The organism is Vagococcus lutrae (assembly GCF_003987555.1).
GTDB lineage: Bacteria > Bacillota > Bacilli > Lactobacillales > Vagococcaceae > Vagococcus_A > Vagococcus_A lutrae.
In genome coordinates this window covers 115344-173014 of sequence record NZ_NGJW01000004.1, presented here as the reverse complement: position 1 = coordinate 173014, position 57671 = coordinate 115344, and the positions used below count along the sequence as shown (strand labels likewise).

Below are 57671 nucleotides of genomic sequence, written 5' to 3'. Positions count from 1 at the left end.
CACTGAACCAATCATTTACTTCTTTACTTTTGGCATTGACGACTTGTTGGCTTAACCGTTGATTGAGCGGTAAAATCGATTGCTTCATTTCAAAATGAACATAAGTAAATAATAAAATGAATAACACAAAAAATAGAAGTGATGAACTTAATAGGACTTTTTGTTTAATTGTTTTCATATGAACCCTTCTTCTTTAGTGAAAATAATAACAATGTACTGGATTGTGTAAAAAATGACGCATTTGTTTACAGACATCTCTATTAAACCTCTTATAATAGAGATATATGAATGTAAATGAATAGCTTTTACATAGTATAGCATGAATGGAGGAAAAGATTGATGAAAAGAATTGGCAAAAGTTTGACGAGTTTGTTAGCAATTGTACTATTAGCATCATGTGGAACTAAAGCAACAAAAGAACAAGTATTTGAGGGCACTGGAAATGGTAAACACGGCGATATTAAAGTAGAAGTGACGATGAAAGATAATCATATCGAAGATATCAAAGTCTTAAATCATGGAGAAAATAAAGTATTAGCTGAACCTGTTTATGAAGAATTAGAGCAAACTATTATTAATCAAAACTCAACGGAAGTTGATGTCGTGACAGGGTCGACTGCAACGAGTGAAGGCTACCTAGAAGCCGTAAATGATGCGATAAAAAAATCAGGCATGACTTTAGTAGCAAGTAAAAAAGTGTCAAATAAATCAGAGAAAGAACCGACTGAACAAACTTTTGATGTCGTAGTAGTAGGATCAGGCGGCGCTGGTTTTAGTGCTGCAATCGAAGCAAAAGAAGCAGGTAAATCCGTTGTTTTAATAGAAAAGATGCCAGCTGTTGGTGGGAACACCTTAATTTCTGGAGCAGAAATGAATGTACCAAATAACTGGGTACAAGAGAAATTAGGCATTAAAGGGGATTCTCCAGAAAAAATGGCGGAAGATACAATCAAAGGTGGGGATGAATTAGGTGATCCACATATGATTCAAGTCATGACGGAAAATGCTTTAGATGCTGCGACTTGGTTAAAAGATGATATTAAGGTAGAATTTTTAGATGATCAATTATTTCAATTTGGCGGCCACTCATATAAGCGTGCGTTAATACCAAAAGGGCATACGGGTCAAGAAGTTATTACCAAATTCCGAGCAAAAGCGGATAAATTAGAAATTCCGATAAAATTAAATACGACAGCTAAAGAATTGATTCAAGAAAATAATCGTATTACAGGGGTAAAAGCTGAAAACAAAGAAGGTCAAATGATTACGTACAAAGCTAAAAATGGTGTTGTTTTAACAACTGGTGGCTTTGGTTCAAACGTCGAAATGAGAAAGAAATATAATGAAAAAATGGATGAAAGCTATATGTCTACAGTAACTGAAGGGTCTACTGGAGATGGTATCATTATGGCAGAAGCCGTAGGTGCTGATTTAACGAATATGGAAAATATTCAAACTTATCCTATCTGTAATCCTAAAACAGGTGTTATCTCGTTGTTAGCTGATACACGTTTTGATGGGGCAATTTTAGTCAATCAAGAAGGAAAACGATTTGTAGAAGAATTAGAACGTCGTGATGTAATTTCGAATGCCATTTTAGAACAAACTGGGGGATATACTTATCAACTTTGGAATGATGATATTAACAAAATTTCAGGGACAATGAAAGTACATGAAGCAGAGTATGAAGAGTTATTAAAACAAAAGATGATCGTCAAAGCAGATACACTAGAAGAAGCGGCAGCATTCTTTGACATTGATATTCAAAATCTTAAAGAAACAGTAAAAAAAGTAAATCAATATGCAAAAGATGGAAAAGATGAAGAATTTAACCATCGTGGAGAGCTTGTTTCATTAGCGAAGGGGCCTTATTATATTGAAAAAGCAGCGCCTTCAGTCCACCATACAATGGGAGGATTAGTCATCAATGACAAAACTGAAGTCCTAAACAAAGACGGGCAACCAATTCCAGGATTATATGCAGCAGGCGAACTAACAGGTGTGATACATGGAAGCAACCGCTTAGGTGGAAATGCGATTACGGATATTATTGTATTTGGACGTATTGCTGGCCAAGAGGTTTCAAAATAAAAACAAACAGGTCTTATCCGGTGAGATAAGACCTGTTTTTCCATTTAGCTAGTTTGTTTGAAATAGTTTGATAATTATAGCTTACAAAAAATAAGCATAAAACAAGCTTTATTTTCTCTTTCATGTCATAATAAGTAAAAATGAATAAGTATAGTAAGGGAGGAAAAAGCGATGATGAGAGGCATTCATCATGTATCTGTGCTTAGTAGTGACGCTCAAAAAGCATATGATTTTTATCATGGTATATTAGGATTAAATTTAACGATGAAAACAGTTAATCAAGAAGAAACGAGTATGTATCATTTGTTCTTTGGTGATGATATCGGACAAGAAGGAACAGAATTTACAGTCTTTGAAATGAAAGATTTTCAAACGAATCAATTTGGGACGAATGCTATTGAGCGTGTCATGTTTTCTGTTAAAGAAGAAGAGAGTCTTTCTTTTTGGCAAAAACGGTTCGAAACATGGGGCGTTACGCATTATGGAATAGAAAATTATCATCATTATCAGATGTTGAGATTTGAAGATTTTGATGGACAACGTTTAGGATTAGTTGTGCAAAGTGATGTGAAAAATGAGCATGCTGCCTTATATCCGGATATTCCTAATAATCATCTGATACAAGGAATTGCTTTTGTCTATTTGCGTCTACGCTATCCAAGTGCAACGGGTCATTTTTTAGAAACCTATTTTGACTTTGAGAAAGTAGCCACGTATCACTTGCTTCACTTGCCAGTGACAGTCTATCGACCTAAAGACTATCCTGTCGCTCATGAACTTCATTTAATAGAAGATAAAGTGTCACCTTTGGAAATAATAGGCACAGGAGGTATTCATCATCTTGCCTTAGGAATAGATAATATAGCATCTTTAAAGAGGCTTAAAAGGGAGTTAAGTGACAGAGCCATCGTGCAATCTGAGATTAAAGAGCGCGAGTTTTTTACCTCCATTTATCTTCGAGATCCTAACCAGATTTTATTTGAAGTAGCAACGCCTCCTACTTTACATTATCAAGTAAAAAATAATGTGGAAGTGAAATGGTCTGAACAGGCGCTTGTTTTACCAGAATTTTTAGAAAATCAGCGTCAGGCTATTGAAAAGAAATTGAAGGAACAGGAGGGGTAGTATGTTAAAAGCATGGTTTACGGCAGATAAAGAGAGTAGTGAACTTATCATTACTTTTCATGGAACAGGCGGTAATATTTATAGTTTGTTACCTATCACAGGAGAAATCGCACCCAATGCGGATGTTTTAAGTTTTGAAGGAAGTTGGCAAACAGGTCGAAAAAGACGTTATTTTCCGTTACCTGAAGAAGAACCAGTGACTGCAAGCAAATTGAAAGAGTATGCTCAAGAGTTTTTACAAGAATTTGAGCAAATAGATGTTTCTCGCTATGAGAAGGTCACCGCTATGGGGTATTCAAATGGAGCTAACTATTTACTAAGTATTTTACAAATAAAGCCAAATTTTGTTGAAAATGTGATACTACTTCATCCAGCAGATTTTCAGTATGAATTTCAAGCAACGTCTAGTGATACTCGGATATTGGCTACAGTGGGAGCCAATGATTATATAGCGCCTGCAGGCCCCATTATCCAAATGCAAAAACGTCTGCAAACATTTCAGTTTCCTAATTTTAAGGTCAAGCTTTTAGACGGTGGACATGGTATTTCAAAAGAAGAAATTGATTTTTTAAAACAGTATTATTAAATAAGTGTCAAAAAAGCTGTCTTTCTTATATTAATGAGAAAGGCAGCTTTTTGACGATTTAAATAAAGGTGGTATCCACTGATTTTATGAGCTTTTTATGCGCTTCTTGAACAATCATGGCGAGTAGTTTTTCCCATAAATCATTTGAAAAATGATCGAAAATAAAAAAATGGGGGATGTTTCGCGTGTTTGGTATTTCTTGATCGGTAATAATCAGGTCGGCCTCTTGAGAATTATCCACAAAAACTAACATAGCCTTTGAAAAGTAATTAGCAATTTGATGTTGAAGCGCGCATTTATTAGAGTAGTAAGAAAAAGATTCGATTAATATATTTAATCGTGGCTGTTTTAATGGAAAGATGAGGCTACATATGACCTTCGTCATTTGCTGTATCCATTGTTGTTGTGTTTCGCTTGACCATAATGGAAAGGAAGTCGCATGAGATGCCACGATATTTTCTATATCGATCACGAGTTGAGAATGTGTATCTGGTAAAAAAGATAAAATATGAGTATGAAAATCTTCTTTGAGTAAAGTTTTTATATCTATGTGTAAAATATCAATATAACAAGTGTGTAGCGTCAACATATAAAGGAATTCATCTATTCGTAATTGTGTAAATTCTGATAATTGATGCTGTTGGAAAAAGTGGTATAACTCTGTGATTAAGGCATTGAGTGAATTTATTATAGGGTTTGAATGTAATTGAGTCAATAACGCACCGATTTGATTTCTCATACTACTAGTATCGATAGATGGAATAACTGTGCGAACGTATAGATTATAAAAAAGTAAGCTGTCAGAAGTAGGAAAATATTGTTGTGAAAAAGGATTGTTAATGATAACCATTGTCTTTAGTATCGGCTTAATTGTGTCGTGGAGATGTATATGAGATAGATAGGGATAGCGTTCTTTATACACGCGTTGTAAGAGACGTATGTAATAGACTTCTTGATTGTTGAAATCGTAAATATTAAAGCCATCATGACTAAGTAAAGGATGAAAAAGTTCTTTTTGATTAGAGACAATCTGATCTTCTAAAACATTAAAGATATCGTAAGCCGAAGCAAGGTAAAATGTCACCGGTGTTTCTTCTCCTTTTATAGTCAAATCAAAGTGTTTGCTGTCAATATTAATGTGAAAAGGATGTAATATAACATTAAGTTGCTTTAATAATTGATAACAGTGACTTTGAGAGGTGTTTAAATGAGAAGCTATAGTTAATAAGTTTGTTTCTCTCTTGAAAAATATCTGATGAAGCAATTGATACTCTAGTGAATATTTCAAATAAAACAGACAGAGTTTTTTGTGTAGCTTGTAAAAAAACGTTCATCTTCAAGATTGGAATGGAGTCTAATATATTTGCCATTGATAATAATATTGGGAATGGAAAGCGTCGATTTTTCTATGTCGTTATTTAACTCGGCTACTAATCTTGCAATAGTTCTAGTACTGTAATTTAACGTGTCTCTTAGTTCTTTTAATTCAATTTTATTCTGATATAAAATAATAGCTAACATCTTTAGTTTTGCTAATTCATTTCTTTTCAAGAAGCTGGTTATCATAGTAAACGCCTCCTTTTAAACGATATGTGTGAGAGTTAACAAATGAATTTTAACATAAAAGTGAATGATTGACTATTTAGAATAAAAGAATATATAAATAAAATAAGGGATAGAGGTAATATAACAATTTTGCATAATTAAATAGCAAATCATATTTAAGGTAATTATCGTTTTAAGTGTGATAATCATCACAGCGTATCTCTTGAATAAATATGAAAGCTATACTAAAATAATAATATAAGGTAATTAATTATTTGATTACTATTTAGTCTAATCAGAAAGGGAGCGTAGTATATGGAAAACAGTATGGGATTACCAATTTTAGGAGCACCATTACCAGAAATGAAAGCGACAACAACTCATGGAGAGATGACGTTACCAAATGATTTAAAAGGAAAGTGGTTTGTGTTATTCAGTCATCCAAGCGACTTTACACCAGTGTGTACAACTGAATTTGTTGGCTTAGCTGCAGCACATGAAGAGTTTAAAGCGATGAATACGGAGCTTGTAGGTTTATCTGTTGACTCAGTTGTATCTCACTTAAAATGGACTGAGTGGATTAAAGAGCATATGGGACAAGAAATTACATTCCCGATTATAGCGGACTCACTTGGTCGTGTCGCAAATAAACTAGGAATGATTCATGAAGCAAAAGGAACAGATACGGTTCGTGCAGTTTTCATTGTCGATGACAAGGGAATTCTTCGCACAATGATGTACTATCCACAAGAAGCAGGCCGTAGTGTGCCAGAAATTATCCGTACTGTTAAGGCATTACAATATGCGGATAAACATGGTACAGCTATGCCTGAAAATTGGCCAAACAACGATATTTTAGGTTCTGATGTATTGATTGAGCCAGCAAAAACAGAAGAACTTGCTCAAGAACGTCGTGAAACGATGAAAGACAATAAAGACGTTGAATATCGTGACTGGTGGTTTATTAGTAAGCCTATGGAAAAATAGTTTTGATCATAAAAAGAGAACCATGCGACATACAGCATGGTTCTCTTTTTATGTATAATCATACAGTTTTTGTTTTTACTATTTATCATTTATGCAAGATATTCCATTGAAAAATAAAAAAAGTGGGAGTATAATTTAATAATTGCATTTTATTTTCATTCGGATGAAGATAATTTGTAGAAAAAATTCAGAAAATTTAAGCAATTTCTGACAAAAAACAAAGGTGGTTTTTATGAAATCCGAAGAAAAAACATTTTTTGGTCAGCCGAGAGGGTTGGCAACACTGTTCTTCACAGAAATGTGGGAGCGATTTAGTTATTATGGTATGCGAGCGATTTTATTGTACTATATGTACGATACGGTTGCGAATGGAGGGCTAGGCTTACCAAAAGCAACCTCTGTAGCGATTATGTCTGTTTATGGTTCCCTAGTATTTATGTCGAGTATTGTTGGGGGATGGATGGCTGATCGCCTACTTGGTTCACGTAAGACGGTTTTTATAGGCGGGCTCTTTATCATGTTGGGGCATGTTGTTTTGGCCACACCGTTTGGAATTGCGGCACTGTTTATTTCCATGATATTTATCGTTATTGGAACGGGGATGTTAAAATCTAACGTTTCAAGTATGGTTGGTGGATTGTATGCTCCTGAAGATGTGCGTCGTGACGCTGGTTTCTCGATTTTTTATATGGGAATCAATATTGGAAGTTTACTAGCACCGATTATTGTGGGGACGTTGGGACAAACGGTTAACTATCATTTAGGATTTTTTGTCGCAGCTATTGGAATGTTAGTTGGATTAATTGTCTATTATTTCCAAGGTAAATATACCTTAAAAGAAATTGGCAAGCAGCCTAGCAATCCCATTACGGCAACAGAGCGTCCTAAAGTAATCAAAACTTTCATTTTAGCTTTAATTATTGTCGCAATTATCTTTGGAGGAGCGGCGGTTACGGGTCATCTAACGATTGATTTCTTTATTAATTTTATTAGTGTATTAGGGATAGGTCTACCTGTTTTTTATTTTACGAGAATGTTACGGTCTAAAGATGTGTCGTTAGAAGAGAGAAGCAAGGTGCGTGCTTATATTCCGCTATTTATATCAGCGATTGTTTTTTGGTCATTGGAGGAACAAGGTTCATCTATCCTAGCATTATTTGCTAGTGAACGTACGCAACAAACATTATTTGGCTTTAATGTACCAGCGAGTTGGTACCAAATTTTAAATCCGGTTTTTGTTGTCTTATTAACACCGGTATTTGTAACATTATGGACAAAACTTGGTAAGCGTCAACCATCAACCGTTGTTAAGTTCTCATTGGGATTAGTTTTAGCAGGATTGTCATTTGTTTTACTAATGTTTCCAGCACTTTTATTTGGCACTGATCAACGTGTCAGTCCATTATGGTTGATTTTTAGCTTCTTTATTATGATTTTAGGTGAGATGTGCTTGTCTCCAGTAGGGCTTTCGGTTACAACCAAGCTTGCTCCGAAAGCTTTTGAAGCACAAACATTAGCGATTTGGCTGTTAGCGGATGCCTCTTCACAAGCTATCAATGCTCAAATCTCTCGATTCTTTACACCACAAAATGAATCAGCTTATTTTGGAATTGTTGGGGCTGTGGCAGTTCTAACAGGAATAATCCTCTTCACTATTAGAAAACCTATTCAAAACTTAATGGGGAATGTTAGATAATTATCCCTCTTATAAATAGCAAAAACATCCTAGTTTCACATATAACGAGGCTAGGGTGTTTTTTGTTCAGGATTCGTTCATTCTTTTATAGTATAGTAAATCGTGATGTTGTGAAAGAAGAAATAAAGAAAACTATTTAATAATTCACTCTTTAGGCAATATAAGTTTAACTGACTCAAAAATAAGATCATTTTACTTGAAAATCAAAAAGCATATGAATTATTTTTTCTCTTTCATCATAGCAATCAGATAGTGACTAAAGATCAAATTATTGAAGATTTATTTCCACAGACGTGTCAAACAAGTGCAGATGGGTCATTCCACACGATACTATATCAGATGAGAAAAAAGTTTAATGCAATTGGAATTAAAGATGTCATTGGTTATAAAGGTGGCATCTATTATTTAAATATTGAAGTTCAAAGTGACATTAAACAGCTTGAATCTCTACTTGATTTGACGCCGAATGAAGAACGGATACATCAATTATTATTATTGTACAAAGGGAAATACTTTGAGGGATTTTCATATAGATGGGCACAACAATATGGGAAAATAATACATACAAAGTGTATTAAATGGGTAAAAGATGGGCTACATCTTGAGACATTATCAAAAGATATATTGAATCAATTATTAATTTTATTTGAAGAGGACTATTTGACTGATTTATCATTGTTAGAAAAACTGGTAGTAAATTTAGACAGACAGAAAGAATATATTCAGATAAAGGCTTTACTTTTAAACACTCAAAAGTATTGGGAACACTATAATGTTCTTTTTCCATTAGATTTTGAGAAGTCGTATGATGAAATATACATAAGAAAATAAAGAAACTGAACGAAAAATGAACTTGGTTTCATTTTTCGTTCAGTTTCTTTGCTTATAATATACTTATAATAAAAAATCCGCAATTAAGTCCTTTTTTAGTTTAATTATAGTATTCTTTATTAGGGAGGACTATGTGAATGGAAAATAATAGGAAATATCTTTTTTTGTTTTTTTTAATTATATTAACTGTATTTAGATTAATTTGGTTTATGAGTTATCAACCAAATGAGCCACTTGTTAAAAATGGGAAAGTTCATTATAAATACGAAATGAATGATAGTATCAATTTAGATGGAGAGTGGCTGTTTTATAAAGATAAGTGGGTGCTGCCTACTAGAGATAAGACTAAAACGAGTCAAACAATAGAGGTCCCTCAAAGTTGGAACCGTCACTTTACAAGGAATCAAGATGAATATAAGGGGACCTATTATCTAAAAGTCACCGTGCCTGAAGAAGAAATGCATTTAGCTTTATATACTGGGAATATAAAGGGATTAAGTAATATATTTATTGGAAATGAATTAATTTACAGCCAACTAAATGAGGGGAAACAAAGAGAATTTTCACCACGTATTTTTAATTTTGAAAAGGAAGAAGGAGAAAATCAACTTAAAATTGTTGTTCAAGTCGTTAATACTCCTCATCAAGCAGGTGGTATCGTTCGAAGTATGAAACTTGGCCCACAAGAATACATTGAACACAAGACAGTGTTAAATCGAAATTCTGAAATTTTCACAAGCACAATACTGTTGATTGTAGGTCTCTTCTCTTTAAGTTTATTTTTTATAGCTAAAATTAATTCGGATTATTTACATTTTGCAGGAGTCTTTTTAAGTTTGGCTTTTTTATATATGTTAAGTACGGGAGAAAAAGCAATCTTTTACTATATTACTTTATCTCCTCAACAAAAGTTAAAACTAGAGCTTTTTTTAATAATGTTGACAGGAACTTCTTTACTGAAGTTAGTTAAGAACAATAGTAGAAATTATCGTTTATCACTTCTGGATAAAATTGAAAAAACTTATTTTATGATCAGTATAGTACTACTATTGTTACCAATTGATTTGTTTTTACGTGTTTATGGACTATATTTATGGATATTTATAGGTGTATTAATTATATCGATTTGGAATATTTTAGAACTAGAGCATATTAATATGACGTCTAGAAGGGCTCTATTGTACTCTTTACTTTCAATGTTTCACCATATGATTTGGTGGCGTTTCGTAGTTGGATCAAATTATTCACTACCCCATTATCCATTTGACATTGTTTTATCTGTATTTTTCGTATTGATTGCGTGGGTAAAAAATTACGAGCATTTATTTTTGAAAACAAAAGAACTAACCAATGATTTGGAGAATATGAATCATACGCGCGAAATATTTCTCGGAAGGGTTTCCAGAGCTTTACAAGTACCACTAAATAGTATGAATATTTTATTAGATAGTATGGTTCAACGAGAGAAAGTTAATCAAGATGAGATAACGATACCTATAGATGAATTTCATCTGTTGAAAAATATAAATCTAGAAGTAAACAATTTGATAGAAAATCTAATGGGAATGACGCGAATGTCAGATGTTAATCACATTGAAAATACACGCTTTATATCAGTCATTGATAAAATTGAATATGTCAGCAGTCTATCTAAACATGATAAGATGTATAGTCATATTAAACCTATTTTAAATATGGATGAAAATAACAATTCTATTGTTGCCAATCCTCAAATGTTTATTCAAATTTTATTTCAAATCTATTCGATTGCGAAAAAAATTGAAGGAACAAAAAAAATATATTTCGAGAATAAAAAAGTTAAAAAAGAAATTAAAATTAAGATCATATTAATTAATTCCGATATAGATGATGAACATGTTCAATTTGTTAAGATGACACTTCATGAGCCGAATTTAGCTCCGGTATTATTTGATTATACATATGGAGTTGAAGTACGTTTGATTCAAACACTAGTAAAAAAACAAGATGGTCGATTAGAAATTGAACGAACTTCTTGTGGTCTAGTGTTCAATCTCTATTTTCAACACACAGAAGTTGAAAAAGAAAAAGAACATTATAAAGAAAGAATTCGTCATTTGGAATATTATCAAGAACAGAATAATTTTGAAGGAAGAGGACGAGTTTTAGTCATAAGTGATGATTATTTGAAGTTGTTGACTTTAAAAAAGTCATTGATGAATGATGGTTATATTGTAAGAACAATGGAATCAACTGAAAATATGTATGAAACTATTCGTTCTTTTAACCCTAATATAGTTTTGATGGATGCTATTTTAAAGACACGAAATGGTTATCATATGACGGAGGTTATTAGAAAAAAATATCAACGTATTGAATTGCCAGTCATACTCATATTGACGAATGATTATGAAATAGAGATAAAAAATATCTATCATTGTGGAGCTAATGACCATATTGTTTTCCCATTAGATTATACTGAACTGACAGAAAAAGTCGGTAATTTATTATATACACAATCTACAGTAGAAGAGTCTTTAGCCTATGAGATTTCATGGCTACAAGCACAAATCGAGCCTCATTTTTTGTTTAACACTTTAAATACGATAGTTGGCTTATCTCAATTTGATGAAGAGAAAATGTATGTTGTTTTGGATGCCTTTATTGAGCTGCTACATGCAAAGTATAATTTGAGTAAACCCGATCAGCTTATCACATTAGAACAAGAGCTACATTTGGTAAAGGCTTATAGTCAAATTGAAGAGATTAGGTTTGAGGACAAACTATCTATTGTATTTGATATAGACACTCAATTGAATCTAAGAGAGATAAAAATTATCCCTCTTGTATTACAGCCTTTGGTAGAAAACGCGATACGTCATGGTATTCTACCCAAAAAAGGAAAGGGTTCAGTTAAGATTTCTATTTATAGTAGAGAAAACGAAGTGATTATTCAGATTTCTGATGATGGGGTAGGGACCAATCAGACACTAGAGGAGATATTACATGATAATTCTCAGAAAACAGGAATTGGATTAGTTAACACTTATGATCGTATCAGAAAAGTGTTAGATGCAGAGTTTATATTTAAGTCTGAAAAGAATATTGGGACAGACATTTTGATTTTTTTGAAAAAAGGTGGGATAGATAATGAGAGTGATGATTGTAGATGATGAATTAATTGCCATTAAGATGATGGAAAAACTGATTGGAAATTACGAACAGTTGAAGATAATCAAAAGTATTTCAGATCCAGAAATCGTTTTAAATGAAATAGAAACATTAAAGCCAGACTTATTATTTTTAGATATCAATATGGGAAGTTTATCAGGTATCGAGTTAGGTAACTATCTTTCTGAAATGTTTCCTGAGATGAAAATAGTTTTTGTCACAGCTTATTCTGAATATGCTGTGGAAGCATTTGAGCTCAATGCTATTGACTATTTATTGAAGCCAGTGTCTAAAAAAAGATTTGATAAAATGATGGAAAAACTAAGTATGTCAAATATGGTTAGTTTAGAAAATCAAAAGTCTTTTTATTTTGTAGTATTTGATGAGGGATCTATTTATAATTCAAATGGACAAGAAGTTTTGTTAAGAACCAAAAAAGCATATGAGATTCTTTTTTTACTGAATCATATGAAGGATAAAAGAGTCACAAAGGATAAATTGATTGAATTATTATGGCCAGATCAATCAAAAGAATCCACTACGATGATGTTACATACGACAATTTATCAAATAAGAAAACATTTTAAGGAATTCTATAACCAGAATCCTATTAAATATCAAAAAGGAGCATATTACCTCAATATAAATATAAAAGACGATATAAAATATATCGAAAAGATACTAGCTAATAAAGTATCACAACTAAATAGTCATCACTTAGTTAAAATTTATAAAGGTAAATATTTTTATTATAATGATTATTCGTGGGCATCTGAATATCGTGAGGCATTACATTTAAGAGTGATTCACTACCTTATTGAAGCTATACAATATGATTTAATTGCTCTACCTGATTTAAAAATAGTAATGTTGCGTTTTTGGGAAGATTTGGTTTTGGAAGAAAAACACATAGATTACATTTATCATTATTATAAACGTCATGGACTTATCGTTGAAGCTGTTAAATTTATAAGAGAGACGCGTTCTTTTTGGGAAGAAGAATTAGATATTCCTCTTCCTCAAACGCTTAGTGCATTATTAGTTAGATAAATGATGATAACGCTTATTAGAACATTGTAATAAAGGACTATCAAGATTATTATATTAGGTTATCACTGACGATTAACTATTCGAAAGTGATAGCCTTTTTTATATCAAATTTATTGTTCAGAAAAAGTTCATTAGCTAGATGCTATGATAAAAACAAAAAGAAAGGAGTTTTAGAATGAATCGAAAAATTAATATTTTTTTAGTGATAGTATTAATTGCTTCACACTTAATAGGACCATTTCAATTATTAAGTGTGAAAGCAGAGGAACACCTTTTTGATGTGAAAATGGACACGGTTACAGATGAGAAGTTAGATGTTATTGACGTTAGTTTTAATCCTAATAAGGAGTGGGATAAAACAGTTATTGAGTTAGACTCTGAAACACAGTTCATCTCTTCATCTGTCGATGGACAAGAGAACGTTGAAGATCTTTCTTACAACGAAAAAGAGCATGAGGTCACAATAGAAAGTAAAGAGCCTATTAAAAATCTAAAGTTATTTTTAAAGACTCTTTCGCACGAGGTACAATCAATCAAACTTACGGGATATCTTGAGAATGAAATAATAGCCTCTACTCATCATCAGTATAAGACGCAGGTGGAAGAAACAGAAGATTTCAGTAGTATACCGCCGGTGGAAGTGACAGAAACAGCAAAAGAGCAGGTTCAAGAAGAACCTTTAATAGAAACTGCTCCGGAGTTACAAAGGGACTTAAGAATCACAGCAATAAATCCCAAAGTCGAATCTGGTACCGACGCATTATTTAAATTGATTTTTAAAACAACGGGCTCTCAAGTTAAGTATCAAAATGCTAGAGTCGTTGTTGACCTTCCGCTATCTAAACATATTACCTTTACCCAAGACTTAAAAGAACTTGCGATTGAGAATGTTATTCCAAACTTTAATAAGGATACCAATCAATTAGAGTATCACTTTGACATGTTACCATCTGGAATCACGTACGAGAAAATAATTAAAGTGAGTACTGAAAATGGTTACTTAGAGAATAACAAAGAGTTAGAAGTTAAGAGTAATTTAATCTTACAAACGGCAAAAGGTGAGAAAAATCAAGTAGATCGTGCAAAAAGTAAAATTAATGCTTCTAATTCTGTCACAATGAGCAAAAAAGTAAGTAAAACAGAACGAGGTGGCAAAGCTTCCATTCCAACTTTAAATAGTTGGATTGAATGGGAAGTCAAAGTTAATATCCCATATAAAGAAACCGGGCAAATGTATTTGAAACCTGGTAGTAAGATTATAATTGAAGACACTTTACCATCAGGAATAAGCTTTGAAAGAATGAATACGAATTACAATTATCAACCCAAAATCTCAAAAAATAAACTGACCTGGGAATTCGTAGCACCATCTATTGAGGAGCAATTAAATAGTAAAAACGGATTATTTGATATTACTTTAAAGTTTTGGACAAAGGTCAATGATAATAAAACATTAATAAATAAAAAACTCGTTAATAAATCAAATGTTAACCTTACATTTATAGATGATAAGTATTTGACTCCTGCTGCTAAAGCAGAAGCAAATATAACAATCGTTGATTCTGCAGGTAGTACTGGCGAAGATAAAGGTAATCTTGTGTATACATCCCATTATGGTCCTGCTGATGGCAATGGCGCAAGCGGTGATAACGACACAAAGAACCCTAATCCTACAGTTGACGATGCTGCAATATTACAATTTAAACATAATATATGGGGATTTTATTATGCCAAAGAACATGATCTAAAGTCATTTAAGGTTACGTATACAATTGATGATAATCTTATTTTAGAAACTTTTAGAACCCCAGGTGATATGTGGAAATTTGCAAGAACCAATGCAGAGTCTAGCGAAAATATCCCATTACCAGTCGAACCACAATATGATATTGTGATTCATTATATTGAAAATGGTAAAAACGGAAAAATAACTTTGAAAACTCATGAAAAAGGAAAAACATATACAAGAAATGAATTGGGCTTAAAACCTAATCAACGCGTAACTAAAATCGAGTATGAGTTTAAGGAACAAATACCACAAGGATTAGCTATAACTAATGGCTATCCAGCTAGATACTATTTTTCAGTGAAAAAAGGGTATACCGGAGAAGTAAAAAATAAACTAGATATGACTGGGGAGTCTACTTTTAATCCTAAATTAAGTTCTACTAATAAAAATAATTATAAAAGTGGATCTTACCATAAATTTGATTATAGAAAGGATTTTCCGGAATACTATGAAGGTTCTAAAGATGCTGCAGGTGATCGTACTGCAAAGATAACCAAAGTAAAAAATAATAAAGCGCCAATATCAGAGATAAGCGTCTCATTATTAACTCATCAAAATAATAAAGTCGATTCTGGTTCAAATCGTATGAAGCTGACATTAAAAAATAATAATGCTTCAACAGGCTTAATACAAGGGCCAGTCGAAACAGTGGTATTGTTGCCACCTGGTGTGACTTTAAAAGATAAACCAAACGCTAGCTACACAGGGTATAAAAATAATAGTACTAATGGAAACTATCAAATTTTAAATAACAATTATAACAATAGTGGTCGACAGCTTGTAAAAGTAACTTGGGATGATGGTTATATTCGAAAAGGTGATCAGGTTACAGCAGAGCTAGATGTTAACGTCTCGAAAAATGCTCCACAAATGCTTTATTTTGATATTTACGGTTTCACAAAGAATGAGTCGATGAAAGTTCCAAATTCAACAAATGCCTCTATCACAGATACTATCCTACAAAAAGATATGGATGAAGACTTGAATAACGATAATAAAAAAGACCAATTACGTCTAAAATCTGGAAATTTATATTATCTAGTGGGTGAATACGATTTACAAACAGAGAAGTTTGTAAAATCATTAGACGGGGATTGGGATAAAATGGCTCGAACACTTCCTGGAGAGCGTATCGATTATAAACTTCAATTGACAAATACTACAGGTAAAGATATTTCTGCACTTACATTAATTGATGTTTTACCATCAATAGGAGATATAGGTTTGACGGACAATATTGCACGTGGTAGTCAATTCACACCGAGTTTGAACGGACCTATCAAGATACCTAAAGAATGGGAAGGGAAAGTGGCTGTATATTATAGTACAGCAAAAAACCCAAAACGAGATGACTTAGTAAGAGAAACAATTTATCCTTCAGGAACTATTCCACTAAGCAACCCTTCAAATGCAACCAATCCAAATTGGCAAACAGAAAAAACAATAACGGATTGGAAAACAATTCATTCCTTTAAGATTGAATTGTTACCAGGAAAAGAATGGATTAAGGGTCAAGGACTAGAGATATTGTTTGATATGACCGCGCCGAAAGTCTCAGAAGTTAACAATGATCGATTATTTAATACAGATGAAGATATCGCGTCACGAGCAGCATATAATTCCTTTGCGGTTGCAACAGATACAGGTCAACCAGTTGAACCATATCAAGTAGGTGTATATATGGATGCAGGTAGATTAGAGTTATTAAAAGTCGATGCCGACAATGAGCAAATAAAGTTAGCAGGAGCCCAATTTGAATTACGAAATGAGAATGGAGATTTAATTGAAACATTGGAAACAGATTCCAATGGCCATGTTATTTCAAAACCATTAGATTTGGGGAATTATACACTACATGAGATCAAAGCACCAAAAGGATATTCATTGTTAACAAAACCTATTTCTTTTGAGATAACTAAGGATTATTTAAATATTGAGCTAAGTATAGAAAATAATAAGCAAGGTTGGTATTTACCTAATACCGGAGGAATCGGCACAACAGTCTTTTATGCCCTAGGTATTATGGTAATGTTAGGATCGCTAACATTATATATTCGAGCAAAACGCTCAGATCTTAATTAATGGAAGTTAAAGAAATAGAAGTATTTCTTCTTCAAAATAAAAAGACATAAAGAAAGGAAGAACGTAATGAAGATTGTACAAAGTATATCGCTAAGAATATTCTTAGTAGCAAGTTTAGTATTATCTGTATTTGTTCCAAGTCTAACACAGGCTTATACGTTATTAGGCAATGCAGAAAATCCACAATTAACGATCCACAAGTTCGAACAAGAGCCCCTAGGAGATGAATTCGGTGATCAGGATCCACCTGAAGATGAAGACTTTTATGCTAGAGCATTGCCGAACAATGGAGCACCAGGAGATGGTACTGCCGATCAATATAAACCGGCGGGAATTACACCTCTTGAAGGTGTCACATTTACACTGACTAAGACGCATCACTATAATGCTCAGACAGATACTTGGACAGAAGTATTTGGAGATGACAAGGTTACTATCGAAGCAACGACCAACGCAGAAGGAAAAGCAATATTTACAAAAGAAAATGATTTGGAACTAGGACGTTACGAAGTAAGAGAAACTGCTGGTCCCGACCATGTCATTTTAAACAATGAAGTATTTACAGTAGATATTCCAATGACAAATGTAGAGGGCGATACTTTAAATTATGATGTACATATTTATCCGAAAAACGAAACAATTCGTGGAGATATCGAACTTATCAAAAAAGATGAAAATGGTAACATCTTAAAAGGTATTGAATTTGATTTATATCATGAAAACGGAGAAAAAGTAAAAGATTCTCAAGGTACAGATATTAGTCCGCTATTTACTAATGAATATGGAAAAATTGGCGTAACCGGATTAGCAGCTGGTAAATATTATTTCCAAGAAAAAACAACAGATAAGAAATTGGCATTGAATACGTCAAAATTAGCATTTGAAATCCGCAAAGATGCTTCAGGTCAAGAAATTGAAGTGCAGTGGACTCCTCAAGATAAATATTTAACAGATAATGGGGAATTTACTAACTACAAAAAACCAGAAATAAAAAAAGATGTAGAAGAACAACAACATCTTCAAGTTGATCGAGACAAAGCTTATACCTATAACTTAACTATCAATACACCTAAAGATATTGAAAACTACGGCTTATTAGCAGTAACGGATACATTAGATAATCGTTTAGAGTATGCAGGTAGTTGGGATGTAGTGGGTACAGAGAAAGATAACATCCAATTTACACAAGAAGGTCAGACTCTTATCTGGGAAGTGAAAGACTTAAGTAAGTTGATACCTGGAGAAGATATAAAGATTAGTTTTACATCAAAAATTAAAAAAGATGCTGTTTTAAAACCAGAGGAAACAGGAATACCAAATACTGCGAAATTAGATTTTGACAATGATAAAGGCTCTTATACTAAACCAAAAGATCCAAACAATCCACCGTTAACACCACCGGAAGAACCACCAACGACACCACCTGTAACAGTTGATCCGACAGAAGGTGGATTAAAAGTGATTAAGGTAGATAAGAAAGATCCTTCTATAAAATTAGAAGGGGCAGAGTTCAAACTTACAACGGACAAAGAAGGTAAAGATGTTGTCGTTGCTACTGGAACTGTTATTGAGGTTAATGGAAATACTCATGAAGGTAATTTAGAAAAATTAGTAACTGGTAAAGATGGAGAAATTGCGATTACAGGTTTGACGCCAGGAACTTATTACTTACACGAGACAAAAGCTCCTACTTATACAAATGAAAATGGTGAAGTAAAACCATATCGTCTATTAGCAAAACCACTTGAAGTAGAGGTTGAAAACAAAGTACATGATAAAGCTGTAACAGTAGAAAACTCTAAATCTGGTTGGGATTTACCAACAACAGGTGGAATGGGTACAATGCTATTTACTGCAGCAGGTTTAGGCTTTATGCTTCTAGCATTCGCTTTATATAACCGTCGTGAAGAGGACCCAGCAGTATAATGAATTGAGTTAATTGAAAAGAAAGAATTCTAATCATTAGTGATTAGAATTCTTTTGTTATAAAGGAGGTCTCTTATGCGTAACAATAAAGTCATTATCTTATTGCTCATGATGGGACTTGCGATTTTTTCGTATCCATTTATTGCCAATTATGTATCGACAACAGGACATGTGAAGCAGATTGAAAATTATGATGAAATTATGAAAGAATTGGATGAAAAACAAAAAAAAGATGCCGAGCGACGTGCAAAAGAGCATAATGAAAAAATAAAAGAAGAAGAACAAGAATTTATCGATCCTTTTGATAATGGTACAGAGAAAGCGGGAAGTAAGAGTTATTATGATGCATTAAATATTGGAGAGGTTATGGCTGTACTCGATATACCCAAACTTGATCTACATTTACCAATTTATCATGGTTCAAATGAAAAAGTTTTAAGTAAAGGTGTCGGACATTTAGAAAATTCTGCTTTGCCGGTAGGTGGTGAAGGGACTCATTCTGTTTTAACCGCTCATCGTGGTTTACCGAGTGCAACGTTATTTCGTCATCTTGATAAGTTAGAACCTGGAGATGTATATTTTATTTCTGTTTTAGACGAAACCTATGCGTATGAAGTTCAGGAACAGAACATCGTATTGCCTAATGAAACAGATTGGTTACAACAAGTTGAAGGTAAAGAGTTATCTACATTATTAACTTGCGAACCGTATATGATTAATACGCATCGTTTGTTAGTGACAGGCGAGAGAGTACCATATGAAGAAGCCAGAGAAAAAGTATCAACTAGACGAGCACCTAAATTAGATCGATTAATGGTTATTGGAGTCGTAATTTTATTTTTATTCATTTTGATGGTTCTCATAACAAAAAGGAGAAAGAAAAATGAATAAAAAAAGGAGAAAGAATACATCGTTGTTATTTTGGATTTTTTTAATTATAGGAGTGTTCTTATTAGTTTTTCCGCATGTCGTGCGTTACTATCATCATTTTAAAAACGAAAAAAGTTTTCATGAATTCATGATTAGTAATGATGCGTTAAGTGATGAGGAAGTAAGTGAGATGATGGATAGAGTAAAACAATGCAATGCTAAGATAATGAAAGATTCCTCAAGCTTTATGGATCCATTTGATTCTAACCAAGAGAATGTAAAAAAAATGAAAGACTGTTTAGGAATAAATAGTGATGAGATGTTTGCTGTTTTAGAGATACCAAAGTTAGATTTAGTTGCACCGATCTATTTAGATGCTACAGATGAAGCACTCGATAAAGGGATTGGTTTAGTAGAGGGTTCTTCTTTACCAATCGGAGGTGAAGGGACTCATACAGTTTTGGCTGGACACAGAGGTTTATGGACACAAGAAATGCTGATGTATGTCGATCGAGTAGGGGTAGGAGAATATTTTTATATTCATACTATGTCTGAAACGTTGTCTTATAAAGTTTATGATCAATCGATTATTTATCCTGATGAAACAGAAATATTAGAGATTCAACCAGGAAAAGATTTAGCAACACTGATTACATGCCATCCATTAGGAGGAAACACGCAAAGGTTACTAATACATGGTGAGCGTACTGTTCGATAACGATGTTTATTCTAAAAGATTAACGTAAGCTAGACAGAAGACTGGATGAAAGCAATTTAAAAGTGTGGACATCTCCCCCTTTAAAGTATTAGTAATTTTAGACTCGTTATAAGAATAAATGTCGATCGTTATACAGTTAGTTAAAAAAGATTATTAATATTTGTTTGATGTCTAGCTTACATTAGTTTATTCACATGTTCAGTCTTTGTTCATACAACTTTGTTATAATAATATTAAATGATACAGTATTTAAATATAGTTTAATAATAATGGGGTGACCGAAGTGGAAGAGACAGGTAATTTCTTTGAAGAAAATATTGAAAGCTACTTGCCTAATGAAATGAATGAACAAATCAGACAAACAATTATCCATTATTTTGAAGCGTTAAAATCACAAGGAAAAAAAATATTAGAAGGATTGACTATTGAAAACTATCAAGAGATGTTAGCGCGTCTCGTAGGTGTTGATCGAAAAATGCAAGTGTTATTTTCTTTTTTAGAGTTCAATAAAAAGAATCCTAAAGTAGTAGAAGCTATGGATATTGTAGAGCTTGTTGAAACAGATTATGTTAAATACCATTGGGATCAATATTCAGAAACTTCATGCGATTTCATGACGAAAAGTTTATTTTACAAAGTAGAGTAGACGTAGTGATACTTTTAAAATTTATCTCAATTAAACAATAAGATTTTTTTAAACTAAAGGTAAATTTTGTGACTCGTTGTTAAATAGGGCTGCTGAGTCAAAAAGAAATTGAAAGATGAGTGGAACTTGTTCCATTCATCTTTTTATTTTACTTCTAATGAGGTGAGTCATCATGAATATTCTTAATTTCATGTTCTCAAATGACTTAGACCCGTATGGTGCCAGTTTTAAGATTTTAATATGTCCATTTTTTAGCTTCAATCTTTGTCTTATCTTTTCTATCGTCACGCTTTTGTGTTTAATGATAAAGGATATGCCGCTGCTATATCTGTTGTTCTATTATCGATTACCTTACTAATTACGGTAATACAGTTTATGTTCCAGAAAAAATGGGTTCACTATTAACGATTAACTACCCCTTGTAAAGCAATTTATAAGGGGAAAGGAGGATTATCATGGAGAAAACACCAATAGGAAAAAAGATTGTTGTCCATGCCATCTTAATACTAGGATCTATCATCATGATATTTCCATTTTTATGGATGATTTTGACAGCATTAAAAACTAAACCAGAAGCAATTGCTGTGCCGCCAACTGTATTTCCAGCAATACCACAATGGCAAAATTTTGTTGAGATTTTTGAAGTATTAGACTTTGGCAAGTTTTATTTTAATACGTTTGTTTCGACTGCTGTTATTACGGTTGGACAAATTTTCTTTTGTTCAATGGCTGCGTATGCATTTGCTAAATTAGATTTTCCATTTAAAAACACTTTATTTATTTTGATATTGTCTGTATTGATGGTGCCGGGACAAGTTTTTTTGATACCACAATATTTGATTGTTCAAAAGTTAGGATTGCTAGATAGCATACCTGCTTTATTCTTACCAGGATTATTCTCAGCTTTTGGGACTTTCTTATTACGTCAGTTTTTTATGACAATACCTGATGAATTGGAGGAAGCAGCGATTTTAGATGGCGCTTCGAGAATAAAAATATTTTTCACAGTAATTTTACCACTTTCTAAATCTGCGTTGATATCTCTTTCTATATTTGCAATATTATATGGGTGGAATTCGTTACTATGGCCATTAATTGTTAACACATCTAATGATAAGATGACATTGTCAGCAGGGTTAGCACAACTTAGTGGTCAGCATGCTACTAACTTTCCTTTGATGATGGCCGGATCATTTTTAGCAATCATTCCGCTATTAATGATTTATCTTATTTTCCAAAAACAATTTATTGAGGGGATTGCTTTGAGTGGATCGAAAGGATAGTTAATAGTCGATTTAAGAATATTGACAATTCATTAATAGAGATAATTATGGAGAATTTATGTAAACTATAGAAAATTAAACAAATATATTAAACGTAAAATGGCATCGTCCTACTTGTAGCCAATAGAGGATGATGCCATTTTATAAAAAATAGCTTAAATTTATAAACTATAACTGTTTGATTTCTATTTTAAATTGATAGTATTATGAGATATTAATAAGATTGACACAACACGTTTTTAAACTCAAATAAAGGAGCATGGCGATGCAATTAGGAATAAATAACTGGTCACTTCCTAGTGGTCTTTCATTAGAAGAAACATTCCGAATGGTCAAGCAAGCTGGCTTTGATACGATAGAGTTGAATATGTCAGAATTTAATGATAGTGATAGCAATAGTTTTGGCATTGCAACAGAGAACAGTCAATTTCTAACAACTCTGACAACTTCAGAAGGATTAATTAAAATTAAAGAAATATCTGAAATGTATGATTTGCCGATTTCAAGTATTACTACAGATCTACATTGGAAATACCGCTTAAATGATGAAAATCCAACAGTCAGAGAGCAAGGAAAAGAAGTAGCCAAAAGAATGATAGATGCTTGTCATATTTTAGGAGGCGATACAGTTTTAATAGTTCCAGGTGTTATAAAGACAGAGGATAGTTATGAAGAAGCTTATCGATTAGCGCAACAAACACTTAAGGAATTGAGTTTCTATGCGGAAAAGGTAAATATTTATTTAGGAGTCGAAAATGTTTGGAACCGCTTTTTACTAACACCTTTAGAAATGAAACGTTTTATCGATGAAATCAATCATCCGTTCATAAAGGTCTATCTTGACATTGGGAATATATTACAGTTTGGCTATCCACATCAATGGATTGAAACTCTCGGATCACGAATTGTAAAAGTGCACGTTAAAGATTATAAATTGTCCGCAGGCAATGCTACTGGATTTACCAAATTATTAGCGGGAGATGTTAACTGGATAGAAGTGATAGAAGGATTAAAGGGTGTTCATTATACGGGGCCGCTAACTGCTGAACTTACTCCCTACCGTTATTATCCTGAACAACTGGTAAATGATACAGCAAAGGCATTAAAATTGATGCTTGATAATTAAGCTTTTAATGAAAAGAAAATAGAAAGATGGCGAAAGAGCTCAAAATGAGCTCTTTTTTTACACATTTTCTTTTACTTTTTCCCTTTTTAAGTTATAATAACTTTCTTAAAATATACATTTTATGAAAAGGGAGAATGATATGACAAATAGAATGAAAGTAATTCTGTCGCTTTTGTTAATTATTTTGTATTTTCAGCCAAACTTAAAAATAGTGGCTACTAGTAACGATTTGAAAATAGAAACGACGAAGCCATCAGAGTCTATTGAAGTTGAAAGTGATGTCGAAGCTGAAGCTAATGAAACTCAAGAGAATAATAACACTGAAAATGTTTTAACAATAGAGAGTGAAAATACTTTAGGTATCGTCGAAAAAATATTGGAAGAGAATGTCTCTCCTGCTTTAACAAACCCTAAAACGGATGCGATTCAAATGGTTACAACCTGGGGGGATTTTGTCAAGGCGGTTAGAAATGAAGAAGTTAGAGTCATTAAATTAACACAAGACGTGATAAATCCACAGTTGACAGCGCCTAATCTATCATCATATCAACGGAAAACATCGCTAGAGATAGATGGTGGAGGACATCGTTTAGATTTTCAAACGTCATCTATTTATTTAGGACGTCCTGATAGCGAACGAGAATTTTTCATGCATGATATTACCCTGGCTCAGCGATATGCAGGAGCAGAGAGTGAGGATATTGTAGGTACGCGACTTAACTATGCTGCTAGTAGAAAATGGCGATTTCGCTTTGGAAATGTAACCACGGAACCGTCTGTGCAACGGTTGGCGAGAGCAACACAAGCATCAGTTAGTGTCTATGGTAATATGCATATTGACACTCGTGCCGAAAACTTTTATTTAGGTGATTTTGAGATGGAAGAGGGGACTCATTATTTTGGTAATGTAAATTACTATGATTTCTCTATATTTTGGTACGATGTCGTACCACCTGCACAATCAACTGGGAATCGGCAAGGCTTTCGAATTGGTAAAAATTGTGAAGTAAATCTAAGCCAAACGCAACGCTTAGGAAGTACTTATCCAGCAATTTATTCCCACTTTAAAGAAATCACAGTTGGAGAAGCAAGTTTTTTAAACATTAGGATGCCTGGAAATGCAGTTCGTTTTAATGACGACGGTTCGTCAATGTCAGTGAAAGCAAATGCTTCAGTTGTTTTAACAACAGAAAGTGGCAATAAATCAGTGATAGCATTTAGTGCCAATAAAGCTAAATATCAGTCGGATATGGGAGCCTCGTTGACGATTGTGAGCAACACGTCTCAGCCGCTAGTAGAGTTACATTCTGATGCTGTTGGTGGAGGACATGTTGCTAGAAAAAACAATGAATTTATTTTAGACAATCCACAACACTTTGATCTTCGTAATCTCAATAGTAAAGGAACCGCAATGAATGTCGGGAGCAAGAAAGATAATTGTTTCATTCGGTTAACGGAAACAGATGTTGAATTATGGAATAAAGGCCAAGAAATTTTACAGCCTTCGACTATTAGCTTTAATGAGGTTGATTATTTTAATGTTTCTGATAATAATACGAGCAATGCAGAAACAAGCGAGGAAGGTTTAAAAAAACTCAATCTTGACGACTATCAAAGAATTGCCGCGATGAATGAGCCGCCTCGATTAGTCAAACAAGTGATAACTGACGCTGATAGTGAATTGGGGATAAAAGTGGAAATTGGTAATGTCGTTGATAATAACGGCTATAATCGTTACGGTCAAGCGCATTTTATACCTGTCTACGCTTCGGAAAATCAAGTTCTTGCACATGTTACGATTAATGAAGCAGACACCAAGACAGTGAAAACTAATCAATATGGGGAAATATTTTTACCTAAAAACACAATTTTGTATGAAAAAGATACGGTTTATGATATTGTGTTACAGAAAGCTAATCGCTATTCGTCAAGTTATCGTCAAAGCATTCTTGATGTTACCCCACCAGCGCCTGTGACAATTGAAGGTGGGTTGAGGCAACCGTTGACACGTGATATTTTAAGTGGAAAAGGGGAACCTTTTACAAAAGTTTTTTTATACCAAAATAAAATTTTACAACCATTTGAAACGACTGTCTCTGCTGAGGGCGATTGGTCATTAAATATTCAATCTTTAGAACGACATTCTGGAGATTTACTCCAAATAGTACTCGAAGATACAAGTTGTGACGCAGAAGCACTATTAGAAAAACCAAGTACTTATACAGGGAGTGGTAATCGAACACCACTAGAAAATGTTGATTTTCATGACGCTACTTTTAAAAAGGCGACGAGTGTACTAGTGACTGGCGAACTTAAACTCTCTCAAGTGCCTAGCCAAATAGACTTTGGTAAGGTTTTAATCTCAAATCAGACGCAAAAGTTAGTCCCTAGAGTTGACCGAGATTTGATTGTTGAAGATACTCGAGGTCCTAATGGAGGTGGTTGGTCTTTGAAACTGCGTTTACTGAAACCAATGACCAATGAAAGTGGTCGTTTATTAAATAATGTGATGATATATAAACACGGTGAGAATTACTCACAAATAAGCGATGAGGCGCAAGTGGTCGAAGTAGTTGATACTTCGTCCGAACAGACGAATGTTTCGAAAAATTGGAATGAAAAAGCTGGGTTACAAATATGGATAACACCAGAAAAACAGCTAGCAGGTCAATACAAGAGTGTGTTATCATGGTCTTTAGAAAATATTCCTGCTAATGAAGTTAAATGATAGGAGAAGAAGTATGAATAACGGAAATAGAAAGCGACGAAAATTAAAATGTTCAGTAAAATTATTTATAGTATCAGTGTTACTCGTTATTAGTGTAGGAATGCTGATAAAAGAACAAAAGCAAAATCAAGCGTTAGCGCAAAAAGTGGGAGCGATAACGGAAGCTAACGCCAAAAAGAAAACTCAGATTGAGACATTGAAATTTGAACGTGATTTTCCGCAGCAGTCGTATGCTCAAAAAACGAATGAACAATTAGAAAAGGAACAACAATCACCGTATTTAATCCTTCAAACCGATGAACGTTATCGTGATTTACATTATGGAGGAGGTTTGCGAGATACGTTAGATATTAACGGGTGCGCGATTGCGTCTTTAACAATCGTAGATTCAATTTTAAAAGAAGCTTTGACTGAACCAACGGTGGTGTTGGACTGGGCTAAGGATGACTATTTTACTGACGGAGGCACTTCATGGGCCATTTTCCCTGCTTTTGCTAAAGAGTTTGATTATGAATTTGAAGATTTAGGAGACAATATTGAAAATGCTTTGAGATACCTTGATGCAGGTAATCCCGTTGTTGTATCAGCTAAACCTGGATACTTTACGACGGTTGGTCACATTATGGTGTTAACTGATTACACTGATGGAGGGATTCGCCTGTTAGATCCAAATGATAACCTTCGTAAACAACATTCTTTAACTGCTTATCCTGTGGATGAAGTGAAAGGTGAGTTTATGCATTATTGGGGCTTCAAAAAACCTTAGTAGTTTGTGAAATATATAGGTCAAAGATACATGGAAACATGTGTCTTTTTTTATAGAATTTTATTTGATTTAATTTTATATAAAGCATACACTATTAGTTGAGAGAGGGGTAGAGAGATGAAACGCTTAGTTGCTATTGTAGGAACGAATTCAGACTTTTCGACAAATCGTCTATTGCTAAAATTTATGCACAAACATTTTGCCGATAAAGCTCAAATTGAAGTGGTGGAAATAAAAGATTTACCATTATTTAATAAACCAGCTGACTTTGTATTACCAGATGTTGTTAAAGAGTTAGCAGAAAAAGTTGAACAGGCAGATGGAATTATTATCAGTAGTCCAGAATATGACCATTCAGTACCGGCTGTACTTATTAACGCCTTAAACTGGCTTTCATACGGCATCTATCCATTTGTTGATAAGCCAGTGATGTTAACTGGTGCGTCCTATGGGACATTAGGGTCATCTCGTGCTCAATGGCACTTACGTCAAATATTAGATGCCCCTGAGTTAAAAGCACGTATTATGCCTAGCTCGGAGTTTTTAGTGAGTCATTCGCTTCAAGCGTTTGATGATGAAGGGTGCTTAAAAAATGCTCAACAAATTGAATCATTAGAAGCTATTTTTGATGATTTTTTAGTCTTTATTTCCTTAATAGAGCCATTAAAAAAAGCACGAAAAATGAATCAAGGCCATGCCCAAGCGTTTTCTTGGGAAGAACAGGAGCGAGGTGAGTAAGATGAAACTAGTTGGGATAGTCGGTTCAAATGCGAGTTTGTCGTACAATCGTCGTTTATTACAATATATTGAGGAAAATTATTCTGATAAATTTGACTTAACGTTGATTGAAATAGATCAAGTGCCGCTTTTTAATCAAAGTGCTGATCAAACTAACTCTGAGGTGATACAGTCAATTCATCGTCATATCGAACAGGCAGATGGTGTTATTATTGCTACGCCTGAGCATAATCATACGATTCCAGCTGCTCTTAAAAGTTTGCTTGAATGGTTATCATTTAAAATTCATCCATTGGAAAATAAACCAGTGTTGATTGTAGGGGCATCCTACTATGCACAAGGCTCATCGCGAGCTCAGTTACATTTACGCCAAATTTTAAATGCACCGGGTTTACATGCGATGGTAATGCCAGGACATGAATTTTTGTTAGGTAATGTCAAAGAAGCTTTTGATGAACATGGTCAATTAAAAGATGAGAAAACCAAAGCGTTGCTCACACAAACCTTAGAAAAGTTTCAGCGTTTTGTCCGTTTGGTAACGGCGATAGAAAAAGCTTAATTGCAATAAAATAAAAAACAGAGTGAATAAAAAATTCACTCTGTTTTTATATGTTTAAGAAAAACCAAACCAACCTATCGGGAAGAGTCCGAGTTGTGAGACAACTGTAATCTGATGCTCTTTTACGCCTAGCTCCTCCATGATGGTGGCTTTGATATCATCTTCCGAATAGTGACTTTGTAGTTGATAATAAAATGTATTGCCTTTTTTGTTGGCTGTGATAAACCGCCACTTGCCTAGAAAAGAGAAAGCATCGATATTAGGTTGCTGAGAGAGATTACGTAAGACAATAGTCCGAGTAGGTGCCCAATCTTCATTAAACACACCGGATTGTTTTTCTAAAAAAGTGATTTTTTTCTTCGTTTGATAGCGTGTGATAATAGATAAAATCCAAATGATGAATAACGCGATAAGCGGAAGTTGAACCACGAAAAAAGGCAGACTTATTTTTTGGGTTTCGGACAGTGTAAGTAAGAGCGTCCAGACTAACATGAATGTGATAATCATTATATTTTTAAAGTTAAGCACATCACTAGCGAATTGTTTTAAAAAGTCTAACTCTGTCTTCGTATGTTCATTAAGCTCAATCGTATTTGGAGAATGAGTACCATAGAGATAAATCACGGTAGCTTGATAGAATGGTATTTTACGTGCGACAAAATGTTTATACTCGTGACTGAGTACCTTATTTTCTTCTGATGTCAATGATGTCGAGAGGAAATCAATCGATAGATTATCGGCGAAAGTGGAAGTATCTTGGGATTGAAAATAATAGCGCAAGCCTTTTACACCTGTGAGCATCCAACCTTTCGCATTCATTTTAGCGATATATCTTCGTTCTTTCCAACTACCTGGAATAAAAATTCTTATTTTTTTCATCATGGATTCTCCTTTGTCATGTTATATAGGAGTTCAATAAACTTGTCTTGTTTTTCTAATAACGCTTTGCCACGTTCTGTTAAAACGTATTGTTTACGTGCGCCTTCTTCGGAAACTAATTGGATGTAGTCACGTTCGAGAAAATCGGCAATAGTTCGATACATTGTAGCGGGCCCTACAGTCAACTGACCGGCTGTTGCGCTCTCGATATATTGCATCATCTGATAACCGTGAGCTGGCTTTTGTAAGCTGTGTAGGATTAAATATCCTGAGTAATTAAGTGGAATAGTGAGATCTTTTTTATCTGCCATTATGTCACTTCTTTCATAACTAATTCTAGTATGTATAAACTATTGTATATCCATATTGGCTATATTACAAGTGGATACATTTTAATTTGATGAGAAAATAGAGATTGACACCGTTTTCAGTTTGTTGTATATTATAGTCGATGATCATCAAAACTAATGTGTAACTATTTAATTAGGCACTACTTAGTAAAGCGAGAAGTCGTTTTATAAAGTAGTGCCTATTTTTTATTATGAGAAAGGATGAATGAAATGAAAAAGTGGAAAACGTTATTAGTTTTAGTGACTTCTGTATTAGTTTTAGGAGGTTGCCAAAAAGTAACACCAAAAGAAGAAGCGAAAGACGATAAAAAGGAAGAGACGGTTCTTTATGTAACACGACATGGGAAAACAATTTTTAATGAGATGAAAAAAGTTCAAGGTTGGAGTGACACGCCACTGACAGAGCCAGGCATCGAGGTAGCCAAAGAACTTGGTAAAGGGTTGAAAGACGAAGGATTAACTTTTGATTATGTTTATTCAAGTGATGCTGGTCGTGCAAGGGAAACAGCGCAACTTGTATTAGAAGAATTGGGACAAAAAGATACTGTAATAAATGAATCACGTGATTTAAGAGAAATGTTTTTTGGTAAGTTTGAAGGTGACTTAGATGAGGTCATGTGGGGACAAGCTGCACAAACTCTAGGGTATAAAGATGAAGCAGATGTAAAAGAGAATTTAAAAGTGTTAGGTTTAGAAAAAATTACGGATGCGATGGCGGAAAATGACGAAACAGGTCAATTTGAAACTTATGCTGAATTACGTGAACGTGTTCAAGGTCAATTGACAGACATAGCGAAAGAAGTAGAGGAAAAGGGTGGAGGAAATATTCTAGTTGTGTCTCATGGTATGGCTATTAGTGCGTTTCTATCTGATCTGACAGATGAAGATACAGACCGTCCTTTACCAAATGCAAGTGTTTCTAAAGTCATTTACAAAGATGGTTCATTTGATGTACAATCTATCGGAGACACATCTTATATTGAGTAAAACGAAAGAAGTGTTTGACATCGCTTTCTTTATGTGTTAAGATGAAATCAAATAGAAGGAGTGTAACTGACTCGATCAGGCACCACCAATCCAATTAGTACGTGAGATACTTTGGTTTGGTGTTTTTTTTTGCTAAAATGAGAGGTGATGGCTATTTATACCATTGTAAAATCCCTTAATAATAATTTAGTTTTAGCGACAGATCAACATGATGAAGAATTAGTATTATTTGGAAAAGGGATTGGTTTTAAAAAGAAAAAAGGTGATGAACTCAGTGACGCTAACATCACAAAGATTTTCAGATCTAAAGAATTCAACCATACGACACCGTCAATGATAGCAGACATATCACCAGAAGTTTTAACACTGACAGAAACGATTGTTGATATGGTAGAAACAGAGCTGAAAAAAGATTTAAATGCGACACTTCTTTTTTCATTAGCAGATCATATACAGGCTGCTGTTGAACGACTCGATCATGACCAGTTGTTAGATGAAAACACGTTGCAGTGGGAGATTCCCTTTCTGTACTATCAAGAATATCAGATGGGGCTTAAGGCATTAGCAGTAATTAATCAAACACTGAATGTTAATTTACCAAAGAGTGAGGCTTCTTTTATCGCGTTACATTTTGTGAATGCACAAAATGATTTTGATTCGATGAATGAAACAATGATGATTGCTCAGATTACTAAAAGTATCGTGCGTACGATTCAGTCATTATTTGATATTTCATTAAACAAGGAAAGTATCTCATATTCACGTTTCGTCACACATATACGTTACTTTATGAATCGACAATTTCATCAACAACAGTTACCTATTAGTCAAAATGAAACATTATATGAAATTATTCAATCACAATATCCAAAAAGCTATGCCTGTGGTCTTATGATTAGAGAAATGTTGAAAAAAGAGTATCACATTGATGTGAGTGATGATGAGATGATTTACCTCATTATTCATATCGAAAGAGTGGTAGAAGAAACACAACAAACCCCAATTAAAACAGTAAAATAAAAATCGCAAAAGGCGTGCAACGAAAGGCATTAACCTAAGCGAAAGTTAAAGATGAGTTCGTATACCATCGGAGACTTTTGCTTAGGTTATTTTTTTCAGATAAAGGAGGAAAACATGAATCATCAAGAATTAGCTCAGACGATTATTGATAAAATGGGTGGAAAAAGCAATATTAGCCAATGTTGGCATTGTATTACAAGACTGCGCTTTAATGTGAAAGATGACAATAAAATAAAATTAGATGAAATCAAGGCACTAGAAGGTGTTATCGGCGCACAATTTCAAAGTGGGCAGTTTCAGGTCATTATCGGTAATGAGGTTGCCAATGTCTACGAAGAAATTCACCACATAATAGGAGATGGCGCTGATAATGATAGTCAGTCTTCAGGTAAAAAGGGAAATATACTAGACAGAATATTTGATGTGATATCGGGTATTTTTAATCCGATATTAGCTGCCATCACAGGAAGTGGTTTACTAAAAGGGTTAATGACTATTTTAGTTGCGACTAACTTATTATCTGATCAAAGTTCAACATATGCTGTACTAGATGCTATTTCAAATGCTGCGTTTCATTTCTTACCGTTTCTCATAGCATTCTCTGCGGCAAATAAGTTTCGGGCAAATCAATCTTTAGCCGTTGCATTAGCAGGTATTTTAATGTATCCAACCTTTTTGGAAAATGCAGCATCTGGTGAGATTGCTAGTCTGAAGTTCATTGGTCTCACGATCCCAATGAATAATTACGCTTCGTCAGTTATTCCGATTATTTTAGGCGTTTGGTTATTAAGCTATGTAGAGAAGTACATGAAGAAATGGGTGCCAAGCTCACTGTCAATTATTTTTGTTCCAATGTTATCATTACTGATCACTGCACCGATTTTACTAGCATTTATTGCACCATTAGGCACAACGATTGGCTCTTATTTAGAACGTTTCTTTACGACACTATTTGATGTTGCTGGACCATTAGCAGGTGCTTTGATGGGTGGCTTAATGCCACTGATTGTCATTACTGGTATGCATTATGCCTTTTTCCCAGGAACATTTGCAAGTTTTGAAAAATTTGGCTATGATATTATGTTACTACCAATGAACTTAGTGGCAAACTTAGCGCAAGCGGGAGCTACTTTAGGCGTGTTTATCAAAACGAAAGATAGCAAGATGAAACAATTAGCCTTTTCATCTTTTATCCCAGCTGTGTTTGGAATTACCGAGCCAGCTATCTACGGGGTAACGATGAAACTAAAAAAACCTTTCTATGCCAGTATGATGGGAGGCGCTGTAGGGGGCGCGATATTTGGAGCCTTCACAGTTAAAGCGATGAGCTTTACCGTCCCTGGAGTGCTAGCAATTCCTACGTACCTGGATAGTCAATCAAACAACTTATTGTTTGCACTGATGGGAGTGGGCGCTAGTTTTGCTATCGGTCTAGTGATGACCCTTGTATTAAAATTTGATACGGGTGCCTCTGAGCCTAATGAAAAAGAGACGAAAACCGTCGTAGAAATTCAAGATAAAGAGGGACCTATCTCGATAGTTTCACCTTTAAAAGGGGAAGTCGTCTCATTAGAAGAGTGTCCAGATGAAACCTTTGCTTCAGGTATTGTAGGAAAAGGTATCGGTATCTATCCAACAGAAGGCTTAGTAAAAGCTCCATTTAACGGAACGGTTACGATGACAACGCCTACTAATCATGCAATAGGTATCCTATCTGACGAAGGTGTGGAGCTATTAATCCATGTTGGATTGGACACTGTAGATTTGAAAGGTAAGGGCTTTGAACGTCTTGTGGAAGAGGGAGCAGCAATTAAACAAGGCGATTCACTGTTAACCTTTGATATCGCGTTTCTAAAAGCGCAAAATATTAACTTATTTTCACCTGTCGTCGTGACAAACACACCTAATTTTTTAGATGTAGTCCCTACGACAACTAATAAAACAGCGATTAACGCAATCAATCAAGAAATTTTGGTTGCGATTAAATAAATAGGAGGAATATAGAATGAAAGAATTACAAACAGGATTTCCAAAGGACTTTTTATGGGGGGGCGCAACAGCAGCCAATCAGATTGAAGGCGCATATAACTTAGGTGGGAAAGGTATGTCTACTTCTGACTATGCGGCATATAAAGATCCATATGCTTCAGGAAAAGTTGATAACTTTACGTTTAACGTTTCCTCAAAAGAGTTAGAAGAATATAAAGCAAATCCAGATAAATATCTGTTTCCAAAACGTTGGGGAATTGATTTTTACCATCGTTATAAAGAAGACATCGCATTATTTGCAGAGATGGGCTTTAAGACATTCCGACTTTCTATTTCTTGGGCGCGTATTTTCCCAACAGGGTTAGAAGATGAGCCAAATGAAGAAGGGTTAGCATTTTATGACAAAGTTTTTGATGAGTGCGCGAAATATGGTATTGAGCCATTGGTGACTATGTCACATTATGAGATGCCTATTACATTAACAGAAAAATATAACGGATGGGCAAGTCGTGAATTAGTTCCACTTTTTGAAAAATATGCGCGTGTTCTATTCGAACGCTATAAATCAAAAGTAAAATACTGGATCACGTTTAATGAGATGAACATGAACTTAAACTCGTTATATACAGGAGCGGGTGTTTTAGAAGACTTGATTAAACCAGAAGATAAGTTACAAGTTACGTATCAAGCTTCACATCATCAGTTCTTAGCAAGTGCTTTAGCAGTGAAAGCGGCACGCGAAATTATGCCAGACGCTAAGATTGGATGTATGATTAACCAAATTGAGTCTTATGCTCGTACAACAAAACCAGAAGACCAATTACAAGCGCTAAAATCAAATCAGCTAAACATGTTCTATCCAGATGTTCAAGCGCGTGGTGAGTATCCAACCTATATGGTGCGTTATTTCCATGATAATGGGATTAAATTAGAGATGGAACCAGAAGATGCTCAAATCTTAAAAGAAGGAACAATTGATTATGTTGCGATTAGTTACTATATGTCACACGTAACAGAAGCACGTGAGGATGCAGATAAGTTAGCAGGATCATTTGACAGTCCGATTAAAAATGAGCACCTAGAATTATCACAGTGGGATTGGCCAATTGACCCAATCGGTTTACGCATTTCATTAATGAAATTATATGATCGTTATGAGCTACCATTGTTCGTGTGTGAAAATGGATTAGGAGCTAAGGATGAATTAACAGAAGAGGGTCGCGTTCATGATGACTATCGAATCGACTATATTAGACAACACGTTGCTCAAATGAAAGAAGCTATAAAAGATGGTGTTGAATTGATGGGGTATACGACATGGGGTTGTATTGATTTAATCAGTTGTGGTACATCTCAAATGTCTAAACGTTATGGTTTTATCTATGTTGATCAAGATGACAAAGGTGAAGGGACATTAGAACGCTACCGTAAAGATTCGTTTTACTGGTATAAAGATGTCATTGCAAGCAACGGAGAAAAACTGTAAGAATGAGTTTAAGTAGTAAAGTATTATTTCTAAGGTAATAAAATGAAAAGCGATACTTTCGTTATAAAGACGAAAGTATCGCTTTTTTCATGTGTTCGTACAGTTACTAACAAGATGGGAACTTTAGTAGCTTTTAGCAAAAAAGGTGCACTATTTTAATATAAGGTATATTGAATTAACCAACATGATAAAACGCATACAAAAAACGGTTACATTTGATAAAATTAAAACAGTAATAAGAGGAGGCGGTTTCAAAGTGTCGGAAGTTCATGGATTTTATAAGTTTAGTGTTAAATTGTGGGATTTGATTTTAGGTAATTTTTTATTTCTTCTATCAAACATACCAGGTTTAGCATTATTATTTTTTGTTAAAATGAACCAACCTGTTGTAATATTAGCATCAATTTATATAGCACTTTTGTTCGTTTGGCCCGCATTCTCAGCACTGATTTATACCTATAGTAATCGGTATAAACGAGAGAACATTTTTAAATCTTATTGGACTGGTTACAAAAAGAGTGCCAAACAGTCTTTTCAAATGGGCGCTATTATGAATCTCATATTTATTATCCTTTTTTCAGACTATTTATATTTCTCTAAAATATCGGGAATGTTAGGCATTTTGTTTTTAATTGTCATGCTCATTTGCTTAGTCGTAACATTTGCCTATACTGTGATTATTTCAAACTTTAATTTTTCACTATCACAAATATTTCAATTAATAGTAAAGTTTTTTCTTCCATTAAGTAAAACGAGTTTACTAACACTTGGGTTTCTATTTGCTTTTTTATTAATGTACTTAACGGGTGCAAATTTCATATTATTAGTCATGTTTGGTTTTGTAGGAAAAATAGCTGTAAGTTCATCCAAACAAGTAAGACACGATATTTTTAAATATCACACAAATGAAGGGCGAAAAGCAGAAGGGATTGTATAGAAGTGATTGGTGTAATAGCAAAAGAAGAAAATGATGTGACAAAAGTTTTATCTCAAAATTTTATAGAGTATCAAATAATAAATCCGGCGTTTCAAACGTTAGAAGATTATTCTAGCTTAGTCATACTAGGTGGAACATATGAAGCCCCTCTATCCTTTGATTCTTATCAACGTTCTCAAATTGAAACATTTATCGAAAGTGGAAAGAAAGTTTGGGCAGAGTTTGTAAGCGGTATTAATACTGTCACCATGGAAGATGTTACGAATTCTCGATTCGAAAGATTAGTCTATCTAGGGAAAGATATTGAGGGGTTGAAGGCTGGAGAAATAATGGATGATCAAGCGACCTTAAGAGTGGTACCTTTTCAAGAAGTTAAAAGAGAAAGAACTCCTTTTCTTGCTTTTTCTACTGAACATGTTCATAGCGCTGTTCCAGATGATACGTTAAAAGAGAAGAAACCGTTAAGTCAATATGCTGGTTTCTTTGAGAGAGAGAATGTGTTATACACTTCAGTTCAGCTAGCTAATTTTCATCGTAATAGGTACACACCTGCTGCACGAGTTCAAGCACTTATAAGCTCGATTTTAGAATGGGTTACCGATCAAGAGATTATCAAAATAGATTTAGAACCGATTTATTCATTTTACCCATTTAATAAAGCGGAGTCGAGACAAGAAAGACAAGAAAAGTTAGTTAAAAGAGCATTGTCTTGGTTTGAACATTCAGGCACTTTAATAAGAGATGGAGCTGGTGGGGTATATGAAGGGTTTGCCACAGAAATAAATCATTTAGGAATTCAAAAGCGAGCAGAAACAATTCGAGCAGATTGTATGGGGGAAGCTGCCTTACTATACGACTTAGCTAGTGTTTATTTTAAGGACGATTATTTTTTAGAAGTAAGTAAACAGCTTCAAGATAAGTTGAAGAAAGAGTTTATTATAACTAGTGGAAAGATGAAAGGATTCGTTCGTTGGTCTAATGTTTCTTATCAAAGTAGTTATGGGGATGATGCCGCGAGAATGGTGATTCCATTAATGCTATCTGATGTTTTACATGAGTCACAAGATAACCGAAGTGAGGCTCAATCCATTTTGACTCACTTGGTAGAAACAACCGGGCCTACGGGATTAAGAAAAGGTAGAGTCGAATTGGAGGATTTGTATGATTCAGAGCATGTTGAGTATTTACAAACCTTTAATGAGGAATTTGTAAGTGTTCACTATAATGCTTATTATCATGCTGCTTTACTGTTAGGATACTATCTGTACGGAGATGAAGAATATTTAAACACCGCTGAAAAAGGGCTGCGAACACTCATGCAAGCATATCCTGAAACGCTACGTGAACAAAGTCAAACTCAGGAAGAGGCGCGCTTTATTTTTCCATTAGCTATGGCTTACTTTGTAACAAAAAATGAGCAGTACAAACGGTTTTTAGAGAAAATTATGACAAGTTTAGAAAAAAGAAAGACCGATGTAGGATGTTATTTAGAATGGGATGAAGGATATCTCGCTGTTATGCGGAATACTGAAGGAGATGGTGAGTGTTCGTTATTGTCACATAATGGTGATACGATTGCCGACTTGTTGTATACGAATAACTGGTTACCACTTGCGTTTTCTTTCGCTTATCTAGTTACAAAGGAAACAAGTTATGAAGATAAGTTTAATCTCATTACGGACTTTTTCTACAGGAGTCAAATGAAGTCGAATGATAAAAAATTAGATGGAGCATGGGCGAGAGGGTTTGATCCTGAATTGTTTGAATATTTTGGTTCACCAGCTGATAAAGGTTGGGGCCCATACTGTATCGAATCCGGTTGGACAGTGGCTCAAATAGGTGCGGGTACTTTGTTTGGCTTAATGTTAGAAGAGTTTGAAGAAAAAATAAAGAATGCGAAATGGCAAGGAGAATAAAGGTAAATGCAAAAAGTAGATATTGTCATTGCAGGCGGTAGTTTTGGCGGCGTAGCAGCAGCTTTAGCCGCTGCTAAAAAAGGTAAGAAGGTTTTAATGGTAGAAGATAGCTTGTGGATTGGTGGACAGGTAACTAGCCAAGGGGTACCACCAGATGAGCATACTTATATAGAAGAAGTAGGCGGGACATCAAGCTACATGGAATATCGTCGGAGAGTAAGAGACTATTATAAGAAAAATTATCCTGTAAAAGAAGACGAACAAGACAATCCTTATTTTAATCCAGGTAAAGGTTGGGTTAGCTCCATTTGTCATGAACCACGAGTCAGTTTAAAGATATTGTTGGATATGTTATCACCCTATATAAGTAATGGACAACTGACCATCTGGTACCGGGCTGAAGTGAAATCAGTGAAAAAAAATGATGATATCGTCACATCGGCAATAATTCATTATGTAAATGAAGAATATGAAGTACAAGCCGATTATTTTATCGATGCAACGGAATGTGGTGATTTATTACCGTTATCAGGGACTGATTATGTAACAGGTAGTGAGAGTAAAGAAATGACTGGCGAAAATCATGCGTGTGAGCATTATGATCCGTTGGATATGCAAGCAGTGACGTGGTGTTTTGCAGTGTCACTAGAAGAAGATGGTGATTATACGATTGATAAACCAGAGCGTTATGACTACTATAAACAACATCTATCTGAATTTTGGCCAGGTTCACAACTATCATGGGCCTATCCTGAACCTCATACATTAAACATTGTTCATGGAAGTCTTGATGGAAGAGAAGGTACCATTAATTTATTTGATTATCGGAAAATACTAAGTAAAGATAATTTTGAAAAAGATTACTTAAAGGCTGATATAACACTCGTCAACTGGCCACAGAATGACTACTGGGGAGGGCCTTTGTATGAAATCCCTGAAGATGAAGCACGATATCACTATAATCAAGCAAAAGAAATATCAAAGTGTTTCTTGTATTGGTTACAAACAGAAGCTGACGGCAAAGGTTATCCGAATTTGAAGCCACGGGGAGATGTCATGGGGACAAAAGACGGATTTGCGATGAAGCCGTACATCAGAGAATCTCGTCGCATTATTTCAGAGTTTACAGTTCTAGAAGAGCATATTGGCGCTGAAATGCGAGCAACTCAGACAGCAGAGACATTTTATGATTCAGTTGGAATTGGTCATTATCATTTAGATTTACATCCAAGTACTGGACAACGTACTTATATTGATATGGAAAGTTATCCTTTTCAAATACCGTTGGGTAGTATGATTCCTATTAAAACTGAGAATTTAATACCCGGATGTAAAAATATAGGAACGACACATATTACAAATGGGTGTTATCGATTACATCCTGTGGAGTGGAATATAGGAGAAGTTAGTGGGTTGTTAGCTAGCTTTGCATTGGAAAAAGGAGTTCGACCACGCGATATCAGACAGAATACGTCGTTGCTCATTGAATTCCAGTCTTATTTAATACAATCAGGCATCACGCTAGAGTGGCCGAGCGATTTAGAAAGCGAGGAAATTGAATGGTAATCTTACCGGAACCGAAAACAATCAACGAACAGCCAGGCTATTTTTTAATCGATGCGATAACACCAATTATATTGCCAAAAAGGCAAACACATCAGACGATGAGAGACGCGAAGTACTTTCAAAGAAGGGTAAAGGAAGAACTTAATATTGAGTTGCCAATTATAACAGAACCTTCGAAAAGGTCACGTGGTATTCGATTTGATTGGTGTGAGGAACTCGGTGAAGAACAGTATTCACTGAAGATAAGTGATAATATTACGCTGAGTGCGAGTGGTAATAGAGGTTGGTTTTATGGACTGATGACATTATTACAAATCATTCGTTATGAAGGCGTTAAACTATCGTTTATGGAGATTCAAGACGAGCCTTATTTTTCACATAGAGGTGTTTATTATGATGTGACTCGAGGAAAAGTGCCAACACTCGAAACATTAAAAGAAATGATTGATGTTTTTAGTGAGTATAAAATAAACGAGATGCAATTATATATTGAACATAGCTTTTTATTTGAAGAATTGAGTGAAGTTTTTAGAGATAAAGATGCACTATCTGCAGCGGATATTATGGAACTTGATCGCTATGCTGCCGAACATCATATTGAATTGATTCCTTCTCTTGCGACGTTCGGACATATGTATGAAATACTTAGAAGTCAAACTTTTTCAGATTTATCAGAAAAGCCTATCGATAGGAATGAGCCGTTCTCATTTGTCAATCGAATGGCACATCATACATTGGATGTTAGTCATGACAAGAGTATTGAATTATCAGAGTACCTTATAGAAAGTTTTATCCCTCTATTTCAATCCGATAAGTTTAACATTTGCGGAGATGAAACATTTGATTTAGGTCGATATAAAAATAAAGAGCTAGCAGAAGAAAAAGGCGTTGGAAGATTATACGTAGATTATTTAAAACAATTGATAGAAATTGTTCAACAAAATGGTAAACAAGTGATGTTTTGGGGAGATATTATTGTCAAACACCCAGAACTTTTAAAAGAGATACCTCAAGATGTGATTTGCTTAAACTGGGGATATTCGGCAAATGAAACAAGTGCGAATACTGAATTAATTGCAAAATCAGGTGTTCCTCAATATGTTTGTCCGTCTACAACAGGTTGGAATCGAATTATTAATTGGTACGATAATAGTTCAGTTAATATTAGAAAAATGGTAACTTATGCGAAAGAAAACAACGCGTATGGCATTTTGAATACGGATTGGGGTGACCATGGACATGTCAATTTACTTGGTTCTTCTTATCCAATGTTCATTTACGGAGCAGCTTTAGCTTGGAACCCTGATGCTATGGGAACAGATGAAACGGATGATCCGAAAATATCTGCTTCCTTATATGGAAAGAGTCATTCAGAGTTATTCTCTATATTGAGGCGAATTTCTCAATGTCAACCTGCAAACTGGTCGTATATCAATTTTCATCTTGAAAGAGAATACGGCAACCCTGAAGTATTGGAACCCTATTTTCCTATTATGAAGCAATTGGATGTACAAGAAATTATGAAAGCTATTCAAGAGCTTCCAAATTTAAAAGAAGAATTATTAGTGGCTGGTACACGACTACCAAAACGTTTTGACAATGATTTTAATGAGTGGCTAGTCATGACCGATTTGATGTTATATACACAAGAAGCATTTCTGTTTTTAATGAAATATGAAATGAATGTGCCAGATGTACCTCTATCCCGATCTGGTTGTGACGTAGCATCTGACATAGAGTATGCAGTAGAACGTTATAAAAAAGTGTGGCGAATAAGAAATAGAGAAAGTGAATTAAATCGAGTAACCCATACCTTCTATGAGTTAGCTGATCGAGCAAGACGCTATCATCTCTCCGAAACGTCACTTTAGGAGGTTTTCAAACAGATGAAAAAAAGAAAAAATCAATCTATATCGCAACGTGTGTTTAACGTATTTAACTATACGTTCTTCATCTTAATGGGAATTACGACTATTTTTCCTTTTTTGAACTTAATTGCGAAATCATTTTCTAGTGAAAAAGCATTGATATCAGGAAAAGTAACCATTTTCCCAGTAGAATTTCAAACCGGAACGTATAAATTTGTATTAGGAAATCCACAATTCCTAAACGCCTTTAAAATTTCTATTCTCGTAACATTGATAGGAACTGTTTTAGGTGTATTGATGACGATTACAATCGCTTATCCATTGTCGAAACCACATCTTAAAGGGAGAAGATGGATTTTACTGTACTATGTATTTGCGATGATTTTTAATGGTGGGTTGATACCGACATATTTAGTAATGCAAAAGTTAAACTTAGTAAATAACTTTTGGGTCTTGATTTTACCAGTATTAGTAAATGTTTATAACATGCTTATCATGAAAAACTATTTTGAGTCATTACCTGATAGTTTAGAAGAGTCGGCTCGGATTGACGGTGCTTCAACTTTTGAAATTTTATTTAAAATAATATTACCGCTATCCAAACCGGTACTTGCAACAATCGGTTTATTCTTTGCTGTAGCTCATTGGAATAGTTACTATAACGCGATGATTTATATTACAAAAGTAGATTTGAAGCCATTACAACTCTATTTGAAAGAACTTGTAAGTTCGACTAAGGATGTTTTAGATCAAGCAGGTTATGAACCTGATATTAATGGCATGTTTAATTCTTCACCCGAAGCAGTACAAGCAGCGTCTATTGTTGCCGCTACAGTACCAATTATTGTAGTATATCCATTTTTACAAAAATACTTTGTGAAAGGTGTTTTGATTGGTTCTGTTAAAGGCTAAACTATAGAAAACAAAATAGGAGGAAAGAAAATGAAGAAATTTGGAAAGATTGCTTTAATGTTAGCACTGTGTTCAACTGTTTTGATTGGTTGCTCAACAAAGAAAGAAACAAGTGAAGTGAGTGACGAAAAACCAACATTACGTCAACTAGGGTTTAAAAGGAACTTTGACCCTAATGCCGATCCTATGGCAAAATTTTTAGAAGAAAAAACAGGTTATAAAGTTAACTATGAAGTTTTACCGATGGAAAATACAGATGATAAGTTAAACTTAATGATGGCAAACAAAGAAGAAATTGACATCTTGAAACTATCTGCCACTCAATATAATAAATTGGCATCAGAAGGGGCATTAGAACCTTTAGATAAACTATTAGAAAAATATGGTGACAATATCCTAAAAGCTAATAGTGAAGATAGCTGGAAAGCAGCTTTAGTTGATGGGGAAACATACGGTATCCCTGAACGTGCCCCACGTCCATTTGTTGGAGATGCGTTAGGTATTCGTTCTGATATTTTAGAACAAGTAGGAATGGAAGTACCTAAAACGATTGATGAGTTTTATGACTTGTTAGTGGCAATTAAGGAAAAAACAGGATTAATTCCAATGACAGGAGACCAAGCGATTTTACATCAAATTAGTGGTGCATTTGGTGTTAATGCTACTTGGTTTGAAGAAGACGGTAAAATTAAAAATCGTGTCGAGCAAAAAGGAATGGAAGACTACATTCAATTTATGCAAAAGCTATATGATGAAGAATTAATTGACAAAGAATGGCCAATCAATGATTCTCAGAAAGCACGTGATAAGTTTACAAGTGGTAAAGCTGCAATCCTAGCTTCTTATGGTTGGGGAATGTCTGCTGTTGTGTTACCGGTTATCCAAGAGGAATTTAATGCTGATATCGAATTGATTATGGGATTAAAAGGTCCAGATGGAAAACAAGGTGCCTGGTTAGAAGGAACAGGTGTTAGCTGGTTTATTGCGATACCAAAAGTATCTAAAAATAAAGAACACGCTGTTAAATATTTAAATATGAAGTTAGAGTCTGAATTATTTAAAGATGCAAGTATTGGTCAAGAAGGCAAACATTGGGAAATGAAAGATGGAAAAATGCAACCTGTTTTACCAGCTTTTGCTGATGATCGTAATAACTCTGACTGGTTTATGACTTCATCTATTGCGAAAGATTATCAAGAATATTGGTTATTAAGAACAAGAAAAGATCCAATTATGGCAGAAACATTTGATAAAATGCAAGCACAAGTCGAGTATGGTAAAGAAGAAGCGACAACAATGGCTCCACCATTAGAAAAAGCATCAAGATATAGCCAACGCTTACAAGCACTAGAGTCAGACTATATCATCAATGCTATTTCTGATAAGAAATCAGCAAAACCATACGCAGATTTCTTAAAAGATTGGGAAAATGAAGGTGGATTAGAATCTAAAGAAGACTATAATGCTTGGTTAAAAGAGTTTAATAAATAAATAGGACTGCAACGGTTAGATTCTCTAACCGTTGCAACCTTAATGTGAAGGGGAAAAGCAATGGAAATGTCAGTGAATAAAAACAAGAAAAAAAACACTTTCCTTTCAGCTATCAAAAGAGACTGGGAGCTGTACTTATTATTATTACCAGGTATCTTATTTTTATTTGTATTTAACTATATCCCTATCGGAGGCGTCACCATCGCTTTCCAAGATTTTAATATTTTTAAAGGGGTTTCAGGTAGTGAGTGGGTAGGATTAGATAATTTTAGACGACTATTCTCTTCAGCTGAGTTCATGAATATATTTAAAAATACAATGATTATCAGTGTTTTAAAACTAGTATTTTTATTTCCTTTACCAATCGTCTTAGCACTGTTGTTAAATGAAATTAGAAATATGAAGTTTAAAAAGACTATTCAAACAGTTATTTATCTTCCACACTTTATTTCTTGGGTAATCGTGACAGGGCTATTTGTGTCTTTACTTTCTGTCAACGGAGGAATTGTCAATGTTGTGATTGAAAAACTTGGAGGTCATCCTATTCCTTTCTTTATGAGTAAAGAGTATTTTAGAAGTCTGTTAGTTTTCACAGAAGGTTGGAAAGAAGTAGGTTGGGGAACTATCGTTTACTTGGCTGCTATTACAGGAGTAGATGAAGAACAATATGAAGCTGCACGTATTGACGGTGCTAACCGTTTTCAACAAATTATGCATGTCACTATACCTAGTATTTCATCCACTATTGTCTTAATGTTTATTTTAAGAATAGGACGATTATTAGAAGCTGGTACGGAACAAATCTTAGTAATGTATAATCCCGTCGTATATGACGTGGCAGATGTAATTGGAACGTATGTTTATCGTGTAGGTATGGGAACGTCAGATTACAGTTTTTCAACGGCCGTCGGTCTGTTTAACTCGGTCATTAACTTTGCCTTGATCGTTCTAGGTAACAAGATGACTAAGAAGTTCTTTGACTCAAGTATTTGGTAATAGTTCAGCCCTTTGCATGAGGGTTGAACTATTTTATTCAGTTCATGAATTTTGACCGAAACTCAGGGAAGCAATGATATACTTTTAGCATAGAGGAAATGATATGCGAAAGGAGCAAGACAAGTGTATTCAGTTTTGATAATAGATGACGAGGAGCTTTCAAGAGAAGGACTTATAGAATTTATTCCGTGGGAAAATTTTGGGTTCAAAGTAGTAGGAGAAGCTAGTGATGGATTAGAAGGAGTAGCACTTGCCAAACAGTTACAACCTAATTTAGCAATCTGTGATATTCGGATGCCAAAACTATCTGGCTTACAAATGATTGAAAAAATCAAAAACGAAGTGGACGATTGTTTTTTTATTATTTTAAGCGGTTATTCGGATAAGGACTATTTTCATTCAGCCATTGAATTAAATGTCTGTGCTTATATTGAAAAGCCTTTAGAGATTGAAAAGTTTATGCGTGCTTTAAAGGATGTCGCAACCAAAATTGAGCGTCAAAAACAGCAAAGAATGGAAAATGAAAAATTAAAACATAGAGTCATGAAAAGTCATCAATTAATTTATAACACGATGCTAGATATGTTAGTGGGGAAAATTAGATTTGATGAAGGAGATTTAAATAAATGGTTGACGAACCAACCAAGTCCATTTTTACAGTGGTCAGGATATCAAGTTTTAAGAATCATTTCGGACTCAAGTGAAGCCTACCAAATGCTAGAAAAAAGATGCGCAACGCTATGTGAGTCACAGCAGGTATTTTATTTGTCGCAGATTACTGATGAAGGACTCTTATTGATTTTTGAAGCTAAAAATAATAAGTGGTTGGAGTTGCTCGAGCTTGTTTTAAAGGAAATATCTACTGATACAAATATTCGGTTTAAAGGTGCAGTAGGTAGGAAAGTGAAAGAAATCGATCAAATCGTTTTATCATTCGAAGACACTGTCAGCATGTTAAAAACGATGCCGTATTCGTATCATTTGCATACTTATAGCGGTTCAACGGGGTTAGATATTATCGACACAGTCAAACGATTGATTCAAGAAAATCCGAAAAAAGATTTATCTAATACCGAATTATCTTCGCATGTTTATGTGACGCCACAATATATGTGTGCGTTATTTAGTGAAGAGACAGGGATGACGATTACTGAATATAAGACTCAAATACGCATGGAAAAGGCAAAAGAATTGATGCTAGATTCACGACTCAAACTATATGAAATTGCTGATATTTTAGGCTATGATAATGCAAAGTATTTTTCGAAAGTTTTCAAAAAATATACGAATCAAACGCCTAGAGAATACCGCAAATCTCATGGTGCAGTCGAATGAAAAAGATTAAACATATTTACAATCATATGAAATTAGGACAGAAAATATTAGTTTCATTTTTACTAATTAGTGCCATGGGTGTTCTGATTATGGCTAATTTTTTCTATTCAAAAACCTCCAGTATTCTTATGCGAGATTATTTAAAAACAACTTCTAAGGCGCTTAATCAGGCGACGCAGTTTATTGACTATAAATTAACAGAGGCGAAAGATGTTTCGAGTTTAATTTATACGGATAAACAGTTGGTAGAGATGATTGACGAGTTTAAAACAGAAGAAGACACGTATCAAAAATACATGCTCTACAATCGTTTAAATCAAAAAGTGCAGTCTATTTTTATTACGCGTAATATAAATAATATTCGGTTATATATTGACGATGCATCAATTACTACGGGTAATAGTGATTATGTGATTAGCAATGATTTAGTAAAAGATGAAGATTGGTTTAAAGATATCACTGCAGGGAATGGGTCGATTATCTGGTTACCTACCTATCAGTTTGATTATGGTATGAATCGTGGAGAGCAGTCTATTTTCTCAATTGCTCGAACATTGAAAGATGATAGTAATACTGGTACCGCTACCGTGGTCGTTGTAGATATATTGGAGCAAAATTTAACGTCTATCTTAAAAGAAGTCAATGCGTCGAAAAACAGTGTAACGCGAATTGTAGATGCTGAACAGAATATTATTTCTTCTACACGTGAAAAGGAAGTTGGCCAAAAAAATGCATTTGGCATGAAAATAAATATGGAATATGACCGTGGTGAAGAAAAGTTACTATTTCAAGAAGAAAAACAACGCGTTTTTTATAAGAAAGTTCCCAATTCGGATTGGAAACTTATGACAATTATTCCAGAAAAAGAAATTGTAAAAGAAAGTACTGATATTTTTCGTTTTATTATTTCTTTACTGATATTTATTGCACTTATCACATTTTTTGTTGCGTATAAAATAGCGCATGATATTACGAAAAGGTTGGATAAATTGACATCTAATATGCGTGAGGTTGAAACAGGAAACTGGGATGTAGCGGTTGAGGTCGATTCATATGATGAGATTGGTGAATTACAAAAGAGTTTTAAATATATGTTGAAAAATATGAAACAATTAATCAATGATCGTTATGATTCGGAGATTAAGATTAAAGAAGCAGAGTTACGTGTTTTACAAAATCAAATTAATCCACACTTTTTATATAACATTTTAGATATGATAAATTGGCTAGCGATAAAGCATCAAGCGTTTGATATTACCTATATTGTTTCCAGATTAGCCAAATTTTTCCGCTTGTCGTTGAACATGGGGAATCAACTTGTTCGAATTGAAAAAGAATTGGAGCATGTACAACTCTATATTGATATTCAAAACAAACGATTTGATAACGCTATTGAAGTGATTTTTGATATTGATGACGAAATAAAAGACTATCCAACTATCAACTTAATTCTTCAGCCAATCGTGGAAAATGCTATTTTACATGGAATTAGAGAAAAAGAAAGTAAAAAAGGGACAATCTGGATTACAGGGCGAAAAGTTCCCGATGCGATTACTTTAAGTATTAAAGATGACGGTGTCGGTATGAGTGAAGCTCAATTAGCGCGTATTCTAGATGAAGATACACGAATTGGTTACGGGGTCTTTAATGTCAATCAAAGATTAACCCTAAAATATGGTAAAGCTTACGGACTTGCTTATCAAAGTGTTATAGGAGAAGGGACAAACGTCGTTATAAAGATTCCAGATAAATGAAACAATTCAAATTTAAGTAGGAGTGAAAACATGAAATATATCGGAGCAGAAAATGCAGAGATTAAACTTTTTGAAAAAGAAAAACCAGAATTACCGACCAATTATCTGCTGATAAAAACAGCTTATTCAGCTATCAGTCCTGGAACGGAATTATCGATGAGTCGCAATGCTCAAGATGTTTCCTTTCCTTTAGGATATAGTGCGTCAGGTATTGTCGTTGAAACTGGAGGAGAAGATACGGGATTTGAAGTGGGAGATAGGGTCGCCTGCTATGGTGCGCCTTATGTCTATCACGGTGAGTATTTAGCTGTTCCTAAAACACTATGCGCAAAAGTCCCAACTGAAGTGTCGCTGTCGGAAGCAGCCCTATCCGGGATAGGATCAATCGCGATTCATGCACTTAGACAAGCTCGCTTACAGTTTGGTGAAATTATTGTGGTAGTTGGGTTAGGTATTTATGGACAATTAATCAGTCAAATTGGAAAAAATGCAGGGTATAAAGTGTTAGCGTTGAACCGTAGTCAGCCACGCGCTACGTTGTTGGAAGAATTAACAGGTATCGAAACGTTCGTCAATCATGATGATTTAGAGAAAAGATTAGATGAACTATCTCACGGACAAGGAGCAGACGCTGTCTTTTTATGTGCCGGCAGAGGTGGAGAATTAACCAACCAGAGCTTAGATTGGCTACGAAAAAAAGGACAGAGTATTATAGTCGGAGATATAGAACCAATATATGACCGCGCTAAAATGTTTTCAAAAGAAATTGATATAAAAATATCACGTGCTGGTGGTCCTGGTCGTTACGATCCAGTCTATGAAAAACAGGCTATTGATTATCCTTATCAATATGTCAGATGGACGGAAGGACGAAATGTTGCGGAGTTTGTTAGGTTATTACAAGAAAAACGAATCGTTATCACGCCGTACTTTGCTGAGGTAATACCTTTCGAAAATCATCAACTTGCATATGAGGAATTAGATCAACCAGGAGCCTCTCATTTAACACGTGTATTAAAATATGAATCATAGGAAGGTGTCGAGATGAAACAGTCATTGATTGATAAATTAGAAGAACAAATGATTACACCCAGTGCTTCATTAGTTGAATCTGTTAAAGATTTAACGGATGATATCCTTATTTTAGGTGTGAGTGGCAAGATGGGTGTTACCTTAGCTCGCTTATTAAAGAATGCGATAAATCAAGCAGGATTGACCCATAAAGTCTATGGAGTTGCACGGTTTTCGGATGAAAAATCGCGCGAAGTTTTAGAAAATCATGGTATTGAAACTATCAAAGCTGACTTTTTAAATGATGAAGACTTACAAAAATTACCGAAAGTTCGTCACGTCATTTACATGGTCGGATATAAGTTTGGTGCAACAGGAAATGAACCTTATACGTGGGCTATTAATGCTTACTTGCCAGGAAAAGTTTGCGAATATTTTACTGATTCCGATATTGTCGCATTTTCTACAGGATGTGTGTATCCTTTAGTTCCAACGACAGAAGGAGCACCTTCAGAAGAAATCAGTCCGAATCCACTAGGTGAGTATGCACAATCTTGCTTGGGCCGTGAAAGAATTTTTGAACATTTTTCAAAAGAAAACGGTACAAAGGTTTTAATCTATCGATTAAATTATGCTATCGATTTACACTACGGAGTTTTACTTGAACTTGCGCAAACGATTATGAATGGGGAACCGATTGATGTCACTATGGGGCATGTGAATGTGATTTGGCAAAAAGATGCTTGTGAAATCGCTATTAAATGTTTATTTGAAACTACCTCTCCAGCTAACATTATGAATGTCACCGGACCGGAAACTTTATCCGTCCGTTGGTTATCCGAACGCTTAGCAGAAAAATTAAACAAAGAAGTCACGTTTATTGGGGAAGAACAACCAACAGCACTACTCAGCAATGCATCAAAATGTCACGAAACATTTGGTTACCCGGAAACAACTATTAGAGAAATGATTGAAATGACAGCAACATGGGTTCTAAATGATGGTAGTACATTAGATAAACCAACACATTTTCAAGAAAGAGAAGGTAAGTACTAATGACACAATATTTATCAAAAGAATTAAACCAACATCTTTTTGAGGGAACTGTGATACCAGCCTATCCGTTGGCACTAGATAGCCAGCGAAAGTTTGATGAAGTGAGTCAACGAGCATTGACACATTATTATATCGATGCTGGGGTTGGGGGATTAGCGGTAGGCGTACATACAACACAATTTGAAATTCGAGATAAAGAACATAATTTATTTGAAACCGTTTTAAAAATAGCGAGTGAAGAAATTGATAAAGCAAACTTATCACGACCATTCTTGAAGATAGCAGGTGTTTGTGGGCCAACGAAACAAGCACTTGAAGAAGCTGAGTTAGCATTAAAATATGGGTATCATATCGCTTTGTTAAGCATGGGACAGTTAGATGATTATACAGAAGAGATGCTTTTAGAAAGAACTAAAGAAGTGGCAAAAGTGATGCCAGTCTTTGGTTTTTACTTACAACCTTCCGTAGGCGGTCGCGTCTTTTCTTATGATTTTTGGAAAAGATTTATGGAGATTGACAACGTCGTAGCAGTTAAAACGGCACCGTTCAATCGCTATCAAACACTTGATGTTTTACGAGCTGTCTGTGAGTCAAGTCGTTATCAAGAAATAGCTGTCTACACTGGAAATGATGATAACATCGTGCCAGATTTATTAACAGTTTATGAAACAAATGTCGGAGGAGAATACCGACGTAAAGAAGTGGTTGGAGGTCTGTTAGGACATTGGGCAGTTTGGACACGAAAAGCAGTAGAGTTATTTGAACGAATTAAACGTGCGAAACAGACGGGTGATGGTTATGCCGCATTATTAACAGAAGGAATCAAAATTACGGATGCAAATGCTGCATTTTTTGATATTCATAATGATTTTGAAGGCTGCATTCCAGGCATTAATTATGTTTTAGCGAAACAAGGATTGCTGCCAAGCTATACATGTTTAAATCCGGATGAAAAAATGGGTGCTGGACAGACAGATGAAATTGCACGCATTTATCAAGACTATCCACATTTAAATGACGATCAGTTTGTACAGACACATTTAAACGAATGGTATGATAAAGCCAAAGGAGATAAATAGAAATGGAGATACGTTCACCATATCCACATGAGTGGGATGCTATACATCAATTGGTTATGAGCTCGTTTGATCACGGTGGCCGTCAAATGCGTGATTCATTCCCTTATCTGTTTGATATAGATAATCAATATTCAAAAGTAGCTATAATCGATGAAAAAGTTGTTTCCTTTATCGGTGTTGTACCAATTGTCTATCAAGATAATCAAACATCTTATCTAGGTGTTTCGATTGGTTCAGTTTGTACATCACCAGCATATAGGGGGCAACGTATTGCCGATCACGTACTAAAAGCTATTTTAACTGAACAAAAAGAGGCGGGAGCCTCTTTTGTCTTAATATCAGGTTCTGGGAAACTGTATTTGCGAAATCACGCACAGTTTTACGGTCATTTTAAAAAATACCTTTTGACATCAGCTACCTATTCACAACCCAAGTTGAAAGATGATGTTGTGATGAAAGAATATGAAGGTACGACGAATGATACTTATTTGTTGTATAAAGCTATTAATCAGGTAGATTCTGGATATCCTTATGATATTCATGAATTGCCAAAACTTATAAAAGCACAAGGATTAGCAAATGTCATGAATGCGAAACAGAAGATATACTTACTGAAAGATACTTCTGGAAAACAAGGCTATATGATTGTTTATCTTGTCGAATTAAACGGAAAAAAACGTGCGAGGATTTATATGTATACACCTGATGAACTCTTTATTAGCACTGTATTAGACCACTTATTTACAAAAGAAAACGTAGAGGAGGTTGACTTACACGTACAGGAAAAACAAGAGAAGTTTTTAAACGATTATCTCAAGAACATTCCCAACGAGTCAGAAGAAAATGCCGGTTCTATTATTGAATTAAAAAACGGCTTTTTATCTGAACACGGTGATAAGTTACCTCATTCTTATAGTTTAAAATATATCTAGGAGGAGACAGATGCAACTTAAAGAAGCTAAAAAGTATATAGCTGATAATTATAGCGGTAAATCTAAAAAGCCAGAAGACTTTGATGAGTTTTGGGAACAAGAGTTACAGCATTTAAGAAGTATCCCTATCAAGATAAATAAAACGCCGAGTGAATTTCAATTTCCCGGAAGTAAGTGCTTTGATGTTAGTTATTTAAGTACACAAAATAGTTGGATAGCAGGTAAATATCTTATTCCAGACCAGGCGACGGCAGAAAATCCTTGTCCATTGGTTGTGCAATTTCATGGCTATAAGGGTGGCTCAGGTGATTGGTCTGAAAAACTAGATATTGTTTCAATGGGCTATGCAGTTTTTGCAATGGATACACGTGCCCAAGGTGGTTGGTCGGAAGATAGGCGAATCACAAGTGGCTCAACACTTAGTGGACATAAATTGAGAGGAATAAATGAAGGGGCAAAAAATTTATTATTTAAAGATGTGTATTTAGATGCTGTAAGAGCGGTCGATATTTTTTCTGAAGAGCCAGAAATTGATAGTGAACAAATCATGGTAACAGGGGCTTCACAGGGTGGTGGTATTGCCTTAGCATGTGCTGCTCTTCATCCTAAAATAAAAAAAGCAGGGGTCGTCTACCCTTTTCTCATTGATTTAGATTTGACATGGGACTTAAAAGTGAAAAACAGTACTATAGAAGAGATTTCCTATTACTTTAGACAGTTTGATCCTCAAGAAGAAACATCTGAGTGGCTTTTTGAACAGTTAGCATATATCGATATTAAAAACTTTATGTCTTGGGTTAAAGCAGACGTACTTTGGGGATGTGCACTGGAAGATGAAGCGTGCTTGCCTCAAGGTCAACTAGCGGCGTATAATCAATTAAACGCCTCTAAAGAGATTGTTTTTTATCCGACTTTTCGTCATGAACCATTACCTATGATGCGAGACAAAATATTACAATTTTTTTCTAATAAGTAACGAGATAGGAGGACAATATGAATACACTGGGGATTGATTTAGGGGGAACGAAGACCATCTATATTATTCTTGATACTGAAAATAATATAGTTTATCAAAATAAGGTAAAAACTGAACATACAAGAATGATGGCTGATATGATTAAAAATATTCAACAGTTACAAAAAGAGTATCCTATAAATCGTATCGGAATCGGAAGTGCTGGTCGTATCAATCCGGAAACGGGCGAAGTTTTTTATGCGACGGATAATTTACCAGGATGGACAGGAACGAAAATTAAGGAAAGAGTAGAAAAAGAGTTTTCGATACCCTGTTACGTAGAAAATGATGTAAATTGTACCGCGTACAGTGAATATAAACTATTGAAAGACCCTATTCAAAATATGGTGTGTTTGACGATTGGTACAGGATTAGGCGGAGCGATTATTTATCGCGATCGAATCATGACAGGGAGCCAATTTTCTTCGGGTGAATATGGACATATGATTTTATATCCAGACGGTAAGTCATGTAATTGCGGAAAAAAAGGCTGTTGGGAGCAGTATGTATCTGGTAGTGTCTTAAACAATCGCTATCATCATGAGGTTCCTTTGAGTCAGCACGCTACGAACTGGCCAGAAGATATATTTAAAACGCTGACAGCTGAAAGACGTAAAATAGTTTCAGATTTTATCCATGATTTAGGTGTGGGTATTATTTCAATCCAAAACACGGTCGATCCACAAGTGATTGTTCTTGGAGGTGGCGTGACCACTACAAGCCATTTATGGTTGCCTTTATTAGAAAGTTATATTAAAGAAAATTCGAATTTAAAAACGGTGATAAAAATTGCCGAAACTGGAGAGCTTGCAGGTGCAATCGGCGCTGCCTTTCTAGCAAAAGATAGATTAGGGGTTAAATGATGAAAAATATCATTTTAATCGGAACGGATTCTTCTCACGCTTTAGCTTTTACACGATTATTAAATACATCAAAAGAGCTCGATTGGAGCGTAGTCGGAGTAGTAAGGTATGCCAGTTCGCAAATTCCAATCAGTATCAATCGCGAATCTGATATTATTCAGAAGTTTGAAGAGGAGTGTCATCTTCCTATTTACAACCAAATTACAGACGTTCCATTAGAAGATGTGGATGCATTTATGATAGTAAACGTTAATGCAGATGATCATCTTGAATGGTTTAATAAATTAGTCGTCTATGGCAAGCCTATTTTTGTCGATAAGCCACTGTCCTATAAGAAATCAGAAATTGATTCTTTTTATCAACTTGCAAGTCAAAAGCAAATCACACTTAATTCATCATCTAGCTTAAGGTATGTCCCTTTTGTTAAAAGATGTCGTCATTACCTTTTAACAAAAGAAAAAGCGCATGTTGTCATAAAGGCACCACTTCTTTTAGAAAAGAACATTCCTTCTTTTTATTGGTATGGTATTCACGCTGTTGAGATACTTTGTGAAATCTTTAATGGTGAAAAAACAATCCTATCTTTCGAAATTGATAATGATAGGGTTAAAATAGATGGAACATCTCAAGTATATTCATTTCAATTAGAGATGCCTATCAATCAATACTGTGATTTTAGCGTCGAAATTCATACGTCAGATGAAACAGTATCATTTCATCCACTGCCGGAAGACAAGCCATTATATTATTACCTATTAAAAAATGTGTTAGCGGAATTCGATTTATCAAATAGTACTACTGACTATGAACGAACGCGAGAAGTCATCGCTTTAACGGATAAATTCAATAAATATTTTGAAACAGCAATGAAAGAAGTGAAGACGCATGAATATTGAGAAATTATCTGCACAATTATGCCATAAGTATTCTGAAATGCAAAATATCCGTCGTCATTTGCACCAATATCCAGAGCTGTCCTTTTATGAACAGAATACGGCTAACTTTATCTGGGATTATTATGAATCGTTACCAGTTGAAAGAGAGAAATTCAAAGGGAATTACGGTATAAAAATTACGATTGATTCTGGCAAACCAGGTAAAACGATTGCCTTGCGAGCTGATTTTGATGCACTTCCTATAAATGAAGAAACAAACTTACCTTTTACTTCTGCTTACCCAAGTGTGATGCATGCTTGTGGACATGATGCTCATACGGCTTATATGCTAGTATTAGCTTCCGTATTGGCTGAAAATAAAGATGAATTGATAGGAAAAGTCGTGATATTGCATCAACCAGCGGAAGAAATACCGCCTGGTGGTGCTTCAACCATGATAAAAGAGGGCTGTTTGTCTCATGTCGATCATGTTTTAGGCTTGCATTTATGGAGTACAATCGAATTGGGAGAGATTCACTACACTTATGGTCCGACAATGACAGGTCGTAGCACGTTTACACTGACTGTAAAGGGTAAATCAGGGCATGGGTCGAGTCCTCATCTAGCTCACGATGCTATTGTGGGGGCTAGTCACCTGGTCCTTGCCTTGCAGACTTTAACAAGCCGCATGGTTGATCCTAGTGATTTAGTTGTTTTAACTATTGGTCATTTTGACGGTACCGGTATCCCTAATATCATTCAAGATAAGGTAGAATTGAAGGGCGAAGTACGCTATTTAAATCCAGAGATGTGTCAAACCGTTCAAAGTCATGTGTTAAAACTTGCTAGGGGAATTGCTGAAACTTATTCATTAGAGATTGATGTCAACTACCTTCCTGATTATCCTGTTTTAGTGAATGACCAAGCGACTACTGAGAAAGTAATAAAAGAACTTTCGAGTAATAAGGTGGCTACTGTCCATGAAGTAAAAGCAAATACAGCTTCTGAAGATTTTGCTTATTATGCGCAGGAACGACCAAGCACGTACCTTTTTGTGGGGGCAAAACCTAAAAGTGGGATAGCCTATCCACATCATCATCCTAAATTTGATATTGAGGAAGAAAGCATGCTAATTGCTGCTAAAACAATGCTGATAGCTTTATCTAGTTTGTTATCTGATACAATATAAAAACGTTAATCAAAGAGATATTTTGCTGTAGAATAGCGTTGTAGTGTTGAAAACACCGAGTTTATCTCGGTGTTTTTTTGTTACCTATAAATAGAAAGTAGTTTAAAATAAATAGTATAGAATATATTAAACAAGTAAAAGTTTATAAGAGATGCTAAAAAAGGTATCTACAATAGTTATTAAAGGAGATAATGAGATGAATCGGTTGAAAGAACTTAAAGAAGCACATGAGGCTGCCAAAAAAACAATAACAACGATTGATAATGCTATAAATACTCTAGAGAATGCTCAATCTTGGGGAGTATGGGATATGTTAGGAGGGGAATTTATAACAAGTTGGGTAAAGAGAAGAAAAATTAAAGAGGCAAATGAAGATATTTTAAAACTTAATAAGTCAATGAAACATCTGAATAAAGAGCTAGAAGATATTAACATGCTGTTACCAAATCGCATAAGTCAAACATTTTCTGATACAGTTTTGGACTTATGGTTAGATAATGTTTTTACGGATATTAGAGTGCAAGGTGAGATAAAGCAAACACTAGAAAAACTGAGACAGTTGAAAAAGACAATTCAAAATTTAATTGCAAATATTGAATTTGAAATCAAAGAAATAGAAACTTCAAAATAAATATGTTTTTTATAGTGTAGATAGGCTTGATTAGTTGAATACAAACTCGTTCTATTGATTAATTCAAAACAGGAAGCGGAGGAGAAGTATTCAAGACAATGAATATTCCCCTCGACCAAATAAATTAAATGCTCGTTGTTAACGCCTGTTGCCATTCGGCCAGGCGTTTTTTGTGTTGGCCATTATTAGCACCGCTGGTCGAGCCACACTTTATCAAGGGAAAACTTTCTAGCTCAGGTATCGTTAAGGCAGCTTGATAAGCTGTGTGGCCATTTGCGATGATTGTGGTGATTGATTGATGCGTGTTTAAAAAAGAAAAGTCATTGAGTTTGGTCGCTTCAAACTGATGATCCATACTTCCTTGTCGTTGAAACTGACCGTACACGTCCCAAAGGCCAATACGGTGTTTTTCCAACAGTGCTAGTCGTTTGGAATAATCGAGCGGATCATTTTCTCCTAAACAAGTAAAGACAATCTTCCAGAATTGATTGCCATTATTACCGTAATAGCGCTGCAGTTTTAACGATTGAACACTAGGTGCACTTCCTAATATGAGTTTCTCTGTTTTTTCTGAAATAAAGGGTGCCAAGCCTGATTGTAATGACATACGTTTCTTCCTTTCAATATTTAGGTAGAATTAATTTAATGTGCGATATATAACGAATAGATAATTGGAACAAAAATAATAGAGGCTAGTAAGATAAAGTATAACGCTAAAAGAGTTGGAAAAAACAGGGAACTAAATATCATTAATAGGCCTCCGATAACCCATGTTCTGCCAGCTACACGGTGAGTGCGATACCAATTATCTGCGCTAGAAAGGGTTGTAGGGATTTTAATCCCTAAAGTATAGTTTTGGGGTACTTGTGGCAATATATTGCCAATGATAATAAAGAGTAATGGTAGCAAAAATGGTAGTAACTTGATAAAAGTAAATGTATTATGTAAGGCAACTTGTATCGATCCCAGTGTGACAAATAAGGTTAAGACAGGGAGTAACCAATAAAACCAGGTCATGATTGTTTGATTTTGAGGTTCACCTTTCTTATCTTCTATATATAGTAGAAAAAGTTGTAATAAAAATAAGAAGAAGGGAAACATTAAGAAGGTTGTTTTTGAAACATAACGGTCTGGCTCAAATTTCCAATCAAAATGAACAGGGATTTTGGCTGGTAGATTTGAAAACTGAATGAGGATAATCATAAAAGGGATGATGAAAAATAAAAGACTGGCTTTATGTTT

The 57671-nt window shown here is 34.7% G+C and carries 47 protein-coding genes and 2 pseudogenes (2 of these 49 cut by a window edge); 41 read left to right on the top strand and 8 right to left on the bottom strand.

Going from position 1 to position 57671, the window contains the following annotated elements; genetic code table 11:
• Positions 1 to 178 carry the 5' portion of a sensor histidine kinase gene (locus CBF33_RS04515; RefSeq protein WP_126762002.1) on the bottom strand. It extends 1418 nt beyond the left edge of the window, so the window shows 178 of its 1596 coding nt (coding positions 1-178); it begins with the start codon at positions 176 to 178; its stop codon lies beyond the left edge, outside the window.
• A 161-nt stretch (positions 179 to 339) separates the two neighbouring features.
• Between CBF33_RS04515 and CBF33_RS04510 the strand changes: the two genes are divergently transcribed.
• The 3 genes from CBF33_RS04510 (at position 340) to CBF33_RS04500 (ending at position 3802) form a co-directional block, all read left to right on the top strand.
• Positions 340 to 2091, top strand: coding sequence for a flavocytochrome c (locus CBF33_RS04510; RefSeq protein ID WP_126762000.1), 1752 nt, complete (start codon positions 340 to 342; stop codon positions 2089 to 2091).
• 171 nt (positions 2092 to 2262) lie between these two features.
• The gene (locus CBF33_RS04505) at positions 2263 to 3216 is read left to right on the top strand and encodes a VOC family protein (protein ID WP_126761998.1); all 954 of its coding nucleotides are present in this window, start codon (positions 2263 to 2265) and stop codon (positions 3214 to 3216) included.
• Position 3217: 1 nt separating this feature from the next.
• Positions 3218 to 3802 (top strand): alpha/beta hydrolase, encoded by a 585-nt coding sequence (locus CBF33_RS04500; protein WP_126761996.1) that lies wholly within the window; start codon positions 3218 to 3220, stop codon positions 3800 to 3802.
• Positions 3803 to 3860: 58 nt separating this feature from the next.
• Here the strand turns inward: CBF33_RS04500 and CBF33_RS04495 are convergent, their stop codons facing one another.
• From CBF33_RS04495 to CBF33_RS04490, 3 genes and pseudogenes are all read right to left on the bottom strand, one after another.
• The gene (locus tag CBF33_RS04495) at positions 3861 to 4886 is read right to left on the bottom strand and encodes a hypothetical protein (protein ID WP_244919686.1); all 1026 of its coding nucleotides are present in this window, start codon (positions 4884 to 4886) and stop codon (positions 3861 to 3863) included.
• 48 nt (positions 4887 to 4934) lie between these two features.
• Positions 4935 to 5066, bottom strand: a pseudogene (locus CBF33_RS09695) (helix-turn-helix domain-containing protein); the annotation flags it as partial.
• A 20-nt stretch (positions 5067 to 5086) separates the two neighbouring features.
• A complete protein-coding gene (locus CBF33_RS04490) occupies positions 5087 to 5368 on the bottom strand; it encodes a helix-turn-helix domain-containing protein (protein WP_126761992.1) in 282 nt (93 codons plus the stop codon).
• A gap of 294 nt (positions 5369 to 5662) precedes the next feature.
• On the opposite strand from CBF33_RS04490, the gene CBF33_RS04485 reads away from it, so the two are divergent.
• The 16 genes and pseudogenes from CBF33_RS04485 to CBF33_RS04405 form a co-directional block, all read left to right on the top strand.
• A complete protein-coding gene (locus tag CBF33_RS04485; protein WP_126761990.1) occupies positions 5663 to 6334 on the top strand; it encodes a peroxiredoxin in 672 nt (223 codons plus the stop codon).
• 232 nt (positions 6335 to 6566) lie between these two features.
• Positions 6567 to 8030: a peptide MFS transporter gene (locus CBF33_RS04480; RefSeq protein ID WP_126761988.1), complete on the top strand. Its 1464-nt coding sequence runs from the start codon at positions 6567 to 6569 to the stop codon at positions 8028 to 8030.
• A 252-nt stretch (positions 8031 to 8282) separates the two neighbouring features.
• Complete coding sequence (locus CBF33_RS04475; protein WP_126761986.1) at positions 8283 to 8861, top strand: hypothetical protein; 579 nt, start codon at positions 8283 to 8285, stop codon at positions 8859 to 8861.
• Between the two features lie 137 nt (positions 8862 to 8998).
• Entirely contained in the window at positions 8999 to 12013 is a 3015-nt protein-coding gene (locus CBF33_RS04470; RefSeq protein ID WP_126761984.1) for a histidine kinase, read from the top strand.
• Positions 11991 to 13061: a response regulator gene (locus tag CBF33_RS04465; protein ID WP_126761982.1), complete on the top strand. Its 1071-nt coding sequence runs from the start codon at positions 11991 to 11993 to the stop codon at positions 13059 to 13061. The genes CBF33_RS04470 and CBF33_RS04465 overlap by 23 nt, the downstream gene beginning before the upstream one ends.
• A 175-nt stretch (positions 13062 to 13236) precedes the next feature.
• Positions 13237 to 16932, top strand: a complete 3696-nt coding sequence (locus CBF33_RS04460; protein WP_126761980.1) for a SpaA isopeptide-forming pilin-related protein — start codon at positions 13237 to 13239, stop codon at positions 16930 to 16932.
• 66 nt (positions 16933 to 16998) lie between these two features.
• Positions 16999 to 18858: a SpaH/EbpB family LPXTG-anchored major pilin gene (locus tag CBF33_RS04455; protein ID WP_126762048.1), complete on the top strand. Its 1860-nt coding sequence runs from the start codon at positions 16999 to 17001 to the stop codon at positions 18856 to 18858.
• A gap of 75 nt (positions 18859 to 18933) precedes the next feature.
• On the top strand, positions 18934 to 19749 hold the full coding sequence (locus CBF33_RS04450) for a class C sortase (RefSeq protein ID WP_126761978.1): 816 nt from the start codon (positions 18934 to 18936) through the stop codon (positions 19747 to 19749).
• The gene (locus CBF33_RS04445; RefSeq protein WP_126761976.1) at positions 19742 to 20446 is read left to right on the top strand and encodes a class C sortase; all 705 of its coding nucleotides are present in this window, start codon (positions 19742 to 19744) and stop codon (positions 20444 to 20446) included. Before CBF33_RS04450 ends, CBF33_RS04445 begins: the two co-directional genes overlap by 8 nt.
• Positions 20447 to 20729: 283 nt before the next feature.
• On the top strand, positions 20730 to 21092 hold the full coding sequence (locus tag CBF33_RS04440) for a DUF7006 family protein (protein ID WP_126761974.1): 363 nt from the start codon (positions 20730 to 20732) through the stop codon (positions 21090 to 21092).
• A gap of 455 nt (positions 21093 to 21547) precedes the next feature.
• The gene (locus CBF33_RS04430; RefSeq protein ID WP_126761972.1) at positions 21548 to 22375 is read left to right on the top strand and encodes a carbohydrate ABC transporter permease; all 828 of its coding nucleotides are present in this window, start codon (positions 21548 to 21550) and stop codon (positions 22373 to 22375) included.
• 265 nt (positions 22376 to 22640) lie between these two features.
• Entirely contained in the window at positions 22641 to 23501 is an 861-nt protein-coding gene (locus CBF33_RS04425) for a sugar phosphate isomerase/epimerase family protein (protein ID WP_126761970.1), read from the top strand.
• Positions 23502 to 23640: 139 nt separating this feature from the next.
• On the top strand, positions 23641 to 26229 hold the full coding sequence (locus tag CBF33_RS04420; RefSeq protein ID WP_126761967.1) for a pectate lyase-like adhesive domain-containing protein: 2589 nt from the start codon (positions 23641 to 23643) through the stop codon (positions 26227 to 26229).
• A gap of 13 nt (positions 26230 to 26242) precedes the next feature.
• Entirely contained in the window at positions 26243 to 26995 is a 753-nt protein-coding gene (locus CBF33_RS04415) for a C39 family peptidase (RefSeq protein WP_170167749.1), read from the top strand.
• Between the two features lie 117 nt (positions 26996 to 27112).
• Entirely contained in the window at positions 27113 to 27733 is a 621-nt protein-coding gene (locus CBF33_RS04410; protein ID WP_126761963.1) for an NADPH-dependent FMN reductase, read from the top strand.
• Between the two features lies 1 nt (position 27734).
• Positions 27735 to 28283 (top strand): annotated as a pseudogene (locus tag CBF33_RS04405) (NADPH-dependent FMN reductase); the annotation flags it as partial.
• A gap of 63 nt (positions 28284 to 28346) precedes the next feature.
• Here the strand turns inward: CBF33_RS04405 and CBF33_RS04400 are convergent.
• Positions 28347 to 29171, bottom strand: coding sequence for a hypothetical protein (locus tag CBF33_RS04400; protein WP_126761959.1), 825 nt, complete (start codon positions 29169 to 29171; stop codon positions 28347 to 28349).
• Positions 29171 to 29482, bottom strand: a complete 312-nt coding sequence (locus CBF33_RS04395; protein WP_051352984.1) for a PadR family transcriptional regulator — start codon at positions 29480 to 29482, stop codon at positions 29171 to 29173. The genes CBF33_RS04400 and CBF33_RS04395 overlap by 1 nt, the downstream gene beginning before the upstream one ends.
• A 249-nt stretch (positions 29483 to 29731) precedes the next feature.
• Here CBF33_RS04395 and CBF33_RS04390 point away from each other — a divergent pair, with 249 nt between their 5' ends.
• The 22 genes from CBF33_RS04390 (at position 29732) to CBF33_RS04285 (ending at position 56429) form a co-directional block, all read left to right on the top strand.
• A complete protein-coding gene (locus CBF33_RS04390) occupies positions 29732 to 30508 on the top strand; it encodes a histidine phosphatase family protein (protein WP_170167748.1) in 777 nt (258 codons plus the stop codon).
• Between the two features lie 147 nt (positions 30509 to 30655).
• Entirely contained in the window at positions 30656 to 31528 is an 873-nt protein-coding gene (locus tag CBF33_RS04385; RefSeq protein WP_126761955.1) for a PRD domain-containing protein, read from the top strand.
• 114 nt (positions 31529 to 31642) lie between these two features.
• Entirely contained in the window at positions 31643 to 33517 is a 1875-nt protein-coding gene (locus CBF33_RS04380; protein WP_126761953.1) for a beta-glucoside-specific PTS transporter subunit IIABC, read from the top strand.
• Between the two features lie 16 nt (positions 33518 to 33533).
• Positions 33534 to 35003: a glycoside hydrolase family 1 protein gene (locus tag CBF33_RS04375; RefSeq protein ID WP_126761951.1), complete on the top strand. Its 1470-nt coding sequence runs from the start codon at positions 33534 to 33536 to the stop codon at positions 35001 to 35003.
• A gap of 256 nt (positions 35004 to 35259) precedes the next feature.
• The gene (locus CBF33_RS04370) at positions 35260 to 35940 is read left to right on the top strand and encodes a DUF624 domain-containing protein (RefSeq protein ID WP_170167747.1); all 681 of its coding nucleotides are present in this window, start codon (positions 35260 to 35262) and stop codon (positions 35938 to 35940) included.
• Between the two features lie 2 nt (positions 35941 to 35942).
• Entirely contained in the window at positions 35943 to 37856 is a 1914-nt protein-coding gene (locus CBF33_RS04365; RefSeq protein ID WP_126761947.1) for a hypothetical protein, read from the top strand.
• A 6-nt stretch (positions 37857 to 37862) separates the two neighbouring features.
• Complete coding sequence (locus CBF33_RS04360; protein ID WP_126761945.1) at positions 37863 to 39422, top strand: FAD-dependent oxidoreductase; 1560 nt, start codon at positions 37863 to 37865, stop codon at positions 39420 to 39422.
• A complete protein-coding gene (locus tag CBF33_RS04355) occupies positions 39416 to 41293 on the top strand; it encodes a beta-N-acetylhexosaminidase (protein ID WP_126761943.1) in 1878 nt (625 codons plus the stop codon). The genes CBF33_RS04360 and CBF33_RS04355 overlap by 7 nt, the downstream gene beginning before the upstream one ends.
• A gap of 15 nt (positions 41294 to 41308) precedes the next feature.
• A complete protein-coding gene (locus CBF33_RS04350; protein ID WP_126761940.1) occupies positions 41309 to 42202 on the top strand; it encodes a carbohydrate ABC transporter permease in 894 nt (297 codons plus the stop codon).
• A 30-nt stretch (positions 42203 to 42232) separates the two neighbouring features.
• Positions 42233 to 43693, top strand: coding sequence for an extracellular solute-binding protein (locus CBF33_RS04345; RefSeq protein WP_126761939.1), 1461 nt, complete (start codon positions 42233 to 42235; stop codon positions 43691 to 43693).
• Between the two features lie 60 nt (positions 43694 to 43753).
• Positions 43754 to 44689 carry an ABC transporter permease gene (locus CBF33_RS04340; protein WP_244919685.1) on the top strand — a complete coding sequence of 312 codons (936 nt, stop codon included), beginning with the start codon at positions 43754 to 43756 and terminating at the stop codon, positions 44687 to 44689.
• 123 nt (positions 44690 to 44812) lie between these two features.
• Complete coding sequence (locus tag CBF33_RS04335) at positions 44813 to 46024, top strand: response regulator transcription factor (protein ID WP_126761938.1); 1212 nt, start codon at positions 44813 to 44815, stop codon at positions 46022 to 46024.
• Positions 46021 to 47778 carry a sensor histidine kinase gene (locus CBF33_RS04330; RefSeq protein ID WP_126761937.1) on the top strand — a complete coding sequence of 586 codons (1758 nt, stop codon included), beginning with the start codon at positions 46021 to 46023 and terminating at the stop codon, positions 47776 to 47778. The genes CBF33_RS04335 and CBF33_RS04330 overlap by 4 nt, the downstream gene beginning before the upstream one ends.
• A gap of 30 nt (positions 47779 to 47808) precedes the next feature.
• On the top strand, positions 47809 to 48810 hold the full coding sequence (locus CBF33_RS04325) for a zinc-dependent alcohol dehydrogenase (protein WP_126761936.1): 1002 nt from the start codon (positions 47809 to 47811) through the stop codon (positions 48808 to 48810).
• 12 nt (positions 48811 to 48822) lie between these two features.
• The gene (locus tag CBF33_RS04320) at positions 48823 to 49845 is read left to right on the top strand and encodes an NAD-dependent epimerase/dehydratase family protein (RefSeq protein ID WP_126761935.1); all 1023 of its coding nucleotides are present in this window, start codon (positions 48823 to 48825) and stop codon (positions 49843 to 49845) included.
• The gene (locus CBF33_RS04315; RefSeq protein ID WP_126761934.1) at positions 49845 to 50924 is read left to right on the top strand and encodes a dihydrodipicolinate synthase family protein; all 1080 of its coding nucleotides are present in this window, start codon (positions 49845 to 49847) and stop codon (positions 50922 to 50924) included. The genes CBF33_RS04320 and CBF33_RS04315 overlap by 1 nt, the downstream gene beginning before the upstream one ends.
• Before the next feature lie 2 nt (positions 50925 to 50926).
• A complete protein-coding gene (locus tag CBF33_RS04310; RefSeq protein WP_126761933.1) occupies positions 50927 to 51856 on the top strand; it encodes a GNAT family N-acetyltransferase in 930 nt (309 codons plus the stop codon).
• Positions 51857 to 51866: 10 nt separating this feature from the next.
• A complete protein-coding gene (locus tag CBF33_RS04305) occupies positions 51867 to 52832 on the top strand; it encodes an acetylxylan esterase (protein ID WP_126761931.1) in 966 nt (321 codons plus the stop codon).
• A 17-nt stretch (positions 52833 to 52849) separates the two neighbouring features.
• On the top strand, positions 52850 to 53734 hold the full coding sequence (locus tag CBF33_RS04300) for an ROK family protein (RefSeq protein WP_126761929.1): 885 nt from the start codon (positions 52850 to 52852) through the stop codon (positions 53732 to 53734).
• Positions 53734 to 54630 (top strand): Gfo/Idh/MocA family oxidoreductase, encoded by an 897-nt coding sequence (locus CBF33_RS04295; RefSeq protein ID WP_126761927.1) that lies wholly within the window; start codon positions 53734 to 53736, stop codon positions 54628 to 54630. The genes CBF33_RS04300 and CBF33_RS04295 overlap by 1 nt, the downstream gene beginning before the upstream one ends.
• Positions 54620 to 55798 carry an amidohydrolase gene (locus tag CBF33_RS04290; protein ID WP_126761925.1) on the top strand — a complete coding sequence of 393 codons (1179 nt, stop codon included), beginning with the start codon at positions 54620 to 54622 and terminating at the stop codon, positions 55796 to 55798. The genes CBF33_RS04295 and CBF33_RS04290 overlap by 11 nt, the downstream gene beginning before the upstream one ends.
• Positions 55799 to 55994: 196 nt before the next feature.
• A complete protein-coding gene (locus CBF33_RS04285) occupies positions 55995 to 56429 on the top strand; it encodes a hypothetical protein (RefSeq protein WP_126761923.1) in 435 nt (144 codons plus the stop codon).
• 124 nt (positions 56430 to 56553) lie between these two features.
• On the opposite strand, the gene CBF33_RS04280 is transcribed toward CBF33_RS04285, so the two are convergent.
• Both CBF33_RS04280 and CBF33_RS04275 read right to left on the bottom strand, forming a co-directional pair.
• Positions 56554 to 57036 carry a DNA-deoxyinosine glycosylase gene (locus CBF33_RS04280; RefSeq protein WP_126761920.1) on the bottom strand — a complete coding sequence of 161 codons (483 nt, stop codon included), beginning with the start codon at positions 57034 to 57036 and terminating at the stop codon, positions 56554 to 56556.
• 35 nt (positions 57037 to 57071) lie between these two features.
• A protein-coding gene (locus CBF33_RS04275; RefSeq protein ID WP_126761918.1) for an SdpI family protein crosses the window boundary here: on the bottom strand, positions 57072 to 57671 show its 3' portion. It continues 18 nt past the right edge of the window; 600 of the gene's 618 nt are visible here — the last part of the coding sequence; the start codon falls outside the window, past its right edge — the gene reads right to left on this strand; it ends in the stop codon at positions 57072 to 57074.

What these genes read in the sequence shown, in the direction of transcription:
- CBF33_RS04510 (WP_126762000.1), top strand. Translation starts at nt 340, where the DNA reads ATGAAAAGAATTGGCAAAAGTTTGACGAGTTTGTTAGCAATTGTACTA.
- CBF33_RS04505 (WP_126761998.1), top strand. Translation starts at nt 2,263, where the DNA reads ATGATGAGAGGCATTCATCATGTATCTGTGCTTAGTAGTGACGCTCAA.
- CBF33_RS04500 (WP_126761996.1), top strand. Translation starts at nt 3,218, where the DNA reads ATGTTAAAAGCATGGTTTACGGCAGATAAAGAGAGTAGTGAACTTATC.
- CBF33_RS04490 (WP_126761992.1), bottom strand. Translation starts at nt 5,368, where the DNA reads ATGATAACCAGCTTCTTGAAAAGAAATGAATTAGCAAAACTAAAGATG.
- CBF33_RS04485 (WP_126761990.1), top strand. Translation starts at nt 5,663, where the DNA reads ATGGAAAACAGTATGGGATTACCAATTTTAGGAGCACCATTACCAGAA.
- CBF33_RS04480 (WP_126761988.1), top strand. Translation starts at nt 6,567, where the DNA reads ATGAAATCCGAAGAAAAAACATTTTTTGGTCAGCCGAGAGGGTTGGCA.
- CBF33_RS04470 (WP_126761984.1), top strand. Translation starts at nt 8,999, where the DNA reads ATGGAAAATAATAGGAAATATCTTTTTTTGTTTTTTTTAATTATATTA.
- CBF33_RS04465 (WP_126761982.1), top strand. Translation starts at nt 11,991, where the DNA reads ATGAGAGTGATGATTGTAGATGATGAATTAATTGCCATTAAGATGATG.
- CBF33_RS04460 (WP_126761980.1), top strand. Translation starts at nt 13,237, where the DNA reads ATGAATCGAAAAATTAATATTTTTTTAGTGATAGTATTAATTGCTTCA.
- CBF33_RS04455 (WP_126762048.1), top strand. Translation starts at nt 16,999, where the DNA reads ATGAAGATTGTACAAAGTATATCGCTAAGAATATTCTTAGTAGCAAGT.
- CBF33_RS04450 (WP_126761978.1), top strand. Translation starts at nt 18,934, where the DNA reads ATGCGTAACAATAAAGTCATTATCTTATTGCTCATGATGGGACTTGCG.
- CBF33_RS04445 (WP_126761976.1), top strand. Translation starts at nt 19,742, where the DNA reads ATGAATAAAAAAAGGAGAAAGAATACATCGTTGTTATTTTGGATTTTT.
- CBF33_RS04430 (WP_126761972.1), top strand. Translation starts at nt 21,548, where the DNA reads ATGGAGAAAACACCAATAGGAAAAAAGATTGTTGTCCATGCCATCTTA.
- CBF33_RS04425 (WP_126761970.1), top strand. Translation starts at nt 22,641, where the DNA reads ATGCAATTAGGAATAAATAACTGGTCACTTCCTAGTGGTCTTTCATTA.
- CBF33_RS04420 (WP_126761967.1), top strand. Translation starts at nt 23,641, where the DNA reads ATGACAAATAGAATGAAAGTAATTCTGTCGCTTTTGTTAATTATTTTG.
- CBF33_RS04415 (WP_170167749.1), top strand. Translation starts at nt 26,243, where the DNA reads ATGAATAACGGAAATAGAAAGCGACGAAAATTAAAATGTTCAGTAAAA.
- CBF33_RS04410 (WP_126761963.1), top strand. Translation starts at nt 27,113, where the DNA reads ATGAAACGCTTAGTTGCTATTGTAGGAACGAATTCAGACTTTTCGACA.
- CBF33_RS04400 (WP_126761959.1), bottom strand. Translation starts at nt 29,171, where the DNA reads ATGAAAAAAATAAGAATTTTTATTCCAGGTAGTTGGAAAGAACGAAGA.
- CBF33_RS04395 (WP_051352984.1), bottom strand. Translation starts at nt 29,482, where the DNA reads ATGGCAGATAAAAAAGATCTCACTATTCCACTTAATTACTCAGGATAT.
- CBF33_RS04390 (WP_170167748.1), top strand. Translation starts at nt 29,732, where the DNA reads ATGAAAAAGTGGAAAACGTTATTAGTTTTAGTGACTTCTGTATTAGTT.
- CBF33_RS04385 (WP_126761955.1), top strand. Translation starts at nt 30,656, where the DNA reads ATGGCTATTTATACCATTGTAAAATCCCTTAATAATAATTTAGTTTTA.
- CBF33_RS04380 (WP_126761953.1), top strand. Translation starts at nt 31,643, where the DNA reads ATGAATCATCAAGAATTAGCTCAGACGATTATTGATAAAATGGGTGGA.
- CBF33_RS04375 (WP_126761951.1), top strand. Translation starts at nt 33,534, where the DNA reads ATGAAAGAATTACAAACAGGATTTCCAAAGGACTTTTTATGGGGGGGC.
- CBF33_RS04360 (WP_126761945.1), top strand. Translation starts at nt 37,863, where the DNA reads ATGCAAAAAGTAGATATTGTCATTGCAGGCGGTAGTTTTGGCGGCGTA.
- CBF33_RS04355 (WP_126761943.1), top strand. Translation starts at nt 39,416, where the DNA reads ATGGTAATCTTACCGGAACCGAAAACAATCAACGAACAGCCAGGCTAT.
- CBF33_RS04350 (WP_126761940.1), top strand. Translation starts at nt 41,309, where the DNA reads ATGAAAAAAAGAAAAAATCAATCTATATCGCAACGTGTGTTTAACGTA.
- CBF33_RS04345 (WP_126761939.1), top strand. Translation starts at nt 42,233, where the DNA reads ATGAAGAAATTTGGAAAGATTGCTTTAATGTTAGCACTGTGTTCAACT.
- CBF33_RS04340 (WP_244919685.1), top strand. Translation starts at nt 43,754, where the DNA reads ATGGAAATGTCAGTGAATAAAAACAAGAAAAAAAACACTTTCCTTTCA.
- CBF33_RS04330 (WP_126761937.1), top strand. Translation starts at nt 46,021, where the DNA reads ATGAAAAAGATTAAACATATTTACAATCATATGAAATTAGGACAGAAA.
- CBF33_RS04325 (WP_126761936.1), top strand. Translation starts at nt 47,809, where the DNA reads ATGAAATATATCGGAGCAGAAAATGCAGAGATTAAACTTTTTGAAAAA.
- CBF33_RS04320 (WP_126761935.1), top strand. Translation starts at nt 48,823, where the DNA reads ATGAAACAGTCATTGATTGATAAATTAGAAGAACAAATGATTACACCC.
- CBF33_RS04315 (WP_126761934.1), top strand. Translation starts at nt 49,845, where the DNA reads ATGACACAATATTTATCAAAAGAATTAAACCAACATCTTTTTGAGGGA.
- CBF33_RS04310 (WP_126761933.1), top strand. Translation starts at nt 50,927, where the DNA reads ATGGAGATACGTTCACCATATCCACATGAGTGGGATGCTATACATCAA.
- CBF33_RS04305 (WP_126761931.1), top strand. Translation starts at nt 51,867, where the DNA reads ATGCAACTTAAAGAAGCTAAAAAGTATATAGCTGATAATTATAGCGGT.
- CBF33_RS04300 (WP_126761929.1), top strand. Translation starts at nt 52,850, where the DNA reads ATGAATACACTGGGGATTGATTTAGGGGGAACGAAGACCATCTATATT.
- CBF33_RS04295 (WP_126761927.1), top strand. Translation starts at nt 53,734, where the DNA reads ATGAAAAATATCATTTTAATCGGAACGGATTCTTCTCACGCTTTAGCT.
- CBF33_RS04290 (WP_126761925.1), top strand. Translation starts at nt 54,620, where the DNA reads ATGAATATTGAGAAATTATCTGCACAATTATGCCATAAGTATTCTGAA.
- CBF33_RS04285 (WP_126761923.1), top strand. Translation starts at nt 55,995, where the DNA reads ATGAATCGGTTGAAAGAACTTAAAGAAGCACATGAGGCTGCCAAAAAA.
- CBF33_RS04280 (WP_126761920.1), bottom strand. Translation starts at nt 57,036, where the DNA reads ATGTCATTACAATCAGGCTTGGCACCCTTTATTTCAGAAAAAACAGAG.